Raw genomic sequence first — 57,671 nt, 5'->3', positions numbered from 1 at the left:
ATGATGACGCCTATATCGGTGTATCAATCTCTGACAGGAAAGCATAAGATGCTATTTGAATCTTCAGCCAAACATGAAGAAAGTGGGCGTTATTCCTTTATCGCCGTTAACCCAATAGCAGAACTGATTGGGAATAAAAACGGTTATCAATATACTAAAGGAATGAAAATGGATACGTCTAACGATAATGTCTTACAAAAACTAAAAGAAGTAATGCCACTTCATGAAGCGGATTATCCTTTTGCTTTTTTTGGTGGCGCAATCGGCTTTTTTGGTTATGAAACCGCCTTTTATGCTGAAAAAATTGGTGAATATTTACATGATAATTTAGAAATGCCTGATGTCCATGTTTTTTTCTATGATACGTTTATCGTGTTTGATCATTTAAAGCAAGAGGTGACATTAGCAGCAATCGATTTATTTAATGAAGGGCGCACCCTTGATAAGATGGAAGCCGCTATTGCTGAAATTGAGCAACAGCTACATGCAGGAACGACATTTGGTGCAATGGAGCTAGGTACAATTGATTTTCAACCAATGATACCAAAGGAAGAGTTTATTGCGATTGTTGAGCGCGCAAAACAGCATATTGTGAAGGGAGATATTTTCCAAATCGTGTTATCCCAACGTTTTTCTTCATCGTTTACAGGCAATCCATTTGCCTTATATCGGCAGTTAAGAACGTCGAATCCATCACCTTATATGTTTTATATGGATTTTGAGGCATACACAATTTTAGGAACTTCTCCAGAGAGTCTTGTAAAGGTCAAGGATCGCAAAGTTACAACAAATCCAATTGCTGGAACGAAACCACGTGGTACAACGCAACAGCAAGATGAAGCGATTGCTGAAAGCTTATTGAAGGATGAAAAAGAAATCGCTGAGCATCGAATGTTAGTTGACTTAGGGCGTAATGATATTGGAAGAATTTCCAAGATTGGCACCGTAAAGCTTGTGAAATATATGAACATTGAACGCTACAAACATGTCATGCATATTGTATCTGAAGTTATTGGTGAACTTCGTGATGAAGTCCATGTGTTAGACGTTCTTAGCGCATGTTTGCCAGCTGGTACAGTGTCGGGGGCCCCTAAGATTCGAGCAATGCAGTTAATTAATGAGCTAGAGCCAGTGAAGCGCGGCGTTTATGCTGGTGCAGTTGGGTATATTTCAGCTTCAGGTGATATGGATTTAGCGTTGGCTATTCGTACGATGGTGATCAAAGATGGGTTTGCGCATGTGCAAGCAGGTGCAGGCGTTGTGTATGATTCAGTACCTTTGTCTGAATATGAAGAAACATTAAATAAAGCTCGTGCGCTACTGGAGGTTAAACAATGATTTTACTCATCGATAATTATGATTCATTCACATATAATTTATTTCAGCAAGTCAGTATGCTTGGTAAGGAAGTTCAAGTAGTAAGGAATGATGAAGTAACAATTGAAGAAATAATTGACATGCAACCAGAAGCAATTATTTTATCACCAGGTCCAGGTACACCAAATGAGGCAGGAATCACAGTACAAGTTGTACAAGAACTATATACAAAATATCCGATTTTAGGGATTTGTTTAGGTCATCAGTCGATAGGGCAGGCATTTGGGGGAACAATTGAGCAAGCTAAAAATATAATGCATGGCAAGCTATCTGCTCTACAGTATGAGCAAACAGGCGTTTTTGCGCAATTCGAAGGTGATATGGAAGTGATGCGCTATCACTCGTTAATCATAGAGCCATCCACGTTGCATGAAGATTTTATTATAACTGCCACTTCGCGTGATGATGGAGAAATTATGGCTATTCAACATAAGCACTATCCACTTGTTGGATTGCAATTCCATCCAGAATCAATAGGCACTAAGACAGGTAGTGACATCGTGCAAGCCTTTTTAGCACTCGTTTAGGTGCGTGCCAGGCACTCAAACAATTTCCAAACAATTTGATTTTCAATAGAAAAAATCCACTTGCCTCCTGCGACTTATGAAGTGCTACGCGGAGAGCGAAGTGGATTTTTGTCATTTACGATGTATTATTGCTTTTTCCCAGTTATTAATTTGGCAATTTCCTCTAATGACATGGAAGAATTAACTTCATAAGAGCCGATTTGTAAACTTCGAGCATATTTTGCGTTCGCAAGTAATAGCTCCATTTCTACACTATTTGTAATAATGCCACCGTCTTCGAGCTTTTGCGCCACAATATAGGGCGTTATACCGCTATATATTTGAAGTGTCATTGTGACTTCATTATCAGCATTCTTATCAGCTTTCGGGGTACTATCAGTACGCTTATCTTCTGCAGACGTGTCAGTTGCATTTTCTTGTTGCTTATTTTCATTCCCAGTTTCTTTCGTCGAGTTCGCTTTTAATGTTGCGATTTCTTTCGTTGCTTGCTCGAGTTTTTTTTGTAGTTCCTCTACATCCTTATCGTTTGAGGAGGCAACTGTCGGTAGACCAATATTCAGATCCGAGCGATCGGCTATAGAAAGCAATGCGCCGACTAGGAAAAGGGCGATACCAAATGCACGGATGGCGGATTTGTTCATTATTATCTACCTCCGTTTGCAATCACTTGTCGCACTTGCTCTTCCGTTAAATTGGAGCGAATACTAATATCAGCAATGGAAAGTCCTTGCTTGTTGAGTTCGAGTACCTGACTGATAATGATTTCATGAATCGGCTTTAAGTTGTTTGGCATCGGTTCAGCCTTTTTTACTTGTGCAGCTTGTTGAACAGCCTGCATAACCTGTTGAACCTTTGGATTTTGCGTCGGAGGATTTTTAGCTATGGATGATTTAACCTGAAATTCAGGTTCTAGTAATAGCTCTTCTTCCACAATTTTGAGACGTCGCTTTAAATTATTCGTTTCTTGAAAAATAGAAATGGACAATTCTTCGACATCTTGTTCGACTTTTTTCGCACTATCTTTGAAAAAGAACGATAAAAAGATAAGAACGATACCGACAATCATAAGTATGATGGATAAATCCACTAGTTTCACCCCATTAAATTATGTAATTATAAGGTATTTTACCACATGCAAACTTAATGTGAAATGAAGGTAGATTTTTTTTCAGTTTATGTTATAATAGGTTAGTCGTATAAATCATGCTCAAATTTAAATTCTTGATATAGAGTGGGAGGGTTAATAATGCGCGTAAATATTACTTTAGCTTGCACAGATTGCGGCGAACGTAACTACATTTCTAAAAAGAACAAGCGTAACAATCCAGAGCGTCTTGAACTTAAAAAATATTGCTCTCGCGAGAAGAAATACACTCTTCACCGTGAAACAAAGTAATCGCTCATTAAGCCAAAACCACACGTGGTTTTGGCTTTCTACATTTTAAAGGGAGGTGCGATGTCGTGGATAAATCATCGTTGCGAAACAAGGTGCGTGAAGCACTCTCAAATATGAGTGCAGCTACATATCGCGAACAATCATTTGCTATCGCAAGAAAAGTGCTACAGGAACCATATATAATAGAAGCAAATACGATTGGCATTACAATTTCTAATAAGCCAGAAGTGGACACAATTCATCTAATCGAAGCACTTTGGAAGCTTGGTAAAACAGTGGCAGTTCCAAAATGTAACGCAAAAACAAGAGAAATGTCATTTTATGCGATAGAATCGTTTGCCCAGTTAGAAACTGTTTATATGCATTTGCGTGAACCAATTCCGGAAATAAGTGAGTTTGTTGACGCAAATGAAATGGATATCATACTTGTTCCTGGCGTAGTTTTTGACACACAAGGCTATCGAATAGGCTACGGTGGTGGTTATTACGATCGCTATGTATTACACTATAAAAAAGGTAAACTAATGTCTGTGCTTTTTGATGAGCAACTATATGAACAGGTGCCTGTAGAGACGCACGACTACCCAGTAGATCTTATCATCACACCGACAAAACGCATTGATTGTGAAGCGCAACGAGGAGCGAAATAAAATGGATAAAATGCTAGATATTTATGATTTATTAAAAACATATGGCACTTATATTTATACACGTGATCCTATTGGCGATTTAATGTTAATGGAGGATGAAATTCGTGAGTTGTACAAGGCGAATGTACTCGACATTAAAGATTACCAAATGGCACTGTTGTTAATACGACAAGAAACGACAAGACTGCGGGTTGAGCAAAATAAGCAGTAATGTTTCAATAGCGAATAATTTGGGTACGGTAAAAATATCGTAATATGTATGTAAAATTAGTAAAAACAGTGGTTTACCACTGTTTTTATGTTTTTACGAAACTTTTTACATTTAAAAACGTATATATTAATGTTAAGCTATAATGAAGCCGAGGAGAAAGGCTGCCAAAAATATATCTGTTGATTATCTGTAAAAAATGGATTAAGATATATTTTGTTTCAGAAATCAAATTGTAAATTTTATTATTTTTTTGTAAGGAATAGGGAGGATGTTAGGAATGAAATTAACTAAGTGGCCTAAACATTCATTTATGATACTAGCAATCGTAGCAACTTGGATAAAAACGGTCATTGTGTACCACACAAGCTTTGAGTTGAAAATTGAAAATGCAATGCAACAATTTATTTTGTTTATTAATCCATTAAGTTTTTTACTGTTTGTTTATGGATTATCGTTATTCTTTAAAACACCTAAAATAAGAAATCGCTATATAATCACTATGAGTATCGTATTATCGATTGTATTATATGGAAACGTTGCGTTCTATCGATTCTACAATGACTTTATTACATTGCCGGTATTATTCCAGACAAGTAACTTTAGTGATTTAGGAACTTCCGCTGCAGCTATTATTAATCCATGGGATCTTTTATATTTTGCAGATGTCTTTATTATTATTATCGCTAATAAGTACTTACCTAAAATGAAAGCAGCAGTAAAAGTAAACGTTGAATTCCGCCGTGCATTTTTCGTGTTAGCTATTGCGATGACATTTTTAAACTTAGGTTTAGCGGAAACAGAGCGTCCACAATTATTAACACGTAGCTTCGACCGCGAACTACTTGTTAAAAATATAGGTACGTACAACTATCATCTGTATGATATTTATATTCAGTCAAAATCATCTGCACAACGCGCATTAGCGGATGGCAGTGAATTAGTAGAAGTAAACAACTACATTCGTTCTAACCAAGCAGCGATTAACGAAGATATGTTTGGAAAATACAAAGATCGTAACTTAATTGTCGTGTCTCTCGAGTCATTACAAAACTTTGTGATTAATAATGATATGAATGGACACGAAATTACGCCATTCTTTAACTCTTTAACAAAAGATCCAGATACGTATTATTTCAGTAATTTCTATCACCAAACAGGGTTAGGGAAAACATCGGACTCTGAGTTTATTGTAGAAAACTCATTATTTGGTCTTGGCCGTGGTGCGGTCTTCTTCACACATGGTGGTAATACGTATAACTCAATGGCAGAGCGTCTTGGGGAAAATGGGTACTTTACAAACGTTATGCACCCGAACAATAAATCGTTCTGGAATCGTGATATAATGTACCAATCATTAAAAATTGATAAGTTCTATGATGTAGACTCATATAAAGTAGAAGAAGGCCAAGCTGTCAACTGGGGTATGAAAGATATTCCGTTTATGGAGCAGTCCGCTGCATTGATGAAAGACATGCCACAGCCATTCTACTCTCGTTTAATTACGTTAACAAACCACTATCCATTCACTTTAGATCCAGAAGACGTGATGATTCCTGAATACACATCAAACTCAGGAACGTTAAATCGCTACTTCCAAACAGTTCGTTACATGGATGAGGCGCTAAAAGACTTCTTCCAAGATCTAAAAGACCAAGGCGTTTATGATAATTCGATTATCGTTATGTATGGAGACCATTATGGAATTTCCGAAAACCATAATAAAGCAATGGCACAATATTTAGAAAAAGACGGCATTACACCGTATGATAATGCATTATTGCAAGAAGTACCTTTATTCATCCATATCCCTGGCGATGGTCAAGGGAAAGAGATGACAGAGGTATCTGGACAAATAGATTTACGACCAACTATTTTACATTTACTTGGCGTTGAAACGTCAAAAGATATGCAACTTGGTGCAGATTTATTCTCACCAGAGCACGAGGATTTCGTTATTTTCCGTGACGGCCGATTCATTACAGATAAATACGTTTATGCTGGTGAGGCTTGCTACGACAAAGCAACAGGGGAACAGATTGATGTAGCGCCTTGTCAACCTTATGCAGACCGAGCAACAACGGAATTAGAAAATTCGGATGCCATCATAAACGGGGACTTACTCCGATTCTATGATGAAAAAACAGGCAATTTAAAACAAAATGCAGTGAAGTAAATCAAAAAAGGCATACTAGAACTTCTAGTATGCCTTTTTTTGGTGCCAGTCACCCAAACAATTCAGGTAATTTTGAAAATTTAGCAATGCAATCGTTGCTAGTTATCCTTTATAGATGCGATAGGAATTGTTGTAAGTCCTTTTGTGTAACTTGCCCCTCCACTGTATATCTCAAAGTCCCCTCTGCATCAATAATAAAAGTAGTAGGGTAAGCCATGACTTTGAAAGCCTTCCCGAGTGCTCGATCATGATCTAAGAAAATAGGAAAACTTAAATTGTATAATTGTTGAAACTTGATTGCATTTTCACGACTATCATTTGAAGTTGCATTGATTGCGAGCAACTCAACATTATTTGGTTTTTGCTCATAAAAAGTATTTAAGTCCGGCGCTTCCTCATGACAGGGACCGCACCAAGAAGCCCAAAAATTAATAATTAGAATGTTCCCTTTATATTCTTCTAACGTTGTTGAGGATTCATCTAAGCGTGTTAAAGGGCTTTTGAAGTTAAGCATCTTTGCCCCTGTTTGTTTATCTACAATCAAATTAGGTTGGCTCTCTTTGTATATTTCATTTTTGACAGCAATACCAATGAGTGCCAGTACAACTACTAACGAAATGACCATTAAAATCGTTTTACGTTTCATCATAAATCTCCTTTTTGTGCATATAGATATAGGTTAATTGAATAAATTATTCCATATTTTAAAAATACTCCCTTATATAATAACGTAATTTATGAGAAAAAACCTCCTATTTTTTATAAGGGTTAGCATGATTCATGGATGAAAAAATTCTACAGAAAAGAAAAAGAGCAGCCTCCTAATAGAGACTGCTCTTTTCTGTCTGGATTTTAGTGTAACGCTGGAGGATATCCACTATGAACGATTGTCATGATGACGAACCAACCGAATACCCCAGCACTTGCTAAGTTGAAAACAATGCTTAGTAAGTTTTTTTCTTTAATTGCTTGGAATGTACCAACGACAGCTAAAATCGCTACTAGACCAAAAATAACCATTAATAAGTTCATTAAAAAAGACACTCCTTTCGACATCAGAAAATGAATGTCGTAAACAATATTCCTCCTTAATTGTAAACGTTCTACCTGTTTTTGTCGAGGACTAATATAGAGTAAAGTATGAACTTTTATCGTCAAATTGTGGCAAAGAATGTATAATATGAAGTTGAGGTGATAAAGATGATGAACGTACGAAGCTATTCCCTTGGACCAATCCAAACGAATTGTTATATCGTATCGAATAAAGAGAAAGAATGCTTAATATTTGATCCAGGCGAAGAAGCGACAAAAATTATAAAGGTAATTCGCAGCAATGGATTAAAGCCATTGGCCATTTTTTTAACACACGCCCATTTTGATCATATTGGTGCAGTGGATGAAGTCAGAGAAGCTTTTAATATTCCTGTGTGGATTCATGAAAAAGAGGTTAGCTGGCTAGATGACCCGATGAAAAATGGTTCTGGTAAATATGCTTCTTTACCAGATTATAAGGTTGCTGCTCCTGCTAAAGAACATATTATTAAAAAAGAGCAACTTTTTGAAATAAGTAATTTTGTATTTAATGCCGTATTTACTCCCGGCCATTCACCTGGTAGTATTTCATATATTTTTGAACAAGATGGTTTTGCCATCGTTGGAGATACATTATTCGAACAAAGTATAGGGCGTACAGATTTACTCGGAGGATCAACAAAACTATTACTTGCATCCATTCATGACAAACTCCTATCATTGCCTGAAGATACCATTGTTTACCCTGGTCATGGGAATTACACAACCATTGGTACAGAAATGGAAACGAATCCTTTCTTAAATGGCTTTTAATGGCGTTTTAAACGGCATGTGATAGCGATAGGTAATAAAAAAAGCGTGTCTCAAGATTTTGAGACACGCGATTTTTTGTATTAATGACCGCCACCAGGTACGTGAATGAATGTTGTATAGTACGTGAAGCCAGCGAAGAATACAGTTAAATATGCTCCGAAAATGTACATGTACATACGTTCTGAAAGGTTCAAGAAGCCTAATAATAAGAATAAACCTGTATTACCTACGAATAATAGCGATACCTCGTTCATACCACCAAGGTAGAACATAACTGCAAAAATACCTGTCCAGAATGCCATAACTTTATACATATTATCCATGAAGATTTCCCCTCCTTTTGCCCACGACACAATAATCTCTTACTCATTATAAATGATATGAAAGGTGTCTGTAAACTGGAACTTCTGCTTCTTTGTGACAAACAAATGGATTTTACAAATTAGCTATCGATTTCTGTCACGTTAATTTCATATTTGCATAAATCGCAGTTATGTACCATGCTTTCGATTTGGATAAATTCATTACTAGAAAATAATGCATTTAATTGTCCTTTTAAGTAAGATTCGTGTAAAGTACAAACGATGTCCGAGTGGGTATTAAGCTGCTCTTGGAATGGGCAATTAAAAATGGAGAAAATAACTTTTTTCCCTTTTTCCGTTTGCTGTATTTGTGGAGTATAGCCAATTAATGCAGCATTGTCTGTTAATAGCTGAAGCTTTTGTTCGAAGGATAGCATGTTATTAAGTTTTAATTCAGCATTTACATAATTTCTCATTTGTTGATAGCCATCTTGATAACTAATTTCCTGACATTTAGTTAAAGCAGATGGTCCTAACTCTTGTACTAATTGGATCGTCCATTTTAATAAGCGCTCTTCATCACGTCTAGGGAATGTTAGTGAAACACCTTTTTCTGATGCCTTATAAACACGACCAGGTCGTCCACCTTTACCAGTTTTTGCGAAATCTGCTGTAATAATATTGATTTCTGAGAGCTTGGTTAAGTGAAGGCGTGCAACATTTGGATGAATGCTGAATTTATCAGCAATATTTTGTACTGTTACCGTTTTTTTCTCTTTTAAAATATACTCATAAATGGAGTACCTCGTTTCGTCGGCTAAAGTACTAGTAATTTTTAATGGATGGATCATTTACATCACCTCATTGTATTATTTGAAAAATTGCTGTTAATGAAAAGTTAGGAAAAAAATCATGCTGATTCTATTATATTGCATTATTGGAAAAGATACAGATTCTTTAGGCTTAAATATTATCTTTTTCATATGTTTTGTTCATAATTTGTGAAAATTTGTATGTTATCCACAATATTTTTAGAAAAATCTGCGTTTGCTAGTGAAATATCCATCAAATTTTTATTTTAGAAAAAGGGCTTTTCTCGTAACGTGTTCCTCTTTATACTAGGAAATAACGAATAGAGCGGTCATATTCGAATGAACTAGAAAGAAGGGGTAATTATGCAAACTTTTGAATCTGTTGTAGAACAAAAGAGTGAGCATCTTTTAGTGAAAGCCTATCATTTTGGTGCTTCGGATTTATTACTCATACCGCAAGAAAATCGGTATATAATCTATTTTCGAAAATATGATAAGTTACTGACAGCAGGAGAGCTCCCCACTGAACTCGCCGAGCGCATCGTGTCCTATTATAAATTTTTAGCAGCATTAGATATTAGTGAGCGGCGTAAACCACAAAGCGGCTCTTTTCAGAAAATAGTGGAGCAAAATCGTTTTGCTTTACGCGTTTCCACACTTCCTTCTGCTTATTTAAAAGAAAGCCTTATTATACGGCTTCTTCTTCAAAACCACGCATTTCCACTTACATCCTTAAGCTATTCCAAATGTGCAGCTGATAAGTTAACTAAGCTAGTAGACAATCAACAAGGCATTTTATTGTTTTGCGGGGCAACAGGCACTGGTAAAACAACGTCTTTGTACTCTTTAATACACCATTGTTCTAGCGAGCTTCAACGCCATGTTATTTCATTAGAAGATCCTGTAGAAAATAAACAAGTCAATCTTCTTCAAATTCAAGTAAATGAACGAGCGGGCATTACTTATGCGGCGGGCTTAAAAGCGATTTTGCGGCATTCGCCAGACGTGATTATGATCGGTGAAATACGCGATCAAGAAACAGCTAAAATTGCTATCGAGGCAGCTCTTACAGGTCATTTAGTGTTGTCTACTATTCACGCGAAGGATTCAGTAAGTTGTCTCTATCGGCTTTTAGATTTAGGGGTGTCACCAGAAGAGCTTCGTCAAACAGTAATTGCTATTGTGGCACAAATGTTATTACACCTTCCGCAACAGCAAGAGGAAAGACGAGCATTATTTGAAATACTATGTGATAGCCACCTTGATCATGCCATTCAAGCTTTGATACAAAAATCGCATTATGCAATGCCTTATCGTCTAACGTTGGCTGGTCAAAAAGAAGAAATTATGAGGCAACAATATGCTGCAGCTCAGAGCGTTTATTGACAAACTACAACTGGATTATAAAAGAACAACAAAGTGGCGACTAAAAGAACAAGCACAATTTATTAGGCGTTTAAGTGTCTTAATACAGGAAGGCTATTTGTTTGCTCAAGCGGTGTCGATGCTGCTGCCACACCATGTGAAAAACTATGAGGAGGTTCAACAATTTGTAGATGAAGCACTTAAACAAGGAAAAGGTGTAATTGGCGTATTTGACACTTTACAATTAGCCAAGCATTATTTGGTAGCCATTTCAATTGCTGAACATAATGGACATATGGTTGAAGCATTAGGTGGTGTGGCCAAGCAAATGACGTTGAGCCAAGAGACTAAGAAAAAATTAATGAAGTTACTTTTGTATCCAGTAGTATTGATTGTATTTTTACTGTTGTTGTTCCTGTTATTTCGTACGTTTTTCTTTCCTAATATTGAAGCAATGGTGACAAGTCGCAACGATTATGGAACAGAGGAACAGTCGTCTATTGCCGTATCTAAATTATTATTACATGTTCCAGACGTATTTATCGTAGTCCTTTTTGTTTTGACTTTAGGTAGCATCATTTTTCAGCGTATGCTAAAAAGGTTATCGGTTGCTAGACAGCTCCAAATAATGTTGAAAATACCTTTTGTGAATAGCTATTTTCGCTTAACCATGACAAAACAATTTGCTGCTTATTTGGGTAGCTTGCTGCACAGTGGTTTTTCCTTACAAGCAAGCTTGCAGATTTTAGAGCGACAACGGTACCAACCGAATGTACGCTTTTTAGCTAGTCGCATAAAGGAAAGGGTTACTTTTGGTGATACCTTAACACAGGCAGTTACTTTACTTCCAGTGTGGCAAAATGATTTCGCTACGTTTGTAGAGCATGGGGAGCAAAGCGGTTACTTAGGTAAGGAATTAGTATTGTATAGTGAATTATTGTTAGAAAAGCAAGAACTCCTGTTGCAAAGATTGCTTGCATTTGTACAACCAACGTTTTTTGTTTTTATTGCTTTATGTATTGTTGCGGCCTATGTCAGTTTATTGTTACCGATTTATCACATGATTGAACTTATATAGGAGGACCTATCATGAAACATATACAACAAGAAGCAGGATTTACTTTAATTGAAATGTTAATTGTTCTGTTGATTATTTCCATTTTAATACTTATTACAATTCCTAATGTTACAAAACATTTTGCGACGATTGATGAAAAAGGATGTGCTGCATATATCTCGATGGTGCAAGGACAAGTCGAGGCTTATCGGATAGATTTTATGGAGTATCCTTCATTAGACGATTTGGTGGCAAAGGGATATTTAAAAGAGCAGGGAACGACTTGCCCAAATAAGGAAAAGATCGTGATTACCACTAAAGGAGAAGTGCAATTAGCAAAACAATCCTCTACAGCAGAGGTTGATGGACAATGAATCACATTAAAAATGAACGAGGCTATACGCTACTTGAAATGGTCATGGTGTTATTTATAGTAATGTCATTAACTGCCATTGTAACAAAATTATCAGTGAAAGTAGCTGAAGCAAAAGAAGTGGAACGCTTTTTTATGCAAATGCAATTAGACCTTCACTATTTGCAAACGTATAGTATGCACCATAAGGATTATATATTTATAAAATTTGAGCCACACTTACAACGTTACAGTATTAAAAAAGATTTTTTTACAACAGAATATACTCGCCCCTTTCCAAAAGGGGTAGAACTATTGACAGAAGGGACAAACGTTTATACAGTGCGCTTTAACTTTATCGGTAATATGATGACGCCAGGGACACTTTATTTTCATACACCTCAAGGGCTTAAAAAAGTAGTCATAACGCTAGGGCGAGGGAGAATGAGGGTCGAATGAATGAAATGGGCTACTCCTTTGTTGAAACAATTGTTTCTGTTGTTATTGTAATGCTGTTATGCTCGACGTTAATTCCGATTAGCTACACAATGAAAACAACCCTCTATCATCAAAAGCTTGAAGTTGCCGCTGCCGAAACGGCTTATGAAGGGTTAAAGCAATATCGTTATTTCCAGCAAGTCGCAGGAGTAAAAACGATTGACGATGTAGATTATCATTGGCTATTTGATGGACAGAAAATATGTGTCACATTTCAAAATACAAGAGAACTACGTCAAAAGTGTATTGAATTAGCAGGTGAAATTCGATGAACAACAAAGGATATACTTTATTGGAAGCGCTGATTCAAATGGTCGTCTTTGTGCTCGTTTGCCATGTTTTCATCTTCATTATTCTGTGGGCTCTTACAATAAAAACTTCTATCATGACGGATGAACATTCAAAATGGGAGTTATTTGTTTTCGAAATGACTACTAATTTGGCCAATGCTACTTCCTTATCCGTAAGGCAAAATCAAAGAACGATCATGCTTCAAACAGCCAATACATGGCAGTATTTTGACTGCTATCACAATATGATTCGACAAAGAGTGAATGGTGGTCATGTCCCGATGCTTGTGGGTATAAACAATTGCCAGTTTCAATTGAGTGGCAATGAACTGACAATCGCTGTCGAATTTCCAAGCGGTTTAAAGAAGGAGCGGACCTATTTTGTACCAATTATTGAAAAATGACAGAGGGGCTGTTTTTTTAATCGCAATTGCATTATTATTTTTTGTAACTACTTTTGTTCTTACGTATTGCATGTCTTATGAGATTCAGTTTCGAACATATGATGGGTTAGAAAAGATGAATGTTCGAGCTACGATAAATTTATTAGGACAAATTTTGTCAGACAGTGTAGAATCGTAGTAAGAAGGTGATTCGAATGCGAAAAATATATTTAGTTGGCTTTATGGGCTGCGGGAAGAGTGCGTTAGGTAGACGGTTAAGCTATTTATTAAAATTACCCTACTATGATATGGATCATGAAATTGTCAGACAGCAGGGAATGACGATTCCACAAATTTTTGAGAAGTATGGAGAGGCTCGTTTTCGCGAAATAGAAACGGAATTTTTGAAAAATTTCCGCGACGAGGCATGTATTATCTCTACAGGTGGCGGTGTGGCTATAAATGGGGAAAACCGTAAAATTATGAGACGCAGTGGACTTGTATTCTTTTTAGATGCGACATTCGAAGATATTTATAAACGAATACAGCATGATCCAAATCGACCAATAGTACAAAGCTCAACCAAGGAAGAGTTAGAGGAGCTGTATCATTACAGAAGAAAGTTTTATCGCGATGCTGGCCATATTCAAGTGCTGACAGAAGGTAGAACGATTCGGCATATTCTAGAGTATTTAGTATTTCAAGTAAAAAGATTAAAAAGCGAACGATGATTGATTTACGTGACTGTAATGTTCGTCTTTTGAGTTAAATTAAAAAATGTTTGCCTTTTCAATGCAATCAATGTTAGGATATAGACTAATAAGATAACTTTTTGTACATTGAATACTAAATAGTACCAAGATCATTCTTGGGCGGATGATTGTACGGGGAGAGCGCGTGTAGACGCCACCGAAGGAGCAAGTAGCAAAGGGCTATGAATCTCTCAGGTAAAAGGACTCGTACAAGACGCAACTCTGGAGAGAGCTGTAATACAACAGCCACCAAAGGGGAAAGCCTACTGATTGGCATTTTCGCAATGCGAGTTAGATTGGTGTAACTTTCAGGTGCAAGGACAGAGAATCCCGAAAAGGGGTTCGTCTGTCTTTTTTTATGTCTAGACATTGTTACGGCGTATGCGCTTGAAATGTCAAAAAAGCAGACGAACTACTACCAGTAAAATGATACAAACAATAAGGAGGCAATAGTAATGACGAATGAATTAAAACGTACACCTCTATTTGACGAATACGCAAAGTATGGTGGTAAAACAATTGACTTCGGTGGATGGGAATTACCAGTACAATTTACTTCTATTAAAGAAGAACATGATGCAGTGCGTCATCGTGCAGGCTTATTTGATGTGTCTCATATGGGCGAAATTTTAGTAACAGGCCCAGATGCACTAGCATTTTTACAAAATCTTTTGTCCAATGACATCGCTAAAATTGCTACTGGTCAAGCGCAATACAATGCAATGTGCTATGAAGATGGTGGCGTTGTCGATGATTTATTAACGTACAAACTTGCAGATAATCATTATTTACTATGTGTCAACGCAGCCAATATTGAAAAAGACTTTGATTGGATGATGGAAAATCAACATCAATATGATGTCACAATTGACAATCAATCGGAAGCATTTGCACAAATCGCTTTACAAGGACCACTTGCAGAAGAGCTTCTTCAATCATTAACAGCTACAGATGTAAGTGCGATTAAATATTTCCGCTTCCAAGAGAATGTTGACATTGCAGGACATAAAGCGTTAGTATCTCGCAGTGGTTACACGGGTGAAGATGGCTTTGAATTGTACGGTGCTCCAGCGGATATTAAAGCACTTTGGGATATTATTTTAGAGGCAGGAAAAGACAAAGGCGTTGTGCCAGCCGGCTTAGGTTGCCGTGATACATTGCGCTTTGAAGCGGGTCTGCCACTTTATGGGCAGGAACTTTCTGCTACAATTTCACCACTGGAAGCGGGCATTGGCTTTGCTGTCAAATTGAATAAAGATGACTTCATTGGGCATGATGCGTTAGTAGCACAAAAAGACAATGGTTTAGCGCGTAAAATTGTCGGTATTGAAATGATTGATAAAGGGATTCCACGTCATGGTTACAAAGTGTTCAAGGATGGTCAAGAAATCGGTGAAGTGACAACAGGTACGCAGTTGCCTTCTTCAAAACGTAATGTTGGTAACGCCTTAATTGACAGCCAATTCGCAACTATCGGAACAGAATTGGAAATCGAAATTCGTGGTAAGCACTTAAAGGTTGTAACAGTTGAAACACCGTTTTACAAGCGTTCAAAATAAAATTTGAAAAGAGGGACCTACATTTATGAAACATCGTTATTTACCAATGACGGAGCAAGACAAACAAGAAATGTTAGACGTAGTTGGTGTATCGTCAGTCGATGAGTTATTCGAGGATATTCCTGAAAAAGTACGTTTCAAAGGCCTTTATGATATTAAAGAAGCAAAATCAGAATCAGCACTTTTAAAAGAGTTATCGGCACTCGCTGCTAAAAATAAAGATACAAATGCAAACGTATCATTTTTAGGTGCAGGAGTCTACAATCACTATAAACCAATTATAGTAGACCATGTCATTTCTCGTTCAGAATTTTATACAGCTTATACGCCGTACCAACCTGAAATTTCACAAGGGGAATTACAAGCGATTTTTGAATTCCAAACAATGATTGCGGAGCTTACAGGCATGGATTTGGCAAACTCCTCTATGTATGATGGTGGAACAGCACTGGCAGAAGCAGGGATGCTAGCAGCAGGTCATACACGTCGTAAGAAAATTTTAGTATCTGAAACGGTTCACCCTGAATATCGAGATGTCGTTGCTACATATGCATACGGTCAATCAATCGACATCGTCACAATTCCTCATAAAGATGGTGTCACAGATGTAGAAGCTTTAAAAGAGCTGATTGATGAAAATACAGCGGCTGTTATTGCACAATATCCAAACTTCTTCGGTCAAGTAGAAGATTTACAAGTTATCGGAGATATTGCACATGATGCGAAAAGTTTATTTGTTGTATCATCTAACCCACTTGCACTAGGAATTTTAACACCACCAGGTAAGCTTGGTGCCGATATTTGCGTTGGCGATGCACAAGTATTTGGTATTGCGGAAAGCTTCGGCGGTCCACACTGTGGATTCTTCGCTGTCACAACAAAATTAATGCGTAAAGTGCCTGGTCGTCTTGTTGGGGAAACAGTAGATGGTGAAGGTCGTCGTGGTTATGTGTTAACACTACAAGCGCGTGAGCAGCATATTCGTCGCGACAAAGCAACATCGAATATTTGTTCAAACCAAGCGCTGTTAGCTCTAGCAGCATCTGTTGCTATGACTGCTTTAGGCAAGCAAGGCGTACGTGAAATGGCCATGCAAAATATTGCGAAAACACGCTACGCAAAAAATGCTTTTGAAGCGGCAGGCTTTACAGTGGCATTCCAAGGTGCACACTTTAACGAAATCGTTGTGAAAACTAATAAATGCGTGAAAGAAATCAACAAAGGCTTACTTGAAAAAGGCATTATCGGCGGTTATCCATTAGGTCAAACATACGATTCACTGAAGCAACACGTACTAATCGCTGTCACAGAATTACGCACGAAGGAAGAAATTGATGCACTTGTTGCAGAAATGGGGGCTCTCAATGCATAACGAAAATCAATCACTCATTTTTGAAATTACAAAAGAAGGTCGCGTAGGGTATAGCTTAGAAGCGTTAGATGTACCAGAAATCGATCTTGCGGATTTACTTCCTGCAAACTGTATTCGTGAAGAAGCGGCGGAGTTACCAGAAGTTTCTGAGCTTGATATTATGCGTCATTATACAGCACTATCTCGTCGTAACCACGGTGTAGACTCTGGTTTCTATCCACTTGGTTCATGTACGATGAAGTACAATCCAAAAATCAATGAGTCAGTGGCACGTCTATCTGGCTTTGCCAATGTACACCCATTACAAGATGAATCTACTGTTCAAGGTGCAATGGAACTTCTTTATGAACTGCAAACGTCTTTAGTCGAAATTACAGGGATGGATGAAGTCACATTACAACCAGCGGCAGGTGCGCATGGTGAATGGACAGCATTAATGATGATTCGTGCTTTCCATGAAGCGAACGGCGAAGGACATCGTAATAAAGTCATCGTTCCTGACTCTGCACACGGTACAAATCCAGCATCAGCAACAGTTGCAGGCTTTGAAACAATTACAGTTAAATCTGATGAAAACGGCTTAGTCGATATCGAGGATTTACGTAAAGTAGTAGGGCCAGACACAGCGGCATTAATGTTAACAAACCCAAATACACTAGGTTTATTTGAAGAAAATATTATCGAAATGGCAGAGCTTATTCATGAAGTTGGCGGGAAAGTATACTACGATGGCGCTAACTTAAATGCCGTAATGAGTAAAGCACGTCCTGGCGATATGGGCTTTGACTGTGTACACTTAAACTTACACAAAACATTTACAGGTCCACACGGTGGCGGTGGACCAGGTTCAGGTCCAGTAGGCGTAAAGGCTGATTTAATCCCATTCCTACCAAAACCAGTACTTGTCAGAACAGAAGATGGCGCATACCACTTCGATTATGAGCGTCCACAATCTATCGGTCGCGTAAAACCTTACTATGGCAACTTCGGCATTAACGTACGTGCTTATACGTATATTCGTACGATGGGCCCTGATGGCTTAAAAGCTGTTACAGAATATGCTGTACTCAATGCAAACTATATGATGCGTCGCCTAGAGCCATTCTACGACCTACCATATAACCGTCATTGCAAGCATGAATTTGTATTATCTGGTCGTCGTCAAAAGAAACTAGGCGTTCGTACATTAGATATCGCAAAACGTCTGTTAGACTTCGGCTACCATCCACCAACAACGTACTTCCCACTCAATGTGGAAGAAGCGTTAATGATCGAGCCTACAGAAACAGAATCAAAAGAAACATTAGATGCTTTCTGCGACATTATGATTCAAATCGCCAAAGAAGCAGAAGAAAACCCATCGATCGTACAAGAAGCACCACATACAACAGTCGTATCTCGCCTAGACGAAACACGCGCTGCCCGTACACCAGTGCTTCGTTATCAAAAAGCATAATGTATAAAAAAACCGTTCACATCAAGTTGAACGGTTTTTTTGTATCTACACTTAAATAATCCAAACTATAGATAAAAACATAAAAATTGATATAATTACATTAATTTGTAATTATATTTGTTGTAGGTATGATTAGGAAGGGAGATTAAAATGCAGGAAACAATGTTTGAATTGAGCTTACCAATAAATAGCCTATTAAATAATACATATAAAATAATGCAAGCTCTAGCTACTAGTAAGTTATCCTTTGTGTATATAGCTGAACATATCCATTCTGGAGAGCAATTAATCATTAAAGAATATTTCCCAATAGAAATAGCTTTACGAGACTTAGATAACAAGTCTGTAATTAATCGCTTACCGTCTACAAAAGATAAATTTAATGATTTAAAGGACAGGTTTCTAAGTGAAGCATTAATGATTAAGGATTTGAGTCATCAAAATATTGTTCAGTATCGGGACCATTTTACAGAAAATGAAACGATATATATCGTAACGGATTATTATGAAGGGATATTATTAAATCAATATATACAAAAATATGCTATTGATGAGAGGCATTTTCTATATGAAGAAATATTCCTTCCTTTGATTGATGCTATCACATATTTACATAGTAAGGGCATTATACATCGTGATATAAAGCCGAATAATATTATAGTTGATGTGCAAGGCAAACCTCGCTTATTAGATTTTGGTTCAGCAATTTATTATAAAAAAGATAATAAATATCCAATATTTACTACTGCAGGTTACTCACCTATAGAGCAGTATTCCATAAAAGGAGAGCAAGGTATTTATACAGATATTTATAGTTTGATGGCAACTTTATACTACTCCTTAACTAATGTAATTCCAATAGATGTTTCACAGAGGCTAATTGAAGATAAACTTACAAATGTGAGAAAATTTAATAAAAAAGTCAGCATTCCTCTAGCATTGACAATAGTATGGGGCTTACGAGTACAGAGTAAAAAAAGATGTTCTTCCCTTTCTTTTATTAAGTGCATGATCACGCTGGAAAAAAAGTTCAAATGTATAAAGAACTATCCAATGCAAAATAATTCTAAAAGACCAAATTAACTATGTGGTTATTACTTTTTATTCATTTTTTCTATATAGAACAGTTTTTTAAAAACAGCTTAGGACCTAAGAGTAATTGGACCTTTAGCTGTTTTTTTTATAAAAAAATGGGAATAATACATTTTTTTATAAAGAAAATATCATAAAAATCATAAGATATATTTTTACCAAAAATGCTTTTAAATATTTTATATTACAATATATTCTATTGAAAATATTGACATTAATTTTATGTATTGTATAGTTACTTTTGTGATACATAAATTTTAGTGAAAACATACAAAAATACATAATAATGGATTGTTGTTTCTTGTACATAGCACAGTACATCTTTTATATTGTAACATTTTACCTTAAATAATTTTATTATCTTTTTTAGTTAATTTATTGAAATATTAAGATGCTCAATTCAATTGCTTTACTATTCTTATCTTGTATTTTTTTCTCACTAATATTTATGCTTACTCGAAATTCGTTATCTAAAGGAGGGATGGCTGTAGTAATGTACAGCCAAATGAATGGAGATTATTAGTCAAACAAACAGAACCATGCTCTTTGAAGAAATAAACCCTGAGAAATTAGATTTAATTACGCTTGTTGGAGATGTAAAAGGAATCGACAGTCTAAGTGATGAAAAGATTAAGGAAATTAATCAACATCTTCTTGTAAAAAGTTTCGACGAATTTTTAGATAAATTTTCTCCTACTGTTTATTCATTTTATAATGCGGCCAATCAAAAGGTGATGTATACCTTAAAAAAACCTGAAGGAATTCAAGATGATTGTATTTCTGAAATAGCAATTGACCAAAATAATGATTTTTTAAAGATGCTATTTACGCTGATTGATACTAAAAGAAGTCAGGGTATCACGAATGTAGATTTTAAATTTGAAAATTTGCTAGACATGATTTCTCCTAAAAAAGTCATGGATGATATTCGTCAAGTTCGTAAGGAAATTCATTACCTGTACGGTGAGTATGACAAGCTAGATGAGGGAGATCCGAAAAAATTAGATACTGGTGACAAACTAAACCTTATGTTTGAAGTAGCTAGTAGAAACTACAACAATGTAATGGCGATGTTACCTTTAGCAATTGAAGATATTAAAACAAGATTATTATTAGGTGCTAGTCAAGATGAAGATGAGTCAGAAAAATTACAAATAGGTACACTTTCTATTGGTGATAATGGTGAATTAAAAATTATTGAGGCACCTCAAACAAATAGTTCTGATTTAATGGTTATTGAAGAAAATAGTAATTACGGTTTGAGTACTGTTTTTGAAGAAGACTATGAAGCCATTACAGAATCGCCATCTTCCTATGTGAAAGATTTAGTTGTAAGAACATTCTCGCCACTACCAGCTGTAAAAGCTGAATTCGATGTTGAAACAGAAGTTCAAAATTACAATACTTACCTTGAATTCTATAAGGATGCTAAGGATGAATTTGTAAAAACGGTGAAGCCTTTAGTTGAAAAGCTATTAGGTGTCAAAATGTACTTCGATCAATATGCGACGAAAAATAAAGGTATGCAGCCGTCATTACTAGTTACCAATACAAAGCTTGATATGCTTGTGAAAAGTAATAACCTACCAAGATTACGCACGTATTTAAATACCGTTAACGCTAAAAATGATTTCACAGATACAGTATGGTACGGCATTGTACCTGCACTAGAATTAGAATCTGCTGGAAAAATGAAAGTTAGCCGATCAAGATTCAAAGGGAATGAAAAGGTTACAAAGCAAGAGGGCAACACTATGGAATCCTTATCAATCCTTTTAGATACAGTAAAAGATTATAAGATTCAAATTTTCTTTAACTTTATGGCTGAAGAAGAAACTACCTTCAATGGAATCGCCACTGCTGGGATTGATCGTTTAATCGATAAATGCTCCGTTCTTGTCAGAAAAGATTATAGTGAATTCGCGATACCATGCTTACCAAACTTTACGATTATTCCAAAAGATAAATCAGGTGTTGTGATTGATACGAGAATGCATACTACCGAAAATGGCGCTCGTTTATCGAAGGAAAAGGAAGATGTTTTAAAGCTATGGATCGAGGGTGTATATGTAGGAGCAAGCTATGTAGCAGCAGGAATTGTGTCCGCTTATCAATGTCCAGAGTATTTAAAAGAATCATTTAGAAATGTGAAGAGAAATTATCCGGGGGTTCGTTTTGACATCGAAGCAGGTGACAACTCATTACGTGCTGTGACTACGATGGCGAAAGAAATTTCTGGATTTACAAATAATATTAAAGATGCGATTAATAGCAGAAGCTTTGGATTTGTATTCTCATCTGAAAATGCACAACTACAGGATAAAGATATTAAACGTATTACAGTATATAAAGCTAGAAGCTTGGCGATGGAAGAAGATGGATTCGATTCAATCTACAAAACACAAGTTAGTACGTATATTGAAAGAATTCTAAGATTCCAATCAGGTGACTTTAAGCATGAGAATATCGTTCGCTTCTTTAGTAATAATCCAAGTAGTCAAAAAAGTAAGTGGCTAAATGATAAAGGCTATGTAAACTCGATTATTCATGATGGAGATGATATTGGCTACATCATTGATGAGAAAACAAGCTTATGTCAAATCGACCTTGTATTTAACGGTAATGTGAAAAATCTTGAAGTCACGATTACTAAAGGGACAAGTGCTGTTAAAGCCTAACAATTTCATTTTCTCAATTTTAAATTATTTCAGTCGGATGTTTAAGATTTACTTTTTGTAAATCTTTTAACATATATACGAATCGAACGACTAATTGCTAATGACAAAAAATATTACATATTTCACAGTTTGATATGAAACATGGCACTGTGAAATGCAAAGCGGTATCAAGTTTATTTCATTAGAACAATTGGAAGTAAGATTCAATAAAATTTAGGAGGTACTAAAAAATGGGTTTTGTATTAAAAGTAGAAGGATCAGAAGCAATTGAATTAGGGTTAGAAAGCATCATGACTGTCGAATATGAGACAGATACTCCGAATGATTCTAACGCACGCTCTACAGATGTTGGGGCAACTTTAAAAGTAAAGGGCAAAATTTTAACTGCCACTGATGGTGATAATTCTGACGATACAATGAAATTAGGATTATGGTCATTAGTACCAGCTGAAAAAGCTGATTGTTACCGTAAAGTAACATTAGAGGTTATCTCAGCTGATCAAGTAGTAAGAAAAATTCATTTCCCAAATGCTTTCGTAGTGGATTACTCAGAAAGATATGGTGACACAGAGGGTATTGGAGAGTTCTACTTATTTATTAAGCAAAAGAAAGACAAAACAGATTTGGCAAAAATCGAGGGTGGCTACGCTGTCTAAGATTGCAGCATGATAAGACACTACTAATTATCTAAGGAACTTTTATAGTTCCTTAGATTATTTTTAATAATCCTAAATTGGGGTTGAAAACATGAAAACGCATTATGAAACATTAGGAATAAACCGAAATGCCACACAAGAACAAATAAAATTAGCTTATCGAAAGCTCTCTAAAAAACATCACCCTGATGTGAGTGGTGGAAATCCAGAATCAGAGAAAATTTTTTTAGAGGTTCAAGATGCATATAAGGTGCTGAAAGATCCAACGTTAAAAGAGGCTTACGATAGCCGTTTAGATAGCGCAGGGGATAGCTGGCAAAATGGACAGAAAGACGAAAAGCATTCAAATGGACATCAGTCTACAGAGAAAAAGCCAGATTTTAATATGAATAACCTTGAAAGAAACTTTGAACATTTCTTTGGCTTTAATCCAAAAACGAAGGAGATGTCCTCAACTTTGAATAAAAAATCTAAGAAAAATCCATTAGATACAACGGATTTATTCGAAAGTTTTTTCAAAAAATAAGTCATGGTAAAAAGAAAGGAGCGTGATTAAATGAAAGAACCATTTGCAACTGAAGATTACGGTGGAAATACAAGGGAAAAAATGTTTGTAAAAATTATTGATATCATCATTATCACAATCGCCTTCTTTTTCATTTTATATATTTTTGTAATGAATCAGGATGTCCTTTTAAAATTCGTTATTGGGACGGTATTGGTCATACTTGTCATTATCTACGCCTCCCTTAAATACGAAGCAAATGCAATTACCCAAGTGATGGCTAACAAGGATATCTCTAAGCTTGTTTTACTTAATGAACGTGGAGCAGAAATAGATGAATGGGAACTTGGTGATCAAGTTTCATTACTTATTGGAAAAAGTTCAGCTGAATGCAAGGCAGATATTGATTTAAGTGGAACAGAGTATGAATCTCTTGTGAATTATGAACATGCTGTCCTTAATTGTGTAGCTGGCATTTGGTATTTAGAGGATATAGATTCAGTTAATGGTGTTGGCTTAAAAAAAGCTAATAAACGTGTGAAAAAAAGATTAAAACACGAGATTCCTTACTCATTAGGTAATGGAGACACAATATACATAGCGAATACACGAATTTTGGTTAAATAGAGAGAAAAAGATTCGTAACATAGATGGGGGATATCGAAATGAGTTTGATTAGATGTACAAATGGTCACATGTTTAGTTCGAGGAGACATCGTAATATTTGTCCTTACTGTAACGTGATGGTAGAACAGGAGCAAAGACAAAATAGCCCATCCTCACCTGTAGTCGAAGCTGATGATAAAACATTGCCCTACTTAGGAGAAATGGATGGAATAGATCCTGTAACAGGATGGCTGGTTTGTATTGAAGGACCACAAATGGGTAGAGATTACCGTATTCTATCTGAAAAGAATTTTATAGGTAGAGCGGAAGATATGCATATCCGTATTGCTGGGGATAATTCAATCTCTAAACGTAATCATGCAGTTATAGTATATGATCCTAAAAAACGTAATTTTTATCTATTGCCAGGAGATGCATCGGGATTAGCTTATCTGAATAATGAGGCAGTATATACACCAACTGAATTAGCAGCCTATGATGTGATACAGCTAGGGAGAAGTATCTTTTTATTTATTCCACTTTGTGGTGTTCACTTTGAATGGGAAAACAATCAAAGTGAGGAATGATGACATATGGACCAAAAGTTATTATCTTACATAATTACATTAATTTTTATTATTGTACTCATCGTGTTACTCCTAATAAGGGGAGTACTTTCCCGAAAAATGGATAAAGGAAAAATTTATATTGGGAATGGTCAAACGATTGGCAGACGTGATGAACAGGATGATTATTTCTCAACTGCTGAAACGACAAATGGCACAATCGCGGTGCTTGCAGATGGCATTAGTGGTTTAGCTAATGGTCGTATGGCAAGCACTATCGCAGTGACAACTTTCATAGAAGAATTTAAAAAGCTTAGTAGCCTAAGTAATCTACAAAACTTTTTTAAGGAAGCTGCTAGAGCAAGTAATCATATGATTGTAGAAAACTTAAATGGTTCAAATGGAGGCACAACATTAGTGACAGCCATTATTGATAGCGAAGGCTATCTTCATTGGGGAGCAGTAGGAGATAGTGTTCTTACAATCTTTAGAAACGGTGAGTTTTTGGCGATTAATCAAAAACATATTTTTGAATCCGTTTTAACGGAACGATATATAGCCGGTGAAATTTCACAACTTGAAGTTCAAGAAAATCCACTAAAAAAGAGATTAGTAAATTATTTAGGATATGAAGGATTTAAAAATCTAGACACTGGAAATAATCCGATTCAGCTAAATAGAGGAGATAAGGTATGCCTTTTTAGTGATGGAATCTATGATGCTTTAACGGAAGTTGAAATGGAAAAAATTCTTTCTCAGCATGCTCCACCCTATGATTTAGCACAAAGCATAATAAAAGCCGTTGAACAAAAACGCTTAAAAAATCAAGATAATGCGACAATCGTGATTTTAGAAAAATCTTGGTGAAGTGGGATAGGGAATAGAGAAGGAGGAGACTTATGAGAAAGGAAAATTGCGACTTTAAAACTAGCTTTTTATCTGAAGCAGGGTCCTTTCTGCAAAATAAAGATTATTTTGCCTACACAGAACTTGACGATGTAGCTTGTTGGGTAGCTGTAAAGGGCTTGGATGCAGATCAGGAAATTAGTAGTGCAGAGTTAGCCGTAAAATCTATTTTAGAAAAATTTATGGAAAAGCCAGCTATGTCTAGAAGAGCAATCAATAAATATCTTAAACATGCTCAAAATATACTACAAGCGCAAAGCTTACGAGTAAGATTGAAGGCAAGTATTGTCATAGTCGTTTCCGATTACTCAAAAATGATTGTTGGAATAGCAGGTAATTCGCGACTGTATCACTTTCGGAACGGCACATTAACCTATAAAAGTACTGACCAAAGTTTAGCACAGGAAATAGTAGACATTCAGCACCGTTCATTAGATATTAGCCAGCATGAAGAAAGAGGAAATTTGTTGAACTATCTAGGCAAGCCAAACAAATTTCAGCCCTTTGTATCTAAAAAAATGAAGCTTATAGATGGAGATGTCCTACTACTTTGTACAGCTGGCTTTTGGGAAGACGTTAGTGAGATTGAGATGGCTGACGCGCTGGAAGGTGTCAAAGATTCCGAACAATATACAGATTTATTGGAAGAAATATTGTTGAGTAGACAAAGAAAAGTTGTAGCAAATTATACGGTTGCTGCCATATTTGTGAACAAAGTGTATCAAGAAACGAACAAAAATAAAATGAAGTATATAAAAATGATTGCTGTTGCATTAGTTTTAGCATTGATTGTAAGTGGCGGCACAATTTTTTATCAAGTAAAACAAGCGAAAAAAATAGCAGAGTTAACTGTTGAGATGAAGGACCATGAAAAGAGTGGAAATCTTTACTTTCAAGATGGAAATTACGATGAAGCATTACTTGAATATAGCGAGGGAAGAAATGCGGCAAAAAAAATAAAAGATCCAATACATAGAAATATACTAGCTAAAAAGTTAAGGGTGACTCAACTAATCATCAATGGCGATAAATCTGCAGAGGCAGGGCAATTTACAGAGGCATTGGAACAGTATGAAAAAGCTAAAAAAGAGGGCAAACTCATTAAAGGGTTTGGTAAGGAAGAAGTAGAGCAAAGAATTACAAATATGGACTCCGTTGTGGAGATTGTTGATGCTATAAAAGACGGAGATTTTCGTTTTGAGGCAGAGGATTACAATGGGGCTTTAGCAATTTACGAAAAAGCTAGAAAAAAAGCACTTGCCATTTCTTTTACTGGAGAGGCACAAATTAAAACAAAAATTGAAGAAACAGAAGAAAAAATCAATGAATTGAAAAAGGCCCAAAAAGAATTGCAAGCAGAAGGGTTGGAAAAGGCCGGAGATCAGAGCTATGCCCGTCAGGAATACGCTAAAGCGATAGAATCCTATACTCTTGCGCAGGAGATTTATCAAGAAACGGAGTTACTGGCAAAAGTTCTTGGGCTAGAGAGAAAAATTATGAATGCAAATGATAAGCTAAATCCCGTACCACAGGGTCAAGCAGCAGACAATGCATTACCTGATGAAGCTGAGCCGCCGATTGATGAGGCAACTGATGCCAGTGCCAGTTAGCATTCAAATCCTGAGTAAGGAAAGAAGGGAAGTAAAATGTTAAAAGAACTCATGTTTGAACGTTTAAAAAAAATTGAAAATTTAGAGCAACGTCAATTACTAAAAGATATTGTAAGTGGCGTTTTTGTAAATCTAATTGATTATCAAGAAGAGATGAACAAAAAGCTTGAAGAACGTATTTTTAATGAAATCGATGATCATGAAAATAGATACGACATTTACACAACCCTTAGTGCACGAGAAGATGTTGATCCCATTCATGATTGTTTGTTTCCAATATGTCCGACAGATTTAGAAGATACTAATTTAAACATTGAGCATCTACTTGAATCCATTAAAAATAATGAACTGGCTACGCTTATGACATTATTTTTAGAGTGTGATTCGATCGAAATCCAACATTTACTTGCGCAGCGAAGAATTTTCAATGGTCATCTTGTGACATCGCATGGATTGGTTGAAATAAAGCTGCGTCTTACTCAAAATAATCGTTATGTGCAAAAAATTAAAGACCTATATTCAATCTTTCAAATCAATGGTCTACCTTGGAAAACAATCAACCATCCATTTGTGAATAAGTTTGTTGATGTAAAACTTATTGGTTGTCCTACATTAAATGAGGATGTAGAAATATTCGAGGTGACGATTGATTTAGAGGAATATGAGCAACAAAAACGATTAAATATGGTTCCGCTTTGGAATCTTCAACGTCACGAGGTTAAGAATAGCGGTTTTCCGTTTCCAGCCATCGATCGAATAAATTATGAACATGTCTTATCGTTACGAAAAACGGGTACACAACATGGTTATCTTATTGATACGGAAGAAGACAATATTCGATATATAAAGCGTTCAGATAGTGAATTAACGATTGTTTCACCTCAGGATCAGTCAGGCGTATGGCAACTTCTTAAAATTGCAAAAGTTGAAAAAGACCAAGTAGGTAATTTAACTTACGAACTCGTCTCTAATCGACGAAATGAGCATTTTATGCACAAGCTTTCTAGTAAATATAATGTAAATATATCAACAAAGGGAGAAATCATTCGATTGATTAACTCCTTTGAGGTAGCAGACAATCTTGAACTTTTGAGAATAGATATTTTGGAAGGGCAAGTAGAAAATCGAAACTTTGTGTATCCATTTTTAAAGGACACAACAGAAGACGCTAGTCACAAGAAGACGATGCTATTACAATTCCTATCAAAACAAGATAAAGATTTTATTACGAATGATGTCTTGGGTTTTCTTCTTGCTGAAGTTCAAAGATATTTCACTGAATATAAATGTGTAGGGAAATGGTTATGAATTATATTTGGGACTTACTTATACAAGCCGAAGAAGAGGGCTTTTTAACAAAGGATATTTACTTTCATCTTGCCAAAATCTATTCACCTTATATGGAGCTTAGTCCACAACTACTAAATTCGCAGGCAGTAGAGCAACATGTGGAAGTAAACCCCTATTATCGTTATTTTCAAATTTTTAAAGAACTCTTTCAACCTGATCATACAACGGATGAGGCTTTTAGGGCCTCTTTATTAGATATTACACTGCATTTTTTAGCTGAGATTGATCGTATGCAAGGTTTAAATAAAAAGGAATATTATATTCGCTTTATGCTCAGAGACATTGAGGAAAATGTATTTGGAGAACTGGTTCGCGATAAAATCAAGTCTTTTTCAAAAAAAGAACAAGAGATTATTGCACTTAATATGCTCAGACTCTATCAAACTGGAGAAGAATTATATTTAATAAAGGACACGCTGAAAAATATATTTAGAAATTGTTTTATCTATGTGAAATCCGAGGAAAAAGATGAGTTACTTCTTTACATCCATCAAAAAAAGACAGCAGAAAATATTAATAAAGTCCAGCTAATCCAAGAAATATTTTTACCTATTGGCTTCCATATGGAAGTCTACTGGCAGTACCATTTTGGCATTATTGACGTAGAGGAAACCATGAAGCTAGATCGAATAGCTCTTTATTAAAAAGTGAGGAGGGGGATAAGTTGACGACTAAATATTCATATAAGCTTTATGCGAATAAGCGTTATACAGAAAAGAAATATATGACCTATACACGTGTAGAGTTAATGGAGATGACCACTTTTCAACTTAGAAATATTTGTTATAAAGAAAAGCTCATAACAGGCTTAATTAATACGCTGACAAGGGACGAACTAATTGAGAAGATTTTAAGATATCGTGGAGCAGAAGAGCATCTTTTAATTAAAGAAAAACAAGATGGAGGCTTTGAAAGAGTCGAAGAGGCGTTACAAAAATATTTAAAAACACCACTTTCTGATAATGGTGATATTAAAATACCTGCCAAAATGAATCTTTATAAAGGGATGAAAATCGATAAACCAGATCAATACCTTATTGAATCAGGAGGCTATCTTGTAGAATCCAATGTGATGTTAGTAAATGAACATATGGAATTATGTGGTATTTTAAATATTGTAAAAGACGATGAAAAAGCAAATTGCTATTACCTAGTGGCAGATCAAGCGCTAGGAATACGCGAGACGAAGAACAAGAACTATAGCTTTATTTTTTTGCGAAAGCAAGATTCTGAGTATATCTATAAAACATATTATCAGGAAACGCCGCTCCCACCAACAAACCTAAATTACTACAAAGTGCCAATACAGGATTTAGAGATGAAACAGTTAGAGACAACCAATGCCATTCTTGCCATTGATTTTGGGACAACCAATACAACAGCTGGCGTATTTTTGGATAGTGATTATGTCTCATCTCCTTGTAGTCATGACCTGTTAAACAAGCGAATTGAACTCAATAACATCAATTTTGTTCAATTCCCAGACACTCTTCACCAAAATGAATGGATTGAAGTCGTTCCGACAGTGGTTGCAGTGGCAGATTGCTCGAGCGTTGATCATGTAAGTTATCATTTTGGCTATGAAGCTTTGAAGGTGATGAAAAAAAATAGCTATACATCATTAGCCACGAAATTTCAGGGCATCAAACGTTGGGTTAGTAATTATTCAAAATTAGAGGAAATAATGGATGCAAATGGGAATACTGCCGTTATTCCACGTAGTCAAATCCTAAGAGAATTTTTACTGTATATCATTCACATGGCTGAGCATCAATTTAAATGTCAATTCAAACATTTACATATTTCAAGTCCAGTGAAGCTGAAAACGCAATTTTTAGAAATGTTTCAAGCAATTTTACCTGAATATCAAATTGAAATTGAGCATTCTCTCGATGAAGGAATGGCAGTACTTTATAATACAATAGCCAATCAGATTGAGAATCAGAGTTTTATGGATGGTAAGGAATATAAGGCTTTGGTAATTGATTGTGGTGGGGGAACAACAGACCTTTCCTCTTGTAAGTTTCGCATAGAGGACGGACATATTTCCTACAAAATTGATATTCATACAACCTATGAAAATGGGGATACCAATTTTGGCGGTAATAATATTACATATCGAATTTTTCAATTTATGAAAATTGTCTTTGCGAATTATTATAGTCGTGGGAAAAATGCTTATGACATTGATACGTTAATTGATATCCCAGGAAAAGACATTTATCGGTATGTTGATGATTATGGCGTCGAAGCGGTTTACCAGCAATTTGAAAAGGCGTTTAAGGATGCTGAGTCTATTATCCCTACACGTTTTAAAGAATATGAAAATCGTACACGAGATGAATATCTAAGAGTGCGTAATAATCATTATTTCCTATGGGAAATGGCAGAAGAAATGAAGAAAGAATTTTTCCGAAAAACAGGTATTCTAAGAAGCCGTTTTTACTCAGACAGCGAAATACAGCAAGAGAGTGATTTAAATATCACAACGGTAGATCGTTGGTGTTTATCTTTATTAGAAAATCAACAATTTAAAGATGTTTATGACTATCCAAATGTTTATTTCAATATTAAAGAAATAAACCATCTTATTAAAGCGGATATTTATGATATTGTGCGTGAGTTTTTAGAAAGCTTTTATGAAAGTGGCATGCTTAGTGAATATTCAATTATTAAACTAACAGGACAATCCTGTAAAATCGATGCTTTTCGAGAGGCTTTAAAGGAATTTGTACCAGGACGTAGCATTGAGTTTAGGCAAAAAGCTGAAAACGTTGGAAAAGTAGCAGAATTAAAACTCGCCTGTTTAAGAGGAGCCTTACGCTACTTAAATGCGAAAAAGATTGGCATGATTGAAACAAAAGTAACAAATGATGCACCTATTGTACCATATACGGTTAGTGCATATACGCATAATCGTCAAGAGAAGCTACTTATTAGTAGTCTAGAGAGGCTGAATCAAATTCACGGAACTATCTCCCGTCCATGGGGAGTGACTGAGGTTGAATTCTTCCTAACGGGAAGCGATCATCATACCGCACATAAATATACTTATATTAATCGACAAGAGGATTTTGTCCCTGTGCTTTATGAGAGTATCGCGTCATATTATTTTGATAAAATTCCACAGGATGAAACAGATTCAATCGTCAATGGGGAAGTTAAATTCTTTGTCTTTGCAAGTGAGGATCATTGGGGTTTCCATGTAGTACCAGTTGCTAGGAAAGAGGAGCAGCTACTTATCGGTAACAAGGAATTCTTTGCCTTTGAAACAGATTTATCTGAGTTAGATTTCTTTGATGGATTAAAGTAAGTAGGCATCTGCCAAAAAATAAACGAGGTGAGTGACAGATGTTTGCTAATCAATTTCCGCATTTTCAAAAAGGTAGAATTTTAAAAAGGGAAATGTTGGAGAACTTGCGAGATTATCCAAGAGAATTTTTAGATTTATATTTTCAAGATTATTCAGATGGCATTATAGCAGGTGCCCATATTACTGTAACGGATACAATTATCCATATTACAAAAGGGATAGTTAAACATAACAATAGGCTTTATTTGATGCATAGTAGCTATGAACTACCATATAAGGCAACAGGCAAAGAAACCATTATAAAAATAAAATTTGCTGAAGAAGTGAGTAGATTAGATTTTACGGATTTTACAGCTACTATTTTTCTTGATGAGTCTCTGGATGTTGCTAGCAATGAATTAGAAATAGCCCGCTTTAAATTAAAAGTTGGAGCAAACCTACGATCCGAGCCAAATGATTTTTTAGATTTTGCTACGGAATACAATACAGTGAATTATCTCCACTGTCAGTATGCGGGAATACAAGCTAGCACATATCACCCAAAAGTTTTACAGCGTTATGCAAAGGAACTATTAAAAAATCGCCCAACCAATGTGTATGATATTGCATTTGCTTTCGAGTGTTTGAATCAAGAACGAGTTCAGCGAGATGTCATTGAAATGTATATTTGCAATCGATTAGAGTTAGAATTTCAAGCGTTTTCAAATAACCAAATTCATAAATATTTGTACCGTATATTATCTGAATCAAAGAACGGTGGTCGCTTAGTAGGGCATAGTTCAGGGCGACCAAATCGTATGATAGTTGACTAACTGTATTTTAGTTATTGAAAAATGCTTAAGAAACGGAAGGTGAGTGGGATGAAATTTTTAGATGAAAAGATTATTGCACTTAGAAATGAAATGAGAGAGCAAGAGCAATTTGAGCTAGCTCAGAAAGAAGCAGCATTAAAAAAAGAACAAGAGCCTGAGGAGCAAAACGCTGAACAGGAAGAACAGGACTTCCCTAAAGTAAACATCTATCAAGATTACATAATGATTGATGATGAGAAGGTATCGGTGGTGGAGCAGCCATTATTAGATGGCAAAATGTCGATCCGTATGCCGAATCTTTTTTTCTTGATGTCTAAGGAAATAGCAGCATTAAAGTACCCATCAGAGCGTAGACCAACCCTTATTTATACAGATGATTCCTCCACGATTAATCTTGCCTTCAATCTGACTCCACATCGATTAAAGGAAGATGGTGTGGCTGCTTTCCAAGAAAATATGATTGATATTCTTGAACAGGCGCAACCTTCAGCAGATTGGTTGGATACAGAAGTCATAAAGATTGATGAAAAGACAGTTGGCTTTTTAGAAATCATTACACCGGCTATTGATGGCGATATTTTTAATTTAATGTTTTTTGCCTCTATCGAAGGATTAGCGCTTATCGGAACCTTTAATTGTATGGAGGATGACCTAGAAACTTGGCGTCCAGTTGCGAGAGCTATGATGGAATCCTTGCAATTTGCTTCAATTAGTAGGAATGGAGGGACAGTATTATGAGTGGGGTAGTGACAGCTTATCATAATATACAAATTCAACCTTTTGAACTTATTAGTATTCAAGATCTTACCCTTGTCAAAAAAATGAATGAGCATGCGACACTACGTTTTACTGGTATTGTGCCTGAAGAGGTTAGAGATACTTATGTTGAAATGACTGAGGTGTTATCTGCCATTGAGGTTAATCAGCTTAATCATCTTGGTGTTCCTACACCACTTTTTAAAGGTGTTATTTTAGATGTCAAGGTAAGTTCCGTTCGAGGCATTTATTATATTGAGGTGGAGGCGGCATCTAATTCGTATCAACTAGACATAAAAAAGAAAAATCGCTCTTATCAGGATAAGGAAATGACCTATTCATCTCTCTTTAAACTTCTACAGCCCGCGTATCCAGGTCTAGATATTATAGATGAAGCGACGAAGGGAGAAAAGTTAGGGAAGTTTACCCTTCAATACTTTGAAACAGATTGGCAATTTTTAAAGAGGCTTGCTTCCCGCTTTCAGACTGGTCTAGTTCCTGCTGTAACCTTTGATAAGCCGAAGTTCCATTTTGGAGTGCCTGCTGGCAGGGCAAAAGGCAAATTAGAAGATTATCATTATACTACCCGAAAAAAACTAGCAGACTACCTAGTATATACAGAGAATGGCAATGAAGGCATGGGAGAGCATGATTTCCTCTACTATGAGGTGGAAACCGATAAAGTTCTGGAGCTAGGAGATTATGTAACCTTTAACAAGCAAACCCTTTATGTTTCTGAAGCATTGACAACCATGAAGGATGGATTGTTAAAACATTGCTATACGCTTTCGACGAAAAATGGCATGAATAAAAGTGAAATCTTTAACTATGCCATCTCGGGATTGTCGCTTGAAGGAAAAGTGTTAGAAGTGGCAAAAGATCATATTAAAGTGCATTTAGCGATAGATGAAAAGCAGGATAAGGCAAAGGCACATTGGTTTTTGTATTCTACAGGTTATTCGGCTGAAGGACATAGTGGATGGTATTGTATGCCTGAAATCAATGACTTTGTTCACGTTTATTTCCCGTCACATCGTGAGGAGGAAGGGATTTCTAGTGGCTCTATACGAAAAAACTTAGACACATCGGCTACGAACAAACTTGATGATCCTTCAACAAAATATTATCGCACAGCCTTTGGTAAAGAAATTAAGATGAGTCCAACAGAAATCGTTATTACAGCGCAGGATGGCGATATTTTTATTCGGTTAAATGAAAGCAATGGTATTGAAATATTTAGTAAAAAAGAAATAAAACTTATTTCTGAGGCAGATATTTCAGTTAATACTAGTAAGAAGATTCTTTTGTCTGCGGAGGAAGAAATTTCTTTACAATGCAAAGAAAGTAAAATAACGATGAATGGTAGTGTACAAATTTTTGGGAAAGAAGTAAAGGCAAATTAGAATGTTTCTTTCGAAAAAGGAGGGAGTTTTATATGCAGACACAGGGAGTTTTACAACATTTTTATGACACAGAAGTAGCAAAAAGAAGATTGAAATATCTCTTACTGCTTGAGGATTATTTCCAAGCCTCCAAAGAACAGCTTGCCGAGGAATTTAGAAAATCTTTTCAAAAAGTATGTGTCGAACTAGCACAGCAGCAATCACTTCATCAAAAAGGACCCATTGCCCATATCACGTTTTCTATGCTACGTACAGAGATGCTAGCAGGGCGTCATGATTATCTAGTAGAAGGTACTGACGAAGAGTGGTTTTTTGATCTTCATCCACTCTTAACTACGTATGATGCTAGCTGGGCTCATCGTTTTTTAGAGCAATACATCCAAGAATTAAGTTTATATAGTAAAACCTTCATGGGTGCCATTACCCAAGCAGATATTGAACGTATAAAACTTCAGGAAGCCCATCATTTTCATCAATATATCTTGAGCCTTGCTAGATATGCGCTGCCTGGCATTGTAAGATGTCCAGAATATATGGCACTGGAGCGGGATGTAGCTGTCGAAATACGTATAGGTGAGTTTATGGATATTAATGAAGTAGTGTATAGCGAAGATTTCGCAATGAAGGATAATGAAGAAATAAAAGCATGGTTAGAAGAAAACTTAGAGAATGAATACCCATTTGAAGTATTTAGCCGTTTAAATTTAGCGAATGGACACTATAATGGCATAGATATTCGTTATGCATTTTTCCAGAAGGCAAATTTAACACACTGCCATATGCGTGATTCTCTTCTGATTGGCGCTAATTTTCGGGATAGCCAGCTAGTAGGTACTGATCTGAGCTTTAGCATGATTCATGAGGTAGATTTTAGCAATAGTCAATTACAAGGTGCAAATTTTCAACAGGTTCAAGGGGCAAGTGGTCTTTTAGATCGTCAAAAGTGGGAAATGCCAGGCTATTTACCTGTCCGCTTTACAGATGCTAATTTAGAGGGCGCTAATTTTGAGCTAGCAAATTTACGAGGAGCCTGCTTTTTAGGGGCGAATGTAAAGGATACACAATTTGCAGGAGCTAATTTAGAAAAGGCTATATTTTCTAAGGAAGCAAGGGAATATTTAGAGCTAGACGCATTTCAGACAGCAAGTGTTATTTGGAAGTAGATGTGGTGAAAAGGAGATTCAAAGATGAACTATTTTATTTTATCTCAGGATGAGCGAATTTCCAATGCTGTTGAACCGGTTGGTATAGCTCAAGTAATTAAAAAAGAGTTATTAACATTAGATAGAATGGATGAATTAGAGGAACTAGAACGCCAATTTCCAGTATTAGAAAAGAATGACATGCTGTATATCGATTTTATCGAAAAGCCAATCGCGCTCTTGTCAGATGCGGTTAAACAGTTAGTGGAAAAATATAACCCAAGTATGCCCTTTAAAGCTGTTGTGCTAATGGACATGCCTAAATTAATGCAAACATTATATTGGCTAGTAATACCACCAAAAGTACCTTGTCTTTCAACCCAAACTGAATTCCGTCTAGATGGAACGTTGAAGAAGCTTGTTCTCGATGAGGCCAAAGCTGCGCCTTATTCCTTCTTTCAAATAGAGGGTATTAAAGAAAATTATATCGTAGTCAATATTGAATTAGCAGAGAGTATTCTGCGCAGAGATTTAAGAGGAATTCGATTACAAAAAATACAAACTGAAGGAAGATGGAACGACATTCTTTCTGTAGAAAAAGCTTTATAAAATGGACAAGCAGGGCCATGTGAAGAAGAGCAAGAAGAGATTACATATCTAACAACGTTGTAGTGGAACCTTCTTGTTTAGAAAATTGCAATACCTTACGTATAGAAAGGAGGATTACCCGATGTCAGAAGAAATGCAGACAAGGGGTGGCGACCAACGGAGCTATGTTGTTGCGGGTGCCAAATTATCCTGCTCGCAAGGAGATCAAATAAGCATTTTGAAAATGCCAGTTAGTCACGGCGTTTATACAAAAAATAAAGCTCAAATGAATACGATGGATTATAAGCCCAATATCAATATTCAGCCATTCGGCTTATGTCAAACATTAGCTAATCCTATCGTTGCAGCCGCTACAGCTGCCAATAACGGTGTTTTAAAGCCAATGCCTTGTACACCTGTAATTACAATGCCTTGGATCAATGGGAAGGATGATCAATTAATCGAAAATCATCCAGCTTTAGTTAATCAATCTATTAATATGTGTATGTATTGTGGAACGATAAAAGTAGAAGATGATGGGCAAGAATAAGCCATTATCCCCTGAGGAAAGAAGGGAAGCATGTGAACACATACGAGGAAGTAATTGGATACGGTGAACTTGAACTCGTATCTCCTTATGATATCCAAACGTTGCATACTATCACTTTGACCCAAACGGTGAATGACCATGCAAGGTTATCAATAACGGGATTTATCCCTGCAGAGCAAAAAGATAGTTGTATGCAGATTGCAAGCACAACAGATCAAATTGAGCTTTATCAAAAACGTAATGGGCAACGACTGCAAGCCCTTTTTAAAGGCCAGGTAACAGAAATGGCTGTACGAACGGTAAGAGGAGTCTATCAAATTGAACTAGAAGCTATTACATCAACATTCACATTGGATTGTAAACAAAAATACCGCTCCTTTCAAGACAATCAGATGACGTATCAAACTTTGTTTAAAAAGGTACTCGAAGATTATTCGGGTGCCGATGTGATTGATACTGTGGCGAAAGCTACTCCTCTCAAGCAATTTATATTACAATATAAGGAGACGGATTGGCAATTTTTACAGCGTATGGCCTCCCATTTTCGTGCCGTGTTAGTCGCAGCAGTGGATGCGGATAAGCCAAAGTTCTGGTTCGGTTTGCCTGTAGGGCGGATAGAAAAGCTGTCGGTGGCCAATTATACGATTTTAAAGGATCGCTCTAAGTATTTACATATCAAACACAATGATATTGAGCGACCAATTGAAGAACGAGAAGCAGTCGCCTATGTGATAGAGTCTAGGAAAACATTGAAACTTGGCGATCGCGTCCAGCTCCAAGGTAAGGAGCTTGTAGTAGCGAAGTCCATCGCCCGTATGAAGCAAGGCATCCTGACCTACGAGTATCATCTACTGTTTGAAAAAGGCATACGTCAAAACAGACAAAGTATTCCTTTTTTACCGGGCACAGCGATTGAAGGTAAGGTATTAGAGGTCAAAAAGGACCAAGTACGTGTCCATCTCAGCATCGATGAAACACAAAAAAAGGAAGAGGCAACGTGGTTTCCCTTAGCGACATCGTATACCGCGGAGGGGCATAGTGGTTTCTATAGTCCGCCAGAGGAAGGGGATAGCGTTCACCTCACTTTGCCGACACATCGAGAGGAAGCAGCGGTTGTTCGGCATAGTGTACGAAAGACTGGCGAGTCCAACCCTAAAACAGCTGATCCGAAAACGTCTTACTGGGGTACGCCAAAAGGAAAGGATATGAAGCTAGACCCACAGTCGGTGACATTTACCGCCAAGGAGGGAGCTATTTTTCTTCAGCTCCATCAGGATAGTGGCATCACTGTGCATAGTAAGCCGCCTTTGCTGGTCAAAGCAAACGACACCATTACCTTTGCAGGAAAACGGATATCCATGAGTGGAGCTGAATCGATGCATTTGACATGTGGCTCCAGTAGTATTGTTTTTGATGGCAATACGGATATCCAAGGCCAGGTTGTTACGATGGAAGGGTCCATCAAAGCCCCTGTATCAGTCGCTTCACAGGAAGAAGTAGACCTCGAATCAGCCTTAAACGTGATGGGGATGATTCCTGTAGGTGGGGGTGACGTCTAATGGGTCTTTTAGGAATAGCGGGAAGTATGCTGGGAATGATTCCAAAAGTAGGCTCCGCAGGTGGCAAGAAAAAGGAAAGGGCGGAGGGTCGAAGAAGGGGAAAAACTCTAAAAAATCCTCCAACAAGAAAGGGTCCTCAAAGAAGAACCAACCGAAGTCGAAGAAAAAAAGAAAAAGAAAAAGAAAAAAAAGAAGAAAAAGAGTATATGGGGTAAAATCTTTACCAAGGCACGCAAAACCTATAATAAGATAACCAAAAGTAACATGGCGAAGAAATTCAAAAAAGGCGCAAAAGCGGCGGTGCTAGCGGTCAAAAATGCCTGCCAAAAAGTGAAGCAAAAAACAAAAGAAGTGTATAACCAAGCGAAACAAAAGACGAAAGAAGTGTATAGTCAAGCGAAGCAAAAGACGAAAGAAGTATATAGTCAAGCGAAGCAACAGATAAAGACTACTGTCAAACAGACCAAACAGGTAATGAAAGAAAAAGTACTGCCAACAATGAAAAAAGGTGCGAAAGCAGCAGGCAAAGCCTTAGTAAGTACTGTAACACCTAAAAATATGTTAGACACGCTCCAAGTAGGATTAGATGTCGTAGGGCTGGTTCCGGGGGTTGGAGAAATAGCAGATGGCTTGAATGCAGTGATTTATTATGCAAGAGGAGACAAGTTAAATGCAGCCCTCTCCGTAGGAGCGATGATACCATTTGCAGGAATGGCAGTGACAGGTGGTAAATTAGTAACTAAAGGTGCGAAAGCATTTAATGGTGTAGTTGATGGTATTAAAACCGTTACAAATAAAGGACCAATAGGCCAACTAAAAGAAAAAGCCACTAAAAAGCTAGACACCGTAAAAGATAAGTTCCAAACCAAAGTAGCCGAAGTAAAGGACCAATTGCGTCAGTTGGGAACACCGCAGTTAGAGTTGGCCGGCGTGAACGTTGGCCGAATAACGGATACGGGAACAGTCGGGAAAAACAAGCCATCGCCTACTCCAAAACCATCGAATAGTTCCAAACCACCAGCAAAAGATAGTAAACCTGCTGAGGGAACTAAGGGTACGGTTAAAACTGATTATGATAAAATGAAAGAAAGGATTCAAGAACGATATAAAAAATTTGCAGAGGATAAGAAGCAAAATATACCACAAACTAGCGACAAATTACTTCCGAATGAGCTAAAACACGGGCATTTTGGAAAGCTTCCTAATGAAAAAGCAGACGATATAACGGGTCACCATATGCCTTCTAATAAATATATGCAAGAAGAGTTTGGGATTGATACTAAAGAAAGTTATGCAATGTTCTTAGAGCATCCGCATCCAGGAAAAGGGGGAAGGCATCGGAGAACCTTTACATATGGATTGAATCCAAAATCAAGAAAAGAAGATTTTGATTTATACATGTCTTTGAAGCCACGAGATGCTCTAGCGTTTGATATAAATGATGCAAGGAGAATTCTTAAAGAAGATGGATTATATAATAAAGAAAATAAAGCTAAATTGAAAGAATATATCGATTATTATGAGAAATACGAGCGCAAAAACGTGAAGATTTTTGAAAAGCAGAAGGAATAAAGGTAGAACGGAGTAAAATATAATGAAATCCAAAGAATATATTTCTATTTTATACAAAATGCGTTTTCTAGAAAATGAAGGTGACGATATTGAAGAGTTTGAAAATATTCTTAATGAATTATCACATAGAGGGACGAATGATATAATTCCTGATCTTTGTACGATTTTTGAGGATGATATTGCAGAACCTTCGGCAGGCGACTACCTTATTGAAACAATATTTTATATTGCTGAAAAATCTGGGAGGGAAGAAGGATTATATAAACTTGCTATTAGTATACCTAAAATGTTGCCTCACGCAGAATTTTGGGCTGAGAGAATTCATCGGACACTTTTAAACTCAGAAAATATGATATTATCATATATCAATGCATTAGAAAATGTAAGTGATCCCACAAAACAATTAATTAAAGGAATTCTTTTTGATATAAAAGAGGAAGATTCAGACTTATATTTAGAAAAAGTTAATTCAATCTTAGAAAAGTTGAGCTAAAATAAAAATAGTTTTAAAAATAAAACTTAAGATACTAGGTGATATTATAATGGAATTACCAAAAATTGTTTTGGGTATACCTGGATTTTGGAAAACCAGAAATGAATTCAAAGAAGCTATGGCTAGAAAAGGTAATGGTTATATATATTTTGGGAAGCATATTGGCAATTTTGAGAAGCCAGACGAATTCTTTGAAATCGAAATTAGTGATTATAATAATTATGTTGCCGAGGCTTTTGAAATAGCTGGAAATGGATCATTTAGTAAAGATGATATAAATAATCTGAAAAAACATGATAGCATTGTGTATATTATTAGTGAAGGAGGTACTTTAGAAAATGTATTAAGAATCATGGAAGTTGCAAGTGCAGTACTACATGCTGGTGGAATTGCAGTAAATGTAGAATCTTCTGGAAGAGCTTGCACAAAGAAAGATTGGCTGGATATAACAAATAATAAAGAAATTAAAAAAGTATTCACTGCGTTTATTCAGATGTCTCGAGACGATAATTTCTTTTACACTACTGGCATGCAAAATTTTGGATATCCTGATGTTATAACTACAACAGAAGGAATCACAGCGGCTGAGGTTGAGCAGTTGTTTAAAGTATTTTGTTTATACAGCCTTATAGAAAAACCAAAAATTAATGATGGGGAAACTTTTAGCTTAGACCCAAATGCTCCTATATATTTATTAAAAAAAGAAAACTGTACAATGTTTGAAGAGGATGATTTATTTTTTAATCCATTTGGGATATGGAATTTAATTCGTCATCATCAACCTAAAAATGAATGATTTTGTTTATTGAGGAATTTATCAATTGGATGCCTGTATCTACTTGGTTAGCAGATGTAGAGACATGAAAAAATATGATATTTTATAAGTGAAGAAGATCCGGAAGGATATAACGATTAAAAACGTTTGAAGTCTATTGATTATAGTCACTAAAAAATAGAATAAGTTGTGGGATTTAAGTAGGGTAGATATCGCTGAATTAACAGAAGAAGAACAAGAAAGAAAAACTTGAATCAAACACAATATATTAATCAAAAACTAAAATGGCTTTATTAACATAGTTATAATCAAAAGTTAAAAGCTTGGATTTAACTTAAACAGCTCATACAACCTTTTTTATGGTGTGTGAGCTGTTTATTTTTGCATTGTGAGATTGTTACATTTATTTTCTCTAATAAAGTCCTGTTTATGACCAAAAGAAGAGTAACACCTGTTAAACACGCTCCAAGTAGGATTAGATGTCGTAGGGCTGGTACCGGGGGTTAGTGAAGTAGCAGATGGCTTGAATGCAGTGATTTATTATGCAAGAGGAGACAAGTTAAATGCAGCCCTCTCCGTAGGAGCGATGATACCATTTGCAGGAATGGCAGTGACAGGTGGTAAATTAGTAACTAAAGGTGCGAAAGCATTTAATGGTGTAGTTGATGGTATTAAAACCGTTACGAATAAAGGATCAATAGGCCAACTAAAAGAAAAAGCCACTAAAAAGCTAGACACCGTAAAAGATAAGTTCCAAACCAAAGTAGCCGAAGTAAAGGACCAATTGCGTCAGTTGGGAACACCGCAGTTAGAGTTTGCCGGTGTGAACGTTGGCCGAATAACGGATACGGGAACAGTTGGGAAAAATAAGCCATCGAATAGTTCCAAACCGCCAGCAAAAGATAGTAAACCTGCTGAGGGAACTAAGGGTGCGGGTAATAATTCTTCAGGTAGGGATGTTTATGGACCTTATTATGATGAGGCCAAAAAATTACACGAAACTAAGCCTGATTGGTATCCTAACCCTGATGAATCTAAAATAGTAAAGGGAAAAGAACTAAAAGAAGCAAGAGTAGATTATCAAACGTTGGTTAGAAGAGGGGAACTTGAAAAAGGTCATCATAAGCAAGGTTTATCTTTTGGTGGAGAGAATGTAAGTTCAAATATTAAAAAGACAGGAGAATCGACTATTCGTCAAAAAGAAATTGATGAATTAGATTTGGATTTTTATCATGAAATGGGTTATGGTAAAGAAAATGCTAAGATACTAAAAATACATGAAAATGAGAAGGGGATTATTGTATTTGGTAATAATCCTCAACATACTGAAGTTACTGTTTTTCAAAATAAAGTTTTGAAATGGCAAAAAGAAAATGGCAAAAGATAATTCAATGAAAGTAGGTGCATCTATGGGAGAAACGGGAAATCTTATGAATAGTATATGGTTTGGAGAAAAAACAACTTTAGACAAATTAGAAATTAAAGAAAAAATTTTGAATTCTGTAACGGAAAAGGAAGTATTATTTAATTTAATTGAATTATTTAAAACAGGTGATTTTACTCAAAAAACATTATTATTCCAATTAATGAATCAGACTAGAAATGAATCGGTTTTGAATTTATGTATTAGAATGTTCTTAGCTGTTGCAACACATGATGATTTAAGGGATTCAAATAATCTACGTTTTCTTAGTGAGGTAAACGAAGAAACAGTAAACACTTTTGCATCAGCAGCCATAACATCACTTTCTCTTGATATAATTCCATATTTATTGGCTTTACTTGAAGAATGGGATGAAATCAGTGATACAGCTATTATTATAAGGGATTCTATTGATTCTTTTATTAATTTTGAGGAACAAATAGGTGAAGAGGCAACTATAGATGAAATTGGAAATTTCTATTTTAATTATTGTGAGGAAATGGATACAGAGAGTTATTACTTCCAACAAAATTTAGCTTTTCCTGGCGACTTAGCTAAAAAGTTGATACAGCGTGTTTTGATTGCTGCGAATAATGAGGAGCCATTAAAAATGGAATTAATACCTTCTTTATTATCAATTTGGTCCGGTGAAAAAGTGCCTGCGGACTACAATACTGTCATAAATGCGAACAATTATAAAGATTTTATTGACTATATTGATAGACTTTCAAGTAAAAACTGGGAAAAAGGACAAAAATATTTTTATGGATATAAGCTTTAACTATAATATATGAAAAATATACAATTTAAATAATTCAATAATGCAAAGTATATATACAAGTGTATTAGAACATGGAATGCTTAAGAAAAATTTTCTACTTGATTATAAAGGCGAAGAAAATTATAAAATTGTAAACTACATTTTAGATTATGAATTTGACAATAATATTGAGTTAGCTTCACAAGAAGAGCTTGAGAAGTTAGGAGAATTTGATTAAGAGTTTTTACCCGAAAAGATAATGGAAGCAAAGTCATTACTTCCAAAGGGTATGGAATATTCTCATACCCAGCTACTGGTGACTTTTACGCTCTATTCATTGTCAAATTAGAGAATAAAACGAAATTACTACAAGTAGAGTTGCTTGAAGAAGAATATATTCCTCCTAAAGAAAAATTTATTCAGTATTTTTACTAAAAAGAACAAATTTCTACTTTGAGCTTGAACGAAAAGATGGAAACTTTAAATTTGATAGGTTGATTGTGGTTAGACTTAAACCATAATCAACCTTTTATTATTTAGGCGACCTATGCCGAAGGATAAAACTCCAAATCAGAATATAGAGCCGATTAATTCAAAACTGATAACAAATTATATACCAACTAGCAATTAAAAAGTGAGTAAAAGAAAAAGCCACTAAACAGCTAGACACCGTAAAAGATAAGTTCCAAACTAAAGTAGCCGAAGTAAAGGACCAATTGCGTCAGTTGGGAACACCGCAGTTAGAGTTGGCCGGTGTGAACGTTGGCCGAATAACGGATACGGGGACAGTCGGGAAAAATAAGCCAACGCCGAATCCAAAACCATCGAATAATTCCAAACCACCAGCAAAAGATAGTAAACCTGCTGAGGGAACTAAGGGTACAGGTAAAGGTGTACCTAAACCGGTTAGCATAGATGAAGCTAAGGGCATTGCTAGAACCAAGATTGCTCAAGAGAGGAATGAATTATTAGAAGGAAAATATATTGATCCAAATACTGGAGATATTTATATTCCACATGTTATGACTGCAGCAGTTAATCTTAAAACAGGCAGGGCATATATTGGGTATAATGGCAAAGGTGTTGACTTTAGAACGGGTAATGAAAGGTTTAATCCGACTGTTTCTGAATTGGATGACGAGGTAGTAATGTTGGTTGAAAAAACTAAAAACAGGGCATTAGAGGCCAGTAAGCAAGCAGGTGGGGAAGTCAAGGATAGCTTTGAAAAATGGACTGTAGATAATTGTGCTGAAGTTCAGGCAGTAAATCAAGCAGTGAAAGATGGTGCTAAAGTAGAAGATATCTTGCTAAGTACCATTGAAGTTTTGCCAAATAAGTATAAAAAAGTATGTAAAAATTGTAAGGAAACTTTTGAAAACTTTTTTATTGATAATTTTAAATGAAAGTAGAGCGAGGAAAATATGGATAACTTTTCGGAAAAAACTTATAAAATTTTGAATGAGGCAGGATGGTACCAAAATAGAAAAATAGATATAAGTTCGACAGTCTTATTTTTAGAGAGTAAGGGCTTTCGAGTGGGTTCTGTTGTAAAAGAGGCATTAGAGCAATTCGGTGGATTGGAATATAAGTTTTCTGATGGGAATGATTTTGAAAATTTCATTATTATTCCAGAAGAGCAAATAGGAGATGGCGTTCAGAAAATACATTTCAAAAGGTATGATACCTTAATTGGAGAGTATTTGATAGTGATTGGTTCCGTATTTAGAAATAATGCAATACTGTTTATGTCGGAATCGGGAAAAGTTTATGGAGCACATGATGATTACTATATTTGGGAATTTGGAAGCGATATCTATGAAGCAATTAATAATCTATGTGAATGTAAAAAATTCAAATTGATACACGAACAATAGATTATTATTGCATATTGAAATATAGTTAGGTGATATTTTTTAATGATGAATACGCCACAATACAAGCTAACTGCCGTGTTGTGGTTTCTTTTTATTTCCGTCTTAACGCTAAAACGTAATCAAGCGTTTAGTAGCGTCTCCTAAAAAACACACTTAAAGACGAGCGAATCATTCATAATATGTTATATCGTTGATAGGATCACGTAATTGTTGCGTGGTCTTTTTTCTTTTTACGCAGACGATATGCGAAATTTAGCCATGTATTATCTAGACGCACTAATAACTATTGAAATTTCGCAGGAACGCTCAAACGAAATCAAACGGCCATTGCTAGTAAGCGTTGGGGCGTTTCTTGCGAGGGAGTGGCATACGCGTTGATGTACGAATATGCATCGCTTTAGTGAAATAAAGTATTGTTGTATATAGATTAAACTATTTTCCTTTTCTATTTCTCGTAAATAAGACGTTTTAATAGGCAATAAAAGGGGGGCAAATATATTTTCACGGAAAAACGGACGAAATTAAAAACTATGGAAGATGGGGTCATGGGTGGTGACATTACCACTTTCAAAAAAGTCAAGGTTTGCGTTGGTACTGGATTGTAGTGGTCGAATATTTCATGGTGTGTACCGAAGTACAGAGATTTAACGTCAAATTCGGTCGAAGTAGCATCTCCAACGAGGTAACACTCGATTATGTTCAAAACGTTGGACCATTTAGTAGTGTTTACGTGGTATCTGATGACACCGCAAATAAACGTACCTACGCTTCTTGCGACGGAGGGAGGTTAAATATTGATGTTTAACTGTGAAGCTAAGGCGTAATAACGAATCACTGTATATGGACTTAACGGTTATCTGCTTGGCATTCTGGCACGCATAAATATTTTTTGGCGGAAAAACGGACGAAAGTTCACGAAGTCCGGAGGTAAACATTATAATAGCAATTGCAACAAAGCAATAAAATCAGATAGGAAAATTGAAGGAAGCGTTAATTGTCTACGTTGAAAGGAGAGGAAATTAAAACATCAGATTGATGATTTTGTTAATCAAAATAAATGATATAGGAGATAGATAAAATATGGTGGAAAATAAACTATGATACTATGTCAAGAAAATGGACAGAGAATATTGAGGTTTTTGCTTTAACTCTAGCGCGCTATCGCTTGCTGGCCTCTCAAATAAATTTAAGGGACGTAACCCTTAAATTATTTGAGAGATTAAAAGGGTATAATCATACTACCTTAGCTATCTGTAAAACTTTGTAATAATGCTTTTCGTACGCAATCGGTGACATATAATTTGTGAATGAATGGGAGTTTGGCCCTTCCGATAGGCTGGAATATTGGGAAAGTAAATATCTGAATAATATACCACAAGATGAAGGAGACAGAATTAAAATTGATAAAATGAAGGAATTTGAAAATAATAATTGAAGGGGCATATGTGCTAGTTAAATATTAAAAACATAACAGTATAATACTCCAGTAGATGTAGATAATATAAAACTGTTAAAGAGATTGTGTTTTATATGTTGCTGTGAGAGTATAAAGCTCTTAGATAATACGATTATGGAGATAAGAATCAAGTTATATTTTGGAAATAAAAAAGTAGGCTTTTTGATTATATACCTATGGAATTTATTTCGTTATTTAAAAATGGGAAATTTATAAAATAAAAAGAGTCAATAGCAACACTAGTTACAGTGGCTATTGACTTTTTTATATGTATCAAAAGGTCTTTTGATTATAAATTATATTAAGTAAAGTATGTTATCGGTACAAAAGTTATCGGCTAAGAACAAAGTTAGACTTCCTGATGCATTTAACTATTGAAAATGTGCTAAACATATTCCAAGTAGGATTAGATCTCGCAGGGCTAATACCAGGGTATGGGGAAATAGCAGATGGCTTGAATGCAGTGATTTATTATGCAAGAGGAGACAAGTTAAATGCAGCCCTCTCCGTAGGAGCGATGATACCATTTGCAGGAATGGCAGTGACAGGTGGTAAATAAGTAACAAAAGGTGCTAAAGCATTTAATGGTGTAGTTGATGGTATTAAAACCGTTACGAATAAGGGTCCAATAGGCCAACTAAAAGAAAAAGCCACTAAAAAGCTAGACACCGTAAAAGATAAGTTCCAAACTAAAGTAGCGAAGTAAAGGACCAATTGCGTCAGTTGGGAAAAGGTGAAATTAACGGTGAAAAGATTGAAATACAGTAGTTCTGATAAGAATGGCAGGTTAAATGATACAGAGCAGAAAATGATTGAGCATCTTAGGGAAAAGTACAAAGATACTCCAAATGTTAATGGTAATATTGAAATCATCTCTCACAAGGCGATTTGTCAAAGTTGTAATGATATTATTGATCAATTTCAAAAGGATTTCCCAAACATTAATATTACGAGAGTACAAATATTAGATGAGTAAAATATGGAGGAGATTTAGTATGAACTTTTATAAAAGTAGTGATATAGAGGATTTCTTGACATCCTTAGAGAAGGACTCTTATCCAATGAAACCCTGCAGTAAGGATGATATATCAAAATTAGTAGAATTGTCTCCAACTCGAACACTTCCTAAAACTTATTTGGATTTTATGAATAAAGCTGGTAATGGAATTGAATTTTTAGTTGGTACGGATTATTCCATGAAGTACATTTTTGATTTAAAAGAGTGGGCTATTGAACTTTTGGAGGAAAATAATTTCATAAAAAAACTCACAGATAATCAGTTTATATTTATGATGCATCAAGGATATATGTTCTGGTTTTTTAATTTAAATGATGGAGACGATCCAGCGGTATATTGTTATGATGAAAGTGTAGATTTAGATGATTTTAATAAGGTCAGTGATACTTTATCAGATTTTTTAATCTCCCTATACGATTGATAGAAGAGTCTAAATAACATAATGATTTTAACTTGACAATTATTTAAACGTTACACTTGCCATGTGGTAAAAAAAGATGTCATACTGTCAATACTAAACTAACTTATAAAACTTGCAAATATTAATAAACTTAGAAAATTTATAAACCTAAAGCACTTGATTGTCTATAACAGGCGACAAGTGCTTTTTCATGTTTAAATACGTAAATTGAAAAGATTGCGCTTATTTAATTAGTGTACTAAGTGTTAAATTTTATACAAGTATTAGCATACTAGGGGAAGAACATTGTACGTTTACCTTTAAGGGAAATGTAGCAGATGTATTGACGGGATGGTATAAAGGAGGAGATTAGGGTTGAATATGGAGAGATTTAAACAAATTTCATTTAGAGGTAGAGTGGCATACGGGGTTAGTTGTTTTGAAAATGCATTAATATCATTAAAATATGTTTCAGAAGATTGGAAGATTGTTTTAAGATACCTATGGGAGTTTACAAATTCAAGTAATTTAGAAGATTGCCACTCAGCTACGGCTGAATTAATTCCTGAAAATTTAATGGAAACAAAAATATATGATGAAGATTTTGAGCGAATAAGTGAAGATGAGTATTTATGCTTGTATAGACTTTATCAAAATATTGATGAAACCATTCATATTTTATTACGAGACATTCATGAACTTGGGATAAGTCATACTTATACTAATATTAGTGGGTATGGAGAAAGAAGTGTAGATTCATTACAAACACTTATTTGTCATATGTTGGACTACAATTATCCATTACCTAGTATTGAACCCTTTTTTAAATCTTCTATATTGGAAGACGATGGCTGGGGATATGAATTTGACGGTACAAAATTTTCTAAAATTCTATAATTATAATAAATCTAATCACCTATTTAACATAATAAAAGGATATAAAGTTAAAGGGTGGATCTTATTACTGTTAATATTAAAATAACTTATTTAATCGTCAAATAATAATAATAAACTTAGAAAATTTAAAACTTTAAAGCACTTGAACACATATAACAGGCGACAAGTGCTTTTTTGTATGTTTAATACGGATTACGATTATTTAATTAGTTTACTAAGTATTAACTTTTATAAAAGAATTATCACACAAGAGGAAGAACAGGCGATGGAAATAAAGAAAAGCTCCATTTGATTCGAATTAGCAGCGAATTCTATCCAAACAGTATTGGAGGTCAGGAGTAGACATAGCTGAAGTAAAGCAAAATAGATTTAAGTGAAGAGAACTATAAAAGAATATCTATCTAGCATGGGTAGGTAGAAAATAGGGGAAAATAATAAACGGCTTAAATCACCATTTTAAAAGGATCAAAAAATGTTAATTATATGTTAAAATGTTATTTGGAGGAATTATATATTAAATAGGTTCAAGTAAGTTTACATATCAGCATGGATGGGGTATAAAAAGAAAGCTGGGGTGACGTCTAATGGGTCTTTTGGGAATAGCGGGAAGTATGCTGGGAATGATTCCAAAAGTAGGCTCCGCAGGTGGCAAGAAAAAAGGAAAGGGCGGAGGGTCGAAGAAGGGGAAAAACTCTAAAAAATCCTCCAACAAGAAAGGGTCCTCAAAGAAGAACCAACCGAAGTCGAAGAAAAAGAAAAAAAAGAAAAAGAAAAAAAAGAAGAAAAAGAGTAAGTTGGGTAAATTCTTTACCAAAGCACGCAAAACCTATAATAAGATAACCAAAAGTGACATTGTGAAGAAAGCCAAGAAAGGCGCAAAAGCAGCGGTACTAGCGGTCAAAAATACTTGCCAAAAAGTGAAGCAAAAAACAAAAGAAGTGTATAAGCAAGCGAAGCAAAAGACGAAAGAAGTATATAATCAAACCAAGAAAAAGATAAAGACCACTGTCAAAAAGTCGAAACAATTAATGAAAGAAAAAGTATTATCGACAAAAGCAACTCGAAAAACAACGGGTAAGTCAAGAGTGAAGGCAAAAGATTGGACAGGGCATAAAAATAGGATAAACAGTGAAGACGAACTAAAAGCGCTACTAGATGAGCGTAGAAAAACGAGAGTAATAGGCAGTGATGGGGAGCCAATAATGACTCTTATGGATAAGCGAAAGGTTGTAAGTGCTGAATCAACTGCCACACCGGATGGTCTATCCCCATATGCAGTAATGGGATACTCCATGTTTATTGAAGATTATGTGACATTGACTGATGCAGAGGCGTCAATAGGTGACCAAGTAGGAGCAGCGTCTTCATTAATAAATCCTTTCAAGAAGTTCAAAAAAGGTAAGGAAGCACTAGACTCGTTAAAATATGGGGACAAAGGAATAGAAGAAGCCTATGATCTTGCCAATAAAAACAAAAAGGCGAAGGATGGTCAGTATACCCAAAAAGAACTCGATCAACTAGGCGAGTATGTGAAGAAGGTTGATAAGAGTACGGATAAACTTATCAAATTCAAAGGTGATGAAGCTATAATACATTATGAAAAACATAGTAAAGAGATTATGGATGCAATGGGTAAAAATCAATACAATTTAAAGACTTACATTGAAGATGCTAATCATGTTATTCAGACAGGACAATATGTACCAGAACTAAATGCATATGTGAAGCTTATTGGTGGTAAAGGAAGTGCGAAATACGGATTGGTTGGGCTAGATAGAAATACAGGAAATATAACCACGTTCCATATAAAGTCGGCTAAAGAACTTGCTAAAAAAGCCCCAAGTTTAGGTATTGAAACAAAAAAGAAGTAAAGGATGGATACAATGAAAATAAAAAAAATAAATTGGATTTCACAAGAGGCTTTAGAAGCTGAAGTAGTTGTAACAGATGGAGTATTTGAAATAATGTGTTTTTCACAACCATTCAATTATTTGAAAGATAGTAAATTAATAGGACCAATTTACTGTTTAAATGTCTCAAATCTTGTGTTAGCTGAAAGAACAGAATATAGTATTGAAAAGTTAGATGATCATTTTGCTTATAGATTTATAGGGAAATTAATTGATAAAGATTATGAAAAAGTGAAAATAGGTAAACTATTATTAGAATTGGATAACAATTTGTTACCAGGAGATATAAATGAAGGTGATTTTATAAGCTTTTGTTGTCAAAGGTTAGATATCTATTAAAATAAGGTAAAGTTTTTAATGAAACTTATTAAACATAATCCGATATTAATTAAAAGCTAATGTTGGTGAAGTGAATAGACGGGTCAAAATAATGTTGATAATCTAGAGGTCAGTTTCATACGAAATTTAGTAACTTCTATAAAACTATTAGGTGTTTTTCTTGTATTATTGGTTTTAAAATGAACGAAAGTAAATTTCCTTTTATCTTAAAAATAGGAAATATATTTTAATGAATTATGTAGAAAAGGTGGGGTGCATAGTAAGATCCACTATCTACTAAATCCAATGACAATAATATCTTTGTAGCAGATAAACACATCTTCATGATCACAAAGGAATCCATGCGTTTGACATGTGGTTCAGCTGTTTCGTCCTCAAACGCAACACAGGTATCAGGGAAAGGTCATAATAAGCATTCGGTGTAGTGTCCAATACATCGGGAGAAGTGGTAGACCTTGAATCGTCATTAGACGAAGCTGTTGGAATTTTAAAAAATTGCATTTAAATGAATGAAACGAGAAGTAGGCGAGATGACCATTTATTTACAAGGACCACTTTTATGGACTCCATAAGCAACAAACACACGAGATTAAACAAGCTAAAGGGTTTAAACGTTACACTTTCCATGTAGTAAAAAAGATGTCATACTGTCAATAAGAAAATAACTTATAAAACTTGCAAATATTATAAAATTTAGAGAATTTATAAACTTAAAGCACTTGATTGTCTATAACAGGCGACAAGTGCTTTTTACATATTTAAATATGTAAATTGAAAGATTACGATTATTTAATTAGTGTACTAAATGTTAAATTTTATATAAGTACTAGCATACAAGGGGAAGAACAGGCGAGAGGTTTCGATAGATTTGTTATAGGTTATAAGGATGTAATAAATAAGGAAATGAGTCACCGATTTAGTAAGTGTTCTCCATTCGATAGTTGAAGGTAAGTAACTGGATAAATAAGTAACAACAATGGAAAGGCAGAGTTTAATATAGATTGATAATGAAATTTATTATGTAAAGGAAACACAAGAAAAAATTCAAAATATGGAGGCTTATTATAGGACTTTAGGTTATGGATATTTTTTAGAGGCACTTAATGAGTTTATAAATGGCAAAGGCTTTGGTATTGGTTATACTAGTTGTTATTTTGCAACTGAATGCGCTCCTAATGATGAAGAGTACTTTGGTGATACTGGAGTAAATTTTACAACAACTCCTCCAGTAACTAGTACTGAAGTATATTCAATTGTGGAAAATGAGTTGTTTTTTGAATATTTACTTAAAGTAGCTAATGAATACCTATCCAACTATCCGCAGAATAAAATAATTGTTGAGGAGAATTTAACTCAAATTCAAAAGAAGTTAAATATATAAAGCATATAGAGGAGGAACAAAAAAACTTTTGAATAAGTAATTATAACATTGATTGGCTAACTACCTTTCAAGGTTTTCAGTTATTGTTAAAACAATTAGGCCCCAGGATAAAACATCTAGAAGAAAGTTATTGATAGTATAGTGTTTGGATAAACCATGCCATTTCCCTATGGAGACCATTCCAACAGGAGTGCACTCAATAATTAAAAGCCTGTGAATTTAGTGAGATCACATTTTACATGTGAAGGTAGTATGAAAAGAATGATATTGACTTAGCCTGGACGATAAAAACAACAAAAGAAAATGACTTACGTTATGTAAAGATTAGCGTTTAAATAAATGTAAGTTGTTTCTACGATAGAATAAAAATGGTATTATATGTTGTGAGAAGTGTTTTTAATAGGACAATCAACATCAAAGGAGGAACCATTGTGAAAAAACTTGATGCTAAATTCGAATACTTGTCGGATATGTACGAAGATTCGTATTATCCAACGTTTTTAGTAAATAAAATTAAAGAAAATATTATGAAATTAGTCCATTTTATTGAAGAGGGCAATCATACCATTGAAGAGGTGCAGGAAAAGTTGGATGAAATGACTGTAGCAATCAATGAACTACAGGATGAGTTTTATGAACACGATAGTGAAATTGAAACGGTTGCACGAGATTCAATCGCCATAACAGTAGAAGAAATTTTACAATATTTTGAGATTGATATAGATATCGAAGAAGCGGTAAGAGAACGAGATTGGTAAAAAATTACCAGGGTTTCAAAGAGGAAAGCGGATGTTCGATAGGAGATGCTTATAGTGTTTTTATCAACTTCTAATTATATTGTCTTAAATTAAAATTTGTATTCCTTAAAGTATAAAGTAGATTCCATAAAAAGAACGGAGCTTCATTCACTTGATTGCCTAATAAGCAACAAGTGTTTTTTTATGTTTAAGACTACATTTCCTCATTAGAATTATTGAAAGCTGAGAAGAGTGTATGACTATATTCATCCTCGTTAATTTGATATTTAAAGGTATTTAGATATAGGAAATGCGTTTAAATTTATAAAAAAATCAAAAAAATATGATTTTATATAAAAAAACAATATTGTATAATGATTGTAAATTTTAATACTAATCATTGGGAGGTCTATATGTCAATTAATACGAACTTTAATCAGCCAAATTCGACACTTGTAACTGTGAAAAGATCTAGTAGCACTACGCCATTAATTGCTACATCAAACCAAAACAATGACAAAAACATTAAAAATTTTGCAATGCAACAACAAAAAGACACCGTATCTATCTCGAGTGAAGCAAGAAATAGGTTACTGACGGCTCGTGCTTCTGTGAGACCTAACTCATGGGTAGATACAGCGTTAGATTGGGCAAAATCTACCGTTAGTTGGCTTAAAAAAGCGGGCCAATTTGCTGTAGATGCAGCAAAAGAAGGCATTAACTTTTTAGTACTCGATGATGTTAGAACGATTTTTAATCCGAATGCGGGTATTACAGAAAAAGGGGTAGCGTTAGTTTCCCTCTTCCCAGCAGGAAAAGTAGTGAAATCAGGGAAATTATTCGAGCTATTGAGAAAAGCAGGGAAATCCGCGGATGTTGATGCCTTTGCTGGTTTAGGTAAAATTCAAAAGTTTAATGCTAAAGGGATTTTATTAGATGGAGATAGCCGTACGGGTTGGGAACATATTTACAACAGACATGTTGCGGGAACTACTGCAAATAGGGGGACCACATTATTTCCTAGAGCACTCGGTGATGCACAGATTAAAAATCTAATTATGGAGTCATTGGAAAAAGGAACTTTAGAAAGTACTCATCTTGATGGTACAAAAATATACACATACCGTCCAAGAAAATATGGGATTTCTGAGATGACAACAATTGTCACGAAAGATAATATTATCAGAACATCGTATCCTAATAGTGGAACCTCTGTGATAAGAAAATAAAGAAGTATATCATTTGTGAAGGCTTACGTTAAAGAGTTACGATGATATTTATTAGAGATGGTAACTGAAAAAGCGCATATAATGAAGCGTCCGAACTTTAATCCACTTAACAAAAGTTTAACTATTTAGTAAAAATTATACCAATAAATTGGGGAGAAATAAAAATGAAAATTAGATTTGATCTTGAAGATGATGATGTAACGGTTCTAAAAAGTAAAAATATTCGTGCGGATTTTTATCTCGACAGTTATTTAGAAGTATTTGTACTTGAAAATAATCAAGAAACTTTACTCTTCTCCACAACTTTGCACAGTACAATCATCATTACATTTAGTCGACAATTAATTGAGTTACATCGAACGTGTAAGAAACAGGTTCTTGATACTTTTGGAAATGCTAACGTCTATACCTTTAAAAAAGTAGAGAAATATATTGTGATTACAAATTTTGATGTCTTTTCTAATTCAGAAGAATGGCAATATACATTTGAATTTAAGGCATTTGTGAAAGCTTATACGAAAGAATTACGACGGCATTTGCAAAACTTGGTAGTAAAAGATGCGAATATAATGAAACGTCCAAACTTTATTTTACTTAGACAAGGATTAAACGAATTAGAAGAAATCGTACAAGAGAAATAATTTGGAGAGATATTATTAAAATGAAAATAAGATTTGATCTTGAAGACGATGTTTCGGTTCTTCAAAATAAAAACGTGCATGCTGATTTTTATCTCGACAGTTATTTAGAAGTATTTGTACTTGAAAATAATCAAAAAACTTTACTCTTCTCTACAACGATACACAGTACAATTATTATTACATTCAGTCGACAATTAATAGAATTATATCAAACAGGTAAGAAACTCATTCTTGATACTTTTGGTAATGCGAATGTCTATACTTTTAAAAAAGTGGGGAATAATTTAATTATAACGAATTTTAGTGTGTATTCTAATTCGGAAGAATGGGAATATACATATGATTTTAAAGCGTTTTTGAAGGCTTATACGAAAGGGTTACGAATACATTTACAAAATTTAATAATAAAAGATGCGAAAATTGTCAAACGTCCAGACTTTATCTTGTTGAAGGAGGGATTAAAAAGTTTAGAAGAGGTTATCTTCGGAAAATAATTCGGAGAGATTCTATTAAAATGAAAGCGACAGCATTTAAAGAAGTGGAAGTAAAATGGAAATAGTTGTAGCCCCGTGATATGAATCTTATTATTTGGAGATACCCGTATATGATGACAATGATAATTAAAACAAAGAAAGAAGAGGTTTCTCTATAGTTTTGAGATGCCTTTTCTTTCTTTGTTAGTTTACTATACGTCAATTTATTTTTTTGTTTTGTTTTGGATAGAGCCCTGTTATGTACTTCAGTTAGTAACAATCAAAAGAATACTAGAACTGCGCTGGAAATTAGGTAGAATTTACTTTTTTAGATTGTTTGACAATAATAAGGGAAATTTTTGTTTATTTACCGATATATATCGTAGGCAACAAAAAGGAGGTCAACACGTTTTGAATAAAAAATATCTTTTTACAGTAGCGGCTATTCCCGCAGCATTTGTTGTGCCTGCTGTAGCAGGGGCAGAAGAAGTAACGACCCTTACAATAACAGGTAACCCTTTAGTAGGTGTAACGCTTAATGCCGACTTAAAAGGTGCACCAGCCGGCACATACATAAAAAGTTATCAGTGGTATTATGTTGAAGGGGGTTCCAATAAACCGATTCCTAGTGCAACAGAGGCTACATTTAAATTACCAGTAGAGGCAGAGGGTAAAACAGTCCTAGTGGAGGCTGTGACGACGACAGATACTAAATATACGAGTAGCCCAATAGTGGTACCAGAACTGTCCTTAAAAATTGAGAAACCTTCTTTTGAGGGGTACGGTCCTCAAAATAATGTGTTACCTGGTGACACAGTGAAAGTAATCGGAGCTAAAGTTACTGATACGAAGGGTGCTGTAATTCAAAGTAATCAAATTACATATAGCTATGAATGGTTTTATAAAACGGGCGATGTGTTTACGATTATTTCGGGAGTAAATACAGAGTCCTATACGATTCCTAAAGATGCGCTTGAAACAAATAAAAAAGATATATCGGTCAGAGTAATCGCGAAAGTCGGTACTAAGAGAGTGGAATCTGATTTCACAGAAGTGCTAACAGTTTCGAAACAGCCAATTGAAACACTTGTGACGAGCATTACGAACTTACGCAAAAGCGATAGCAAGTATCAGGTAACAGATTTTGCATCATTTGAAGCGAATGTAAAAGCATTAGAAACGAAATACCAAGCTCTTTCAGCTACTGCAAAGGCAAGCATTACGAACTATGATGTACTAAAGCGTGCGCTGGCAGATGTTGAGGCTATTAGCAAATTAAATAAGCAATTAGATAATATTCCGGCTGGGCAAAAAGACTTAGCGAAATATATTAGCGAACTAGAAGCGTCTTATGACAAGCTGGATTTATTACAACGTAGTTTAGACGTAAATGATACTTTGTACAGTGGTATTAAAGCTTTAGTAAAAGAACCATCTGATACCGCAGATTTAGCGGAAGTGAGAAGAATTAATAATGAGATTGTGGCGCTATTAAACTATGATAGTGCGCTCATTAAGTATGCCCCTAACAGTGTCGAAGCGTTACAGCTAGCGGTAAACAAAATAGAAGCTGATATTGCGAAACTATCGAAAAATTATCAAGTAGCTGTACAAAACCAAACGATACTTAAAGACGCTAAGCAAGATTTGAAAAAGATAGAACAGTTTATTAAACTTTTTGATAAATTGACAGCGAATACGACAGCGAACAAGCAGGTGACAATTGCTAAATCCATTCGCTCTAGCTATGAAAAATTAACGTATAAACAATTGCTTTTAGTGCCAAATGACTATAAAGTGAAGTTGCTTAATGCGGAAAATGCT

General features: G+C 35.3%; 62 protein-coding genes and 1 riboswitch (2 of these 63 only partly in view). Of the genes, 56 read left to right on the top strand and 6 right to left on the bottom strand.

The features are described 5' to 3' along the window. Positions 1-1,338: the 3' portion of an anthranilate synthase component I gene (gene trpE / locus T479_RS14090; protein WP_025219983.1), read on the top strand. 48 nt of this gene lie to the left of the window's left edge; the window shows 1,338 of its 1,386 coding nt (coding positions 49-1,386); its start codon lies off the left edge, out of view; the stop codon is at positions 1,336-1,338. Further along, a complete protein-coding gene (locus tag T479_RS14085; RefSeq protein ID WP_029747102.1) occupies positions 1,335-1,904 on the top strand; it encodes an anthranilate synthase component II in 570 nt (189 codons plus the stop codon). Before trpE ends, T479_RS14085 begins: the two co-directional genes overlap by 4 nt. 125 nt (positions 1,905-2,029) lie before the next feature. Here the strand turns inward: T479_RS14085 and T479_RS14080 are convergent, their stop codons facing one another. Beyond that, entirely contained in the window at positions 2,030-2,545 is a 516-nt protein-coding gene (locus T479_RS14080; RefSeq protein ID WP_025219982.1) for a hypothetical protein, read from the bottom strand. 2 nt (positions 2,546-2,547) lie between these two features. Further along, positions 2,548-2,991, bottom strand: coding sequence for a hypothetical protein (locus T479_RS14075; RefSeq protein ID WP_024361278.1), 444 nt, complete (start codon positions 2,989-2,991; stop codon positions 2,548-2,550). Between the two features lie 159 nt (positions 2,992-3,150). Here T479_RS14075 and rpmG point away from each other — a divergent pair, with 159 nt between their 5' ends. From rpmG to T479_RS14060, 4 genes are all read left to right on the top strand, one after another. Beyond that, the gene (rpmG, locus tag T479_RS23285; protein ID WP_008408521.1) at positions 3,151-3,300 is read left to right on the top strand and encodes a 50S ribosomal protein L33; all 150 of its coding nucleotides are present in this window, start codon (positions 3,151-3,153) and stop codon (positions 3,298-3,300) included. Between the two features lie 65 nt (positions 3,301-3,365). After that, positions 3,366-3,950, top strand: a complete 585-nt coding sequence (locus T479_RS14070) for a 5-formyltetrahydrofolate cyclo-ligase (RefSeq protein ID WP_038509793.1) — start codon at positions 3,366-3,368, stop codon at positions 3,948-3,950. A gap of 1 nt (position 3,951) precedes the next feature. Then, positions 3,952-4,161: a YqgQ family protein gene (locus T479_RS14065; RefSeq protein ID WP_024361277.1), complete on the top strand. Its 210-nt coding sequence runs from the start codon at positions 3,952-3,954 to the stop codon at positions 4,159-4,161. Positions 4,162-4,438: 277 nt separating this feature from the next. Then, positions 4,439-6,334: an LTA synthase family protein gene (locus tag T479_RS14060; RefSeq protein WP_024361276.1), complete on the top strand. Its 1,896-nt coding sequence runs from the start codon at positions 4,439-4,441 to the stop codon at positions 6,332-6,334. A gap of 109 nt (positions 6,335-6,443) precedes the next feature. Here T479_RS14060 and T479_RS14055 read toward each other — a convergent pair whose 3' ends face one another. Together T479_RS14055 and T479_RS14050 are read right to left on the bottom strand one after the other, a co-directional pair. Next, entirely contained in the window at positions 6,444-6,983 is a 540-nt protein-coding gene (locus tag T479_RS14055) for a TlpA family protein disulfide reductase (protein ID WP_137036940.1), read from the bottom strand. 203 nt (positions 6,984-7,186) lie between these two features. Beyond that, positions 7,187-7,366, bottom strand: coding sequence for a DUF2759 domain-containing protein (locus T479_RS14050; RefSeq protein ID WP_024361274.1), 180 nt, complete (start codon positions 7,364-7,366; stop codon positions 7,187-7,189). A gap of 168 nt (positions 7,367-7,534) precedes the next feature. Here T479_RS14050 and T479_RS14045 point away from each other — a divergent pair, with 168 nt between their 5' ends. Beyond that, complete coding sequence (locus T479_RS14045; RefSeq protein ID WP_024361273.1) at positions 7,535-8,179, top strand: MBL fold metallo-hydrolase; 645 nt, start codon at positions 7,535-7,537, stop codon at positions 8,177-8,179. Between the two features lie 80 nt (positions 8,180-8,259). Here the strand turns inward: T479_RS14045 and T479_RS14040 are convergent, their stop codons facing one another. Continuing rightward, the gene (locus tag T479_RS14040; protein ID WP_024361272.1) at positions 8,260-8,502 is read right to left on the bottom strand and encodes a DUF2626 family protein; all 243 of its coding nucleotides are present in this window, start codon (positions 8,500-8,502) and stop codon (positions 8,260-8,262) included. Between the two features lie 119 nt (positions 8,503-8,621). Beyond that, entirely contained in the window at positions 8,622-9,332 is a 711-nt protein-coding gene (locus T479_RS14035) for a helix-turn-helix transcriptional regulator (protein WP_025219980.1), read from the bottom strand. Between the two features lie 324 nt (positions 9,333-9,656). On the opposite strand from T479_RS14035, the gene comGA reads away from it, so the two are divergent. The 49 genes from comGA to T479_RS13785 form a co-directional block, all read left to right on the top strand. Next, positions 9,657-10,679, top strand: a complete 1,023-nt coding sequence (gene comGA / locus T479_RS14030) for a competence type IV pilus ATPase ComGA (RefSeq protein ID WP_024361270.1) — start codon at positions 9,657-9,659, stop codon at positions 10,677-10,679. Then, positions 10,654-11,736 (top strand): competence type IV pilus assembly protein ComGB, encoded by a 1,083-nt coding sequence (gene comGB, locus T479_RS14025; protein ID WP_227665359.1) that lies wholly within the window; start codon positions 10,654-10,656, stop codon positions 11,734-11,736. Before comGA ends, comGB begins: the two co-directional genes overlap by 26 nt. An 11-nt stretch (positions 11,737-11,747) precedes the next feature. Further along, entirely contained in the window at positions 11,748-12,089 is a 342-nt protein-coding gene (gene comGC / locus T479_RS14020; RefSeq protein WP_024361268.1) for a competence type IV pilus major pilin ComGC, read from the top strand. Then, positions 12,086-12,526, top strand: a complete 441-nt coding sequence (comGD, locus tag T479_RS14015; protein WP_024361267.1) for a competence type IV pilus minor pilin ComGD — start codon at positions 12,086-12,088, stop codon at positions 12,524-12,526. Before comGC ends, comGD begins: the two co-directional genes overlap by 4 nt. Further along, positions 12,523-12,837: a type II secretion system protein gene (locus T479_RS14010; RefSeq protein WP_025219979.1), complete on the top strand. Its 315-nt coding sequence runs from the start codon at positions 12,523-12,525 to the stop codon at positions 12,835-12,837. Before comGD ends, T479_RS14010 begins: the two co-directional genes overlap by 4 nt. Next, the gene (gene comGF, locus T479_RS14005) at positions 12,834-13,259 is read left to right on the top strand and encodes a competence type IV pilus minor pilin ComGF (protein ID WP_024361265.1); all 426 of its coding nucleotides are present in this window, start codon (positions 12,834-12,836) and stop codon (positions 13,257-13,259) included. Before T479_RS14010 ends, comGF begins: the two co-directional genes overlap by 4 nt. Positions 13,260-13,453: 194 nt before the next feature. Continuing rightward, a complete protein-coding gene (locus tag T479_RS13995) occupies positions 13,454-13,969 on the top strand; it encodes a shikimate kinase (RefSeq protein ID WP_024361263.1) in 516 nt (171 codons plus the stop codon). Between the two features lie 145 nt (positions 13,970-14,114). Next, positions 14,115-14,207: riboswitch (glycine riboswitch) on the top strand. A 238-nt stretch (positions 14,208-14,445) separates the two neighbouring features. Further along, the gene (gene gcvT, locus T479_RS13990) at positions 14,446-15,549 is read left to right on the top strand and encodes a glycine cleavage system aminomethyltransferase GcvT (RefSeq protein WP_025219978.1); all 1,104 of its coding nucleotides are present in this window, start codon (positions 14,446-14,448) and stop codon (positions 15,547-15,549) included. A gap of 25 nt (positions 15,550-15,574) precedes the next feature. Further along, positions 15,575-16,921, top strand: coding sequence for an aminomethyl-transferring glycine dehydrogenase subunit GcvPA (gene gcvPA, locus T479_RS13985; protein WP_025219977.1), 1,347 nt, complete (start codon positions 15,575-15,577; stop codon positions 16,919-16,921). After that, the gene (gene gcvPB / locus T479_RS13980; protein ID WP_024361260.1) at positions 16,914-18,377 is read left to right on the top strand and encodes an aminomethyl-transferring glycine dehydrogenase subunit GcvPB; all 1,464 of its coding nucleotides are present in this window, start codon (positions 16,914-16,916) and stop codon (positions 18,375-18,377) included. The genes gcvPA and gcvPB overlap by 8 nt, the downstream gene beginning before the upstream one ends. Before the next feature lie 150 nt (positions 18,378-18,527). Next, positions 18,528-19,460 carry a serine/threonine protein kinase gene (locus T479_RS13975; RefSeq protein ID WP_025219976.1) on the top strand — a complete coding sequence of 311 codons (933 nt, stop codon included), beginning with the start codon at positions 18,528-18,530 and terminating at the stop codon, positions 19,458-19,460. A gap of 518 nt (positions 19,461-19,978) precedes the next feature. After that, positions 19,979-22,147 (top strand): hypothetical protein, encoded by a 2,169-nt coding sequence (locus T479_RS13970; RefSeq protein ID WP_025219975.1) that lies wholly within the window; start codon positions 19,979-19,981, stop codon positions 22,145-22,147. Between the two features lie 230 nt (positions 22,148-22,377). Next, on the top strand, positions 22,378-22,803 hold the full coding sequence (locus tag T479_RS13965; protein ID WP_025219974.1) for a hypothetical protein: 426 nt from the start codon (positions 22,378-22,380) through the stop codon (positions 22,801-22,803). A gap of 91 nt (positions 22,804-22,894) precedes the next feature. After that, positions 22,895-23,329, top strand: coding sequence for a J domain-containing protein (locus T479_RS13960; protein ID WP_025219973.1), 435 nt, complete (start codon positions 22,895-22,897; stop codon positions 23,327-23,329). Between the two features lie 30 nt (positions 23,330-23,359). After that, complete coding sequence (locus T479_RS13955) at positions 23,360-23,935, top strand: FHA domain-containing protein (protein ID WP_025219972.1); 576 nt, start codon at positions 23,360-23,362, stop codon at positions 23,933-23,935. Positions 23,936-23,973: 38 nt separating this feature from the next. Beyond that, complete coding sequence (locus T479_RS13950) at positions 23,974-24,501, top strand: FHA domain-containing protein (RefSeq protein ID WP_025219971.1); 528 nt, start codon at positions 23,974-23,976, stop codon at positions 24,499-24,501. A gap of 6 nt (positions 24,502-24,507) precedes the next feature. Next, a complete protein-coding gene (locus T479_RS13945) occupies positions 24,508-25,347 on the top strand; it encodes a PP2C family protein-serine/threonine phosphatase (RefSeq protein WP_025219970.1) in 840 nt (279 codons plus the stop codon). A gap of 32 nt (positions 25,348-25,379) precedes the next feature. After that, positions 25,380-26,996, top strand: coding sequence for a PP2C family protein-serine/threonine phosphatase (locus T479_RS13940; protein ID WP_025219969.1), 1,617 nt, complete (start codon positions 25,380-25,382; stop codon positions 26,994-26,996). Between the two features lie 36 nt (positions 26,997-27,032). Next, complete coding sequence (locus tag T479_RS13935) at positions 27,033-28,304, top strand: hypothetical protein (RefSeq protein ID WP_025219968.1); 1,272 nt, start codon at positions 27,033-27,035, stop codon at positions 28,302-28,304. After that, entirely contained in the window at positions 28,295-28,990 is a 696-nt protein-coding gene (locus T479_RS13930) for a hypothetical protein (RefSeq protein WP_025219967.1), read from the top strand. The genes T479_RS13935 and T479_RS13930 overlap by 10 nt, the downstream gene beginning before the upstream one ends. A gap of 80 nt (positions 28,991-29,070) precedes the next feature. Beyond that, complete coding sequence (locus T479_RS13925) at positions 29,071-31,659, top strand: acetate and sugar kinases/Hsc70/actin family protein (RefSeq protein ID WP_052599591.1); 2,589 nt, start codon at positions 29,071-29,073, stop codon at positions 31,657-31,659. 38 nt (positions 31,660-31,697) lie between these two features. Then, positions 31,698-32,471, top strand: coding sequence for a hypothetical protein (locus T479_RS13920; protein ID WP_025219965.1), 774 nt, complete (start codon positions 31,698-31,700; stop codon positions 32,469-32,471). 48 nt (positions 32,472-32,519) lie between these two features. Next, positions 32,520-33,209 carry a hypothetical protein gene (locus tag T479_RS13915; protein WP_227665358.1) on the top strand — a complete coding sequence of 230 codons (690 nt, stop codon included), beginning with the start codon at positions 32,520-32,522 and terminating at the stop codon, positions 33,207-33,209. Continuing rightward, a complete protein-coding gene (locus T479_RS13910; protein WP_025219963.1) occupies positions 33,206-34,630 on the top strand; it encodes a hypothetical protein in 1,425 nt (474 codons plus the stop codon). The genes T479_RS13915 and T479_RS13910 overlap by 4 nt, the downstream gene beginning before the upstream one ends. Before the next feature lie 32 nt (positions 34,631-34,662). Next, entirely contained in the window at positions 34,663-35,793 is a 1,131-nt protein-coding gene (locus T479_RS13905; RefSeq protein ID WP_025219962.1) for a pentapeptide repeat-containing protein, read from the top strand. Between the two features lie 24 nt (positions 35,794-35,817). Continuing rightward, complete coding sequence (locus T479_RS13900) at positions 35,818-36,381, top strand: hypothetical protein (RefSeq protein WP_025219961.1); 564 nt, start codon at positions 35,818-35,820, stop codon at positions 36,379-36,381. 121 nt (positions 36,382-36,502) lie between these two features. Then, positions 36,503-36,910, top strand: a complete 408-nt coding sequence (locus T479_RS13895) for a DUF4280 domain-containing protein (protein WP_025219960.1) — start codon at positions 36,503-36,505, stop codon at positions 36,908-36,910. A 32-nt stretch (positions 36,911-36,942) separates the two neighbouring features. After that, positions 36,943-38,469, top strand: a complete 1,527-nt coding sequence (locus T479_RS13890) for a contractile injection system protein, VgrG/Pvc8 family (RefSeq protein WP_025219959.1) — start codon at positions 36,943-36,945, stop codon at positions 38,467-38,469. Further along, positions 38,469-38,684: a hypothetical protein gene (locus tag T479_RS13885; RefSeq protein WP_025219958.1), complete on the top strand. Its 216-nt coding sequence runs from the start codon at positions 38,469-38,471 to the stop codon at positions 38,682-38,684. The genes T479_RS13890 and T479_RS13885 overlap by 1 nt, the downstream gene beginning before the upstream one ends. 115 nt (positions 38,685-38,799) lie before the next feature. Then, positions 38,800-40,041 carry a hypothetical protein gene (locus T479_RS24100; RefSeq protein ID WP_227665357.1) on the top strand — a complete coding sequence of 414 codons (1,242 nt, stop codon included), beginning with the start codon at positions 38,800-38,802 and terminating at the stop codon, positions 40,039-40,041. Positions 40,042-40,063: 22 nt separating this feature from the next. Beyond that, the gene (locus tag T479_RS13875; protein WP_025219956.1) at positions 40,064-40,534 is read left to right on the top strand and encodes an Imm30 family immunity protein; all 471 of its coding nucleotides are present in this window, start codon (positions 40,064-40,066) and stop codon (positions 40,532-40,534) included. A gap of 49 nt (positions 40,535-40,583) precedes the next feature. Continuing rightward, positions 40,584-41,330 (top strand): DUF4261 domain-containing protein, encoded by a 747-nt coding sequence (locus T479_RS13870; RefSeq protein ID WP_025219955.1) that lies wholly within the window; start codon positions 40,584-40,586, stop codon positions 41,328-41,330. Between the two features lie 511 nt (positions 41,331-41,841). Then, the gene (locus T479_RS24095) at positions 41,842-42,696 is read left to right on the top strand and encodes a hypothetical protein (RefSeq protein ID WP_227665467.1); all 855 of its coding nucleotides are present in this window, start codon (positions 41,842-41,844) and stop codon (positions 42,694-42,696) included. 22 nt (positions 42,697-42,718) lie between these two features. Continuing rightward, positions 42,719-43,513 carry an Imm47 family immunity protein gene (gene imm47, locus T479_RS13860; RefSeq protein WP_038510435.1) on the top strand — a complete coding sequence of 265 codons (795 nt, stop codon included), beginning with the start codon at positions 42,719-42,721 and terminating at the stop codon, positions 43,511-43,513. Positions 43,514-43,589: 76 nt separating this feature from the next. Beyond that, positions 43,590-43,730: a hypothetical protein gene (locus tag T479_RS24090; RefSeq protein WP_227665356.1), complete on the top strand. Its 141-nt coding sequence runs from the start codon at positions 43,590-43,592 to the stop codon at positions 43,728-43,730. 517 nt (positions 43,731-44,247) lie between these two features. Then, complete coding sequence (locus T479_RS13850) at positions 44,248-44,895, top strand: hypothetical protein (RefSeq protein WP_025219952.1); 648 nt, start codon at positions 44,248-44,250, stop codon at positions 44,893-44,895. 18 nt (positions 44,896-44,913) lie between these two features. Next, positions 44,914-45,366 carry an SUKH-3 domain-containing protein gene (locus T479_RS13845; RefSeq protein WP_025219951.1) on the top strand — a complete coding sequence of 151 codons (453 nt, stop codon included), beginning with the start codon at positions 44,914-44,916 and terminating at the stop codon, positions 45,364-45,366. 1,817 nt (positions 45,367-47,183) lie between these two features. Next, positions 47,184-47,381: a hypothetical protein gene (locus T479_RS13840; RefSeq protein WP_025219950.1), complete on the top strand. Its 198-nt coding sequence runs from the start codon at positions 47,184-47,186 to the stop codon at positions 47,379-47,381. A 186-nt stretch (positions 47,382-47,567) separates the two neighbouring features. After that, positions 47,568-47,798, top strand: coding sequence for a deaminase domain-containing protein (locus tag T479_RS13835; protein ID WP_025219949.1), 231 nt, complete (start codon positions 47,568-47,570; stop codon positions 47,796-47,798). Positions 47,799-47,817: 19 nt separating this feature from the next. Beyond that, a complete protein-coding gene (locus T479_RS13830; RefSeq protein ID WP_025219948.1) occupies positions 47,818-48,261 on the top strand; it encodes an SMI1/KNR4 family protein in 444 nt (147 codons plus the stop codon). 360 nt (positions 48,262-48,621) lie between these two features. Beyond that, the gene (locus T479_RS13825) at positions 48,622-49,137 is read left to right on the top strand and encodes a hypothetical protein (RefSeq protein ID WP_227665466.1); all 516 of its coding nucleotides are present in this window, start codon (positions 48,622-48,624) and stop codon (positions 49,135-49,137) included. Between the two features lie 584 nt (positions 49,138-49,721). Continuing rightward, a complete protein-coding gene (locus T479_RS24085; RefSeq protein WP_025219946.1) occupies positions 49,722-51,008 on the top strand; it encodes a hypothetical protein in 1,287 nt (428 codons plus the stop codon). Positions 51,009-51,020: 12 nt separating this feature from the next. Continuing rightward, positions 51,021-51,386 carry a hypothetical protein gene (locus T479_RS13815; protein WP_025219945.1) on the top strand — a complete coding sequence of 122 codons (366 nt, stop codon included), beginning with the start codon at positions 51,021-51,023 and terminating at the stop codon, positions 51,384-51,386. Between the two features lie 1,051 nt (positions 51,387-52,437). Further along, positions 52,438-52,767 (top strand): ribonuclease toxin immunity protein CdiI, encoded by a 330-nt coding sequence (gene cdiI, locus T479_RS13810; protein WP_137036924.1) that lies wholly within the window; start codon positions 52,438-52,440, stop codon positions 52,765-52,767. 431 nt (positions 52,768-53,198) lie between these two features. Beyond that, positions 53,199-53,525, top strand: coding sequence for a DUF5713 family protein (locus T479_RS13805; RefSeq protein ID WP_025219943.1), 327 nt, complete (start codon positions 53,199-53,201; stop codon positions 53,523-53,525). A 392-nt stretch (positions 53,526-53,917) separates the two neighbouring features. After that, entirely contained in the window at positions 53,918-54,733 is an 816-nt protein-coding gene (locus T479_RS22910; RefSeq protein ID WP_025219942.1) for a hypothetical protein, read from the top strand. A 164-nt stretch (positions 54,734-54,897) separates the two neighbouring features. Next, complete coding sequence (locus T479_RS13795; RefSeq protein WP_025219941.1) at positions 54,898-55,374, top strand: hypothetical protein; 477 nt, start codon at positions 54,898-54,900, stop codon at positions 55,372-55,374. A 20-nt stretch (positions 55,375-55,394) separates the two neighbouring features. Further along, positions 55,395-55,868 carry a hypothetical protein gene (locus T479_RS13790; protein ID WP_025219940.1) on the top strand — a complete coding sequence of 158 codons (474 nt, stop codon included), beginning with the start codon at positions 55,395-55,397 and terminating at the stop codon, positions 55,866-55,868. A 390-nt stretch (positions 55,869-56,258) separates the two neighbouring features. Further along, a protein-coding gene (locus T479_RS13785; protein ID WP_025219939.1) for a hypothetical protein crosses the window boundary here: on the top strand, positions 56,259-57,671 show its start. 1,440 nt of this gene lie beyond the right edge of the window; only the first 1,413 of its 2,853 coding nucleotides appear in the window; it begins with the start codon at positions 56,259-56,261; its stop codon lies off the right edge, out of view.

This window comes from Lysinibacillus sphaericus, assembly GCF_000600105.1.
In the GTDB taxonomy this organism is placed as follows: Bacteria; Bacillota; Bacilli; order Bacillales_A; family Planococcaceae; genus Lysinibacillus; species Lysinibacillus sphaericus.
The sequence above is the reverse complement of the archived record's forward strand: the minus strand, read 5'-3'. Positions and strand labels throughout refer to the sequence as shown.

Bases quoted from the DNA above. Each gene is read 5' to 3' on its own strand.
- T479_RS13815 (WP_025219945.1), top strand. From the start codon at position 51,021: ATGAAAATAAAAAAAATAAATTGGATTTCACAAGAGGCTTTAGAAGCT.
- T479_RS13790 (WP_025219940.1), top strand. From the start codon at position 55,395: ATGAAAATAAGATTTGATCTTGAAGACGATGTTTCGGTTCTTCAAAAT.
- T479_RS13875 (WP_025219956.1), top strand. From the start codon at position 40,064: ATGAAATCCAAAGAATATATTTCTATTTTATACAAAATGCGTTTTCTA.
- T479_RS13840 (WP_025219950.1), top strand. From the start codon at position 47,184: ATGCATTTAACTATTGAAAATGTGCTAAACATATTCCAAGTAGGATTA.
- T479_RS13795 (WP_025219941.1), top strand. From the start codon at position 54,898: ATGAAAATTAGATTTGATCTTGAAGATGATGATGTAACGGTTCTAAAA.
- comGA (WP_024361270.1), top strand. From the start codon at position 9,657: ATGCAAACTTTTGAATCTGTTGTAGAACAAAAGAGTGAGCATCTTTTA.
- comGB (WP_227665359.1), top strand. From the start codon at position 10,654: ATGCTGCAGCTCAGAGCGTTTATTGACAAACTACAACTGGATTATAAA.
- T479_RS14085 (WP_029747102.1), top strand. From the start codon at position 1,335: ATGATTTTACTCATCGATAATTATGATTCATTCACATATAATTTATTT.
- gcvPA (WP_025219977.1), top strand. From the start codon at position 15,575: ATGAAACATCGTTATTTACCAATGACGGAGCAAGACAAACAAGAAATG.
- T479_RS13900 (WP_025219961.1), top strand. From the start codon at position 35,818: ATGAACTATTTTATTTTATCTCAGGATGAGCGAATTTCCAATGCTGTT.
- T479_RS13905 (WP_025219962.1), top strand. From the start codon at position 34,663: ATGCAGACACAGGGAGTTTTACAACATTTTTATGACACAGAAGTAGCA.
- T479_RS14050 (WP_024361274.1), bottom strand. From the start codon at position 7,366: ATGAACTTATTAATGGTTATTTTTGGTCTAGTAGCGATTTTAGCTGTC.
- T479_RS13950 (WP_025219971.1), top strand. From the start codon at position 23,974: ATGAGTTTGATTAGATGTACAAATGGTCACATGTTTAGTTCGAGGAGA.
- T479_RS13970 (WP_025219975.1), top strand. From the start codon at position 19,979: ATGGAGATTATTAGTCAAACAAACAGAACCATGCTCTTTGAAGAAATA.
- T479_RS14060 (WP_024361276.1), top strand. From the start codon at position 4,439: ATGAAATTAACTAAGTGGCCTAAACATTCATTTATGATACTAGCAATC.
- T479_RS13935 (WP_025219968.1), top strand. From the start codon at position 27,033: ATGTTAAAAGAACTCATGTTTGAACGTTTAAAAAAAATTGAAAATTTA.
- T479_RS13960 (WP_025219973.1), top strand. From the start codon at position 22,895: ATGAAAACGCATTATGAAACATTAGGAATAAACCGAAATGCCACACAA.
- T479_RS13925 (WP_052599591.1), top strand. From the start codon at position 29,071: ATGACCTATACACGTGTAGAGTTAATGGAGATGACCACTTTTCAACTT.
- T479_RS14010 (WP_025219979.1), top strand. From the start codon at position 12,523: ATGAATGAAATGGGCTACTCCTTTGTTGAAACAATTGTTTCTGTTGTT.
- T479_RS14045 (WP_024361273.1), top strand. From the start codon at position 7,535: ATGATGAACGTACGAAGCTATTCCCTTGGACCAATCCAAACGAATTGT.
- gcvT (WP_025219978.1), top strand. From the start codon at position 14,446: ATGACGAATGAATTAAAACGTACACCTCTATTTGACGAATACGCAAAG.
- T479_RS13965 (WP_025219974.1), top strand. From the start codon at position 22,378: ATGGGTTTTGTATTAAAAGTAGAAGGATCAGAAGCAATTGAATTAGGG.
- T479_RS13930 (WP_025219967.1), top strand. From the start codon at position 28,295: ATGGTTATGAATTATATTTGGGACTTACTTATACAAGCCGAAGAAGAG.
- T479_RS24085 (WP_025219946.1), top strand. From the start codon at position 49,722: ATGGGTCTTTTGGGAATAGCGGGAAGTATGCTGGGAATGATTCCAAAA.
- comGF (WP_024361265.1), top strand. From the start codon at position 12,834: ATGAACAACAAAGGATATACTTTATTGGAAGCGCTGATTCAAATGGTC.
- T479_RS13870 (WP_025219955.1), top strand. From the start codon at position 40,584: ATGGAATTACCAAAAATTGTTTTGGGTATACCTGGATTTTGGAAAACC.
- T479_RS13945 (WP_025219970.1), top strand. From the start codon at position 24,508: ATGGACCAAAAGTTATTATCTTACATAATTACATTAATTTTTATTATT.
- T479_RS13955 (WP_025219972.1), top strand. From the start codon at position 23,360: ATGAAAGAACCATTTGCAACTGAAGATTACGGTGGAAATACAAGGGAA.
- T479_RS14055 (WP_137036940.1), bottom strand. From the start codon at position 6,983: ATGATGAAACGTAAAACGATTTTAATGGTCATTTCGTTAGTAGTTGTA.
- T479_RS13915 (WP_227665358.1), top strand. From the start codon at position 32,520: ATGAAATTTTTAGATGAAAAGATTATTGCACTTAGAAATGAAATGAGA.
- T479_RS13975 (WP_025219976.1), top strand. From the start codon at position 18,528: ATGCAGGAAACAATGTTTGAATTGAGCTTACCAATAAATAGCCTATTA.
- T479_RS13825 (WP_227665466.1), top strand. From the start codon at position 48,622: ATGGAGAGATTTAAACAAATTTCATTTAGAGGTAGAGTGGCATACGGG.
- T479_RS13995 (WP_024361263.1), top strand. From the start codon at position 13,454: ATGCGAAAAATATATTTAGTTGGCTTTATGGGCTGCGGGAAGAGTGCG.
- comGD (WP_024361267.1), top strand. From the start codon at position 12,086: ATGAATCACATTAAAAATGAACGAGGCTATACGCTACTTGAAATGGTC.
- T479_RS13895 (WP_025219960.1), top strand. From the start codon at position 36,503: ATGTCAGAAGAAATGCAGACAAGGGGTGGCGACCAACGGAGCTATGTT.
- T479_RS14080 (WP_025219982.1), bottom strand. From the start codon at position 2,545: ATGAACAAATCCGCCATCCGTGCATTTGGTATCGCCCTTTTCCTAGTC.
- T479_RS13830 (WP_025219948.1), top strand. From the start codon at position 47,818: ATGAACTTTTATAAAAGTAGTGATATAGAGGATTTCTTGACATCCTTA.
- T479_RS22910 (WP_025219942.1), top strand. From the start codon at position 53,918: ATGTCAATTAATACGAACTTTAATCAGCCAAATTCGACACTTGTAACT.
- gcvPB (WP_024361260.1), top strand. From the start codon at position 16,914: ATGCATAACGAAAATCAATCACTCATTTTTGAAATTACAAAAGAAGGT.
- T479_RS13885 (WP_025219958.1), top strand. From the start codon at position 38,469: ATGGGTCTTTTAGGAATAGCGGGAAGTATGCTGGGAATGATTCCAAAA.
- T479_RS13845 (WP_025219951.1), top strand. From the start codon at position 44,914: ATGGATAACTTTTCGGAAAAAACTTATAAAATTTTGAATGAGGCAGGA.
- T479_RS14040 (WP_024361272.1), bottom strand. From the start codon at position 8,502: ATGGATAATATGTATAAAGTTATGGCATTCTGGACAGGTATTTTTGCA.
- imm47 (WP_038510435.1), top strand. From the start codon at position 42,719: ATGGGAGAAACGGGAAATCTTATGAATAGTATATGGTTTGGAGAAAAA.
- T479_RS14065 (WP_024361277.1), top strand. From the start codon at position 3,952: ATGGATAAAATGCTAGATATTTATGATTTATTAAAAACATATGGCACT.
- T479_RS14035 (WP_025219980.1), bottom strand. From the start codon at position 9,332: ATGATCCATCCATTAAAAATTACTAGTACTTTAGCCGACGAAACGAGG.
- T479_RS13910 (WP_025219963.1), top strand. From the start codon at position 33,206: ATGAGTGGGGTAGTGACAGCTTATCATAATATACAAATTCAACCTTTT.
- rpmG (WP_008408521.1), top strand. From the start codon at position 3,151: ATGCGCGTAAATATTACTTTAGCTTGCACAGATTGCGGCGAACGTAAC.
- cdiI (WP_137036924.1), top strand. From the start codon at position 52,438: ATGGAGGCTTATTATAGGACTTTAGGTTATGGATATTTTTTAGAGGCA.
- T479_RS13940 (WP_025219969.1), top strand. From the start codon at position 25,380: ATGAGAAAGGAAAATTGCGACTTTAAAACTAGCTTTTTATCTGAAGCA.
- comGC (WP_024361268.1), top strand. From the start codon at position 11,748: ATGAAACATATACAACAAGAAGCAGGATTTACTTTAATTGAAATGTTA.
- T479_RS13920 (WP_025219965.1), top strand. From the start codon at position 31,698: ATGTTTGCTAATCAATTTCCGCATTTTCAAAAAGGTAGAATTTTAAAA.
- T479_RS24090 (WP_227665356.1), top strand. From the start codon at position 43,590: ATGCTTAAGAAAAATTTTCTACTTGATTATAAAGGCGAAGAAAATTAT.